Origin of the sequence: Stenotrophomonas sp. 22692, from assembly GCF_052045015.1 — a bacterium.
In the GTDB taxonomy this organism is placed as follows: Bacteria; Pseudomonadota; Gammaproteobacteria; order Xanthomonadales; family Xanthomonadaceae; genus Stenotrophomonas; species Stenotrophomonas geniculata.
Map to the genome: position 1 here is coordinate 53745 of NZ_JBQEMR010000004.1, position 54625 is coordinate 108369.

Annotated in this window: 56 protein-coding genes, 7 tRNA genes and 1 riboswitch (1 of these 64 running past the window's edge); of the genes, 46 read left to right on the plus strand and 17 right to left on the minus strand. The window is 65.7% G+C overall.

Annotated features, from left to right (window positions below):
- Positions 1-62: 62 nt before the first annotated feature.
- Entirely contained in the window at positions 63-641 is a 579-nt protein-coding gene (locus ACTJJM_RS06300) for a superoxide dismutase (RefSeq protein ID WP_019337156.1), read from the minus strand.
- 120 nt (positions 642-761) lie between these two features.
- Here ACTJJM_RS06300 and grxD point away from each other — a divergent pair, with 120 nt between their 5' ends.
- The 11 genes from grxD to ACTJJM_RS06355 all read left to right on the plus strand — a co-directional run bounded on the left by grxD (position 762) and on the right by ACTJJM_RS06355 (position 14931).
- The gene (grxD, locus tag ACTJJM_RS06305; RefSeq protein WP_005408852.1) at positions 762-1082 is read left to right on the plus strand and encodes a Grx4 family monothiol glutaredoxin; all 321 of its coding nucleotides are present in this window, start codon (positions 762-764) and stop codon (positions 1080-1082) included.
- Entirely contained in the window at positions 1079-1855 is a 777-nt protein-coding gene (locus ACTJJM_RS06310) for an SDR family NAD(P)-dependent oxidoreductase (protein ID WP_049455524.1), read from the plus strand. The genes grxD and ACTJJM_RS06310 overlap by 4 nt, the downstream gene beginning before the upstream one ends.
- Before the next feature lie 233 nt (positions 1856-2088).
- Entirely contained in the window at positions 2089-5304 is a 3216-nt protein-coding gene (locus ACTJJM_RS06315; protein WP_057503591.1) for a TonB-dependent receptor, read from the plus strand.
- Positions 5305-5556: 252 nt separating this feature from the next.
- Positions 5557-6945 carry a nucleotide 5'-monophosphate nucleosidase PpnN gene (gene ppnN / locus ACTJJM_RS06320; protein WP_010486098.1) on the plus strand — a complete coding sequence of 463 codons (1389 nt, stop codon included), beginning with the start codon at positions 5557-5559 and terminating at the stop codon, positions 6943-6945.
- 161 nt (positions 6946-7106) lie between these two features.
- Positions 7107-7625 (plus strand): GspH/FimT family pseudopilin, encoded by a 519-nt coding sequence (locus ACTJJM_RS06325; protein WP_049412580.1) that lies wholly within the window; start codon positions 7107-7109, stop codon positions 7623-7625.
- Entirely contained in the window at positions 7622-8089 is a 468-nt protein-coding gene (pilV, locus tag ACTJJM_RS06330) for a type IV pilus modification protein PilV (RefSeq protein WP_010486096.1), read from the plus strand. The genes ACTJJM_RS06325 and pilV overlap by 4 nt, the downstream gene beginning before the upstream one ends.
- A 29-nt stretch (positions 8090-8118) precedes the next feature.
- A complete protein-coding gene (locus ACTJJM_RS06335; protein ID WP_125893548.1) occupies positions 8119-9279 on the plus strand; it encodes a PilW family protein in 1161 nt (386 codons plus the stop codon).
- 7 nt (positions 9280-9286) lie between these two features.
- On the plus strand, positions 9287-9778 hold the full coding sequence (locus tag ACTJJM_RS06340) for a pilus assembly PilX family protein (protein ID WP_029380064.1): 492 nt from the start codon (positions 9287-9289) through the stop codon (positions 9776-9778).
- Positions 9775-14349 (plus strand): pilus assembly protein, encoded by a 4575-nt coding sequence (locus ACTJJM_RS06345; protein ID WP_440865323.1) that lies wholly within the window; start codon positions 9775-9777, stop codon positions 14347-14349. The genes ACTJJM_RS06340 and ACTJJM_RS06345 overlap by 4 nt, the downstream gene beginning before the upstream one ends.
- A gap of 23 nt (positions 14350-14372) precedes the next feature.
- The gene (locus ACTJJM_RS06350) at positions 14373-14786 is read left to right on the plus strand and encodes a type IV pilin protein (protein ID WP_010486092.1); all 414 of its coding nucleotides are present in this window, start codon (positions 14373-14375) and stop codon (positions 14784-14786) included.
- A gap of 68 nt (positions 14787-14854) precedes the next feature.
- Positions 14855-14931 (plus strand) — tRNA-Asn (locus ACTJJM_RS06355).
- 60 nt (positions 14932-14991) lie between these two features.
- Here the strand turns inward: ACTJJM_RS06355 and ACTJJM_RS06360 are convergent.
- Positions 14992-15516: a GspH/FimT family pseudopilin gene (locus tag ACTJJM_RS06360; protein WP_043400494.1), complete on the minus strand. Its 525-nt coding sequence runs from the start codon at positions 15514-15516 to the stop codon at positions 14992-14994.
- Positions 15517-15644: 128 nt separating this feature from the next.
- Between ACTJJM_RS06360 and uvrB the strand changes: the two genes are divergently transcribed.
- A complete protein-coding gene (uvrB, locus tag ACTJJM_RS06365; RefSeq protein ID WP_019337166.1) occupies positions 15645-17669 on the plus strand; it encodes an excinuclease ABC subunit UvrB in 2025 nt (674 codons plus the stop codon).
- A gap of 107 nt (positions 17670-17776) precedes the next feature.
- Positions 17777-17851, plus strand: a tRNA-Val gene (locus tag ACTJJM_RS06370).
- 98 nt (positions 17852-17949) lie between these two features.
- On the opposite strand, the gene ACTJJM_RS06375 is transcribed toward ACTJJM_RS06370, so the two are convergent.
- Positions 17950-18282 carry a hypothetical protein gene (locus tag ACTJJM_RS06375; RefSeq protein WP_049482933.1) on the minus strand — a complete coding sequence of 111 codons (333 nt, stop codon included), beginning with the start codon at positions 18280-18282 and terminating at the stop codon, positions 17950-17952.
- Between the two features lie 183 nt (positions 18283-18465).
- Between ACTJJM_RS06375 and ACTJJM_RS06380 the strand changes: the two genes are divergently transcribed.
- On the plus strand, positions 18466-18606 hold the full coding sequence (locus tag ACTJJM_RS06380; RefSeq protein WP_010486087.1) for a hypothetical protein: 141 nt from the start codon (positions 18466-18468) through the stop codon (positions 18604-18606).
- 45 nt (positions 18607-18651) lie between these two features.
- Here ACTJJM_RS06380 and ACTJJM_RS06385 read toward each other — a convergent pair whose 3' ends face one another.
- Both ACTJJM_RS06385 and ACTJJM_RS06390 read right to left on the minus strand, forming a co-directional pair.
- A complete protein-coding gene (locus tag ACTJJM_RS06385; RefSeq protein WP_010486086.1) occupies positions 18652-18936 on the minus strand; it encodes a hypothetical protein in 285 nt (94 codons plus the stop codon).
- 30 nt (positions 18937-18966) lie between these two features.
- Positions 18967-19734, minus strand: a complete 768-nt coding sequence (locus tag ACTJJM_RS06390) for a MipA/OmpV family protein (RefSeq protein ID WP_010486085.1) — start codon at positions 19732-19734, stop codon at positions 18967-18969.
- A gap of 145 nt (positions 19735-19879) precedes the next feature.
- On the opposite strand from ACTJJM_RS06390, the gene ACTJJM_RS06395 reads away from it, so the two are divergent.
- The 19 genes from ACTJJM_RS06395 (at position 19880) to ACTJJM_RS06485 (ending at position 39924) form a co-directional block, all read left to right on the plus strand.
- Positions 19880-20551, plus strand: a complete 672-nt coding sequence (locus ACTJJM_RS06395; RefSeq protein WP_010486084.1) for a response regulator transcription factor — start codon at positions 19880-19882, stop codon at positions 20549-20551.
- Position 20552: 1 nt separating this feature from the next.
- Complete coding sequence (locus ACTJJM_RS06400; RefSeq protein ID WP_010486083.1) at positions 20553-21896, plus strand: sensor histidine kinase; 1344 nt, start codon at positions 20553-20555, stop codon at positions 21894-21896.
- A 59-nt stretch (positions 21897-21955) separates the two neighbouring features.
- Positions 21956-24352 carry a DNA internalization-related competence protein ComEC/Rec2 gene (locus ACTJJM_RS06405; protein ID WP_241885579.1) on the plus strand — a complete coding sequence of 799 codons (2397 nt, stop codon included), beginning with the start codon at positions 21956-21958 and terminating at the stop codon, positions 24350-24352.
- Between the two features lie 3 nt (positions 24353-24355).
- Entirely contained in the window at positions 24356-25018 is a 663-nt protein-coding gene (locus tag ACTJJM_RS06410; protein ID WP_191851020.1) for a MotA/TolQ/ExbB proton channel family protein, read from the plus strand.
- Positions 25019-25021: 3 nt separating this feature from the next.
- Positions 25022-25444: an ExbD/TolR family protein gene (locus ACTJJM_RS06415; protein ID WP_010486080.1), complete on the plus strand. Its 423-nt coding sequence runs from the start codon at positions 25022-25024 to the stop codon at positions 25442-25444.
- Complete coding sequence (gene msbA, locus ACTJJM_RS06420; protein ID WP_010486079.1) at positions 25441-27189, plus strand: lipid A export permease/ATP-binding protein MsbA; 1749 nt, start codon at positions 25441-25443, stop codon at positions 27187-27189. Before ACTJJM_RS06415 ends, msbA begins: the two co-directional genes overlap by 4 nt.
- Positions 27189-28208, plus strand: coding sequence for a tetraacyldisaccharide 4'-kinase (lpxK, locus tag ACTJJM_RS06425; RefSeq protein WP_440865324.1), 1020 nt, complete (start codon positions 27189-27191; stop codon positions 28206-28208). Before msbA ends, lpxK begins: the two co-directional genes overlap by 1 nt.
- A gap of 74 nt (positions 28209-28282) precedes the next feature.
- The gene (gene kdsB, locus ACTJJM_RS06430) at positions 28283-29056 is read left to right on the plus strand and encodes a 3-deoxy-manno-octulosonate cytidylyltransferase (protein ID WP_241874924.1); all 774 of its coding nucleotides are present in this window, start codon (positions 28283-28285) and stop codon (positions 29054-29056) included.
- The gene (locus ACTJJM_RS06435) at positions 29053-29541 is read left to right on the plus strand and encodes a low molecular weight protein-tyrosine-phosphatase (protein ID WP_019337178.1); all 489 of its coding nucleotides are present in this window, start codon (positions 29053-29055) and stop codon (positions 29539-29541) included. Before kdsB ends, ACTJJM_RS06435 begins: the two co-directional genes overlap by 4 nt.
- Positions 29538-30950: a hypothetical protein gene (locus ACTJJM_RS06440; protein WP_019337179.1), complete on the plus strand. Its 1413-nt coding sequence runs from the start codon at positions 29538-29540 to the stop codon at positions 30948-30950. Before ACTJJM_RS06435 ends, ACTJJM_RS06440 begins: the two co-directional genes overlap by 4 nt.
- Complete coding sequence (uvrC, locus tag ACTJJM_RS06445) at positions 30947-32791, plus strand: excinuclease ABC subunit UvrC (RefSeq protein ID WP_010486074.1); 1845 nt, start codon at positions 30947-30949, stop codon at positions 32789-32791. Before ACTJJM_RS06440 ends, uvrC begins: the two co-directional genes overlap by 4 nt.
- Positions 32792-32809: 18 nt before the next feature.
- A complete protein-coding gene (gene pgsA / locus ACTJJM_RS06450) occupies positions 32810-33436 on the plus strand; it encodes a CDP-diacylglycerol--glycerol-3-phosphate 3-phosphatidyltransferase (protein ID WP_012510614.1) in 627 nt (208 codons plus the stop codon).
- A gap of 115 nt (positions 33437-33551) precedes the next feature.
- Positions 33552-33627 (plus strand) — tRNA-Gly (locus ACTJJM_RS06455).
- Between the two features lie 138 nt (positions 33628-33765).
- Positions 33766-34872, plus strand: a complete 1107-nt coding sequence (locus ACTJJM_RS06460; protein ID WP_126560708.1) for an NAD(P)/FAD-dependent oxidoreductase — start codon at positions 33766-33768, stop codon at positions 34870-34872.
- A 115-nt stretch (positions 34873-34987) separates the two neighbouring features.
- A tRNA-Gly gene (locus ACTJJM_RS06465) sits at positions 34988-35063 on the plus strand.
- A 605-nt stretch (positions 35064-35668) separates the two neighbouring features.
- Positions 35669-37132, plus strand: a complete 1464-nt coding sequence (locus ACTJJM_RS06470; protein WP_029380062.1) for an efflux transporter outer membrane subunit — start codon at positions 35669-35671, stop codon at positions 37130-37132.
- Positions 37129-38268, plus strand: coding sequence for an ABC transporter permease (locus ACTJJM_RS06475; RefSeq protein WP_019337182.1), 1140 nt, complete (start codon positions 37129-37131; stop codon positions 38266-38268). The genes ACTJJM_RS06470 and ACTJJM_RS06475 overlap by 4 nt, the downstream gene beginning before the upstream one ends.
- Before the next feature lie 10 nt (positions 38269-38278).
- On the plus strand, positions 38279-39007 hold the full coding sequence (locus ACTJJM_RS06480) for an ABC transporter ATP-binding protein (RefSeq protein WP_010486064.1): 729 nt from the start codon (positions 38279-38281) through the stop codon (positions 39005-39007).
- Positions 39004-39924: an HlyD family secretion protein gene (locus ACTJJM_RS06485; RefSeq protein ID WP_440865325.1), complete on the plus strand. Its 921-nt coding sequence runs from the start codon at positions 39004-39006 to the stop codon at positions 39922-39924. The genes ACTJJM_RS06480 and ACTJJM_RS06485 overlap by 4 nt, the downstream gene beginning before the upstream one ends.
- 22 nt (positions 39925-39946) lie before the next feature.
- Here ACTJJM_RS06485 and ACTJJM_RS06490 read toward each other — a convergent pair whose 3' ends face one another.
- Together ACTJJM_RS06490 and ACTJJM_RS06495 are read right to left on the minus strand one after the other, a co-directional pair.
- A complete protein-coding gene (locus ACTJJM_RS06490) occupies positions 39947-40375 on the minus strand; it encodes a hypothetical protein (protein WP_010486062.1) in 429 nt (142 codons plus the stop codon).
- The gene (locus tag ACTJJM_RS06495; protein WP_071305448.1) at positions 40368-40769 is read right to left on the minus strand and encodes a hypothetical protein; all 402 of its coding nucleotides are present in this window, start codon (positions 40767-40769) and stop codon (positions 40368-40370) included. The genes ACTJJM_RS06490 and ACTJJM_RS06495 overlap by 8 nt, the downstream gene beginning before the upstream one ends.
- A 144-nt stretch (positions 40770-40913) precedes the next feature.
- Here ACTJJM_RS06495 and ACTJJM_RS06500 point away from each other — a divergent pair.
- From ACTJJM_RS06500 to ACTJJM_RS06510, 3 genes are all read left to right on the plus strand, one after another.
- Positions 40914-40989, plus strand: a tRNA-Gly gene (locus ACTJJM_RS06500).
- 142 nt (positions 40990-41131) lie between these two features.
- Positions 41132-41207 (plus strand) — tRNA-Gly (locus ACTJJM_RS06505).
- 66 nt (positions 41208-41273) lie between these two features.
- Positions 41274-41347, plus strand: a tRNA-Cys gene (locus ACTJJM_RS06510).
- Between the two features lie 72 nt (positions 41348-41419).
- Here the strand turns inward: ACTJJM_RS06510 and ACTJJM_RS06515 are convergent.
- Positions 41420-41824: an NUDIX domain-containing protein gene (locus ACTJJM_RS06515; RefSeq protein WP_126560711.1), complete on the minus strand. Its 405-nt coding sequence runs from the start codon at positions 41822-41824 to the stop codon at positions 41420-41422.
- A 111-nt stretch (positions 41825-41935) separates the two neighbouring features.
- On the opposite strand from ACTJJM_RS06515, the gene ACTJJM_RS06520 reads away from it, so the two are divergent.
- Entirely contained in the window at positions 41936-42433 is a 498-nt protein-coding gene (locus ACTJJM_RS06520; protein WP_126560712.1) for a GNAT family N-acetyltransferase, read from the plus strand.
- Between the two features lie 57 nt (positions 42434-42490).
- On the plus strand, positions 42491-43021 hold the full coding sequence (locus ACTJJM_RS06525; protein WP_341926626.1) for a GNAT family N-acetyltransferase: 531 nt from the start codon (positions 42491-42493) through the stop codon (positions 43019-43021).
- Positions 43022-43025: 4 nt separating this feature from the next.
- On the opposite strand, the gene ACTJJM_RS06530 is transcribed toward ACTJJM_RS06525, so the two are convergent.
- Complete coding sequence (locus tag ACTJJM_RS06530) at positions 43026-43667, minus strand: flavin reductase family protein (protein WP_126560714.1); 642 nt, start codon at positions 43665-43667, stop codon at positions 43026-43028.
- Between the two features lie 105 nt (positions 43668-43772).
- On the opposite strand from ACTJJM_RS06530, the gene ACTJJM_RS06535 reads away from it, so the two are divergent.
- Together ACTJJM_RS06535 and ACTJJM_RS06540 are read left to right on the plus strand one after the other, a co-directional pair.
- Positions 43773-44477, plus strand: coding sequence for an ArsR/SmtB family transcription factor (locus tag ACTJJM_RS06535; protein ID WP_010486056.1), 705 nt, complete (start codon positions 43773-43775; stop codon positions 44475-44477).
- A 123-nt stretch (positions 44478-44600) separates the two neighbouring features.
- Positions 44601-44870: a hypothetical protein gene (locus ACTJJM_RS06540; RefSeq protein WP_029380059.1), complete on the plus strand. Its 270-nt coding sequence runs from the start codon at positions 44601-44603 to the stop codon at positions 44868-44870.
- Positions 44871-44885: 15 nt separating this feature from the next.
- Here the strand turns inward: ACTJJM_RS06540 and ACTJJM_RS06545 are convergent, their stop codons facing one another.
- The 3 genes from ACTJJM_RS06545 to ACTJJM_RS06555 all read right to left on the minus strand — a co-directional run bounded on the left by ACTJJM_RS06545 (position 44886) and on the right by ACTJJM_RS06555 (position 47133).
- Positions 44886-45650, minus strand: coding sequence for a thioesterase family protein (locus ACTJJM_RS06545; protein WP_440865326.1), 765 nt, complete (start codon positions 45648-45650; stop codon positions 44886-44888).
- 118 nt (positions 45651-45768) lie between these two features.
- Positions 45769-45969 carry a hypothetical protein gene (locus ACTJJM_RS06550; RefSeq protein WP_043402170.1) on the minus strand — a complete coding sequence of 67 codons (201 nt, stop codon included), beginning with the start codon at positions 45967-45969 and terminating at the stop codon, positions 45769-45771.
- Positions 45970-46059: 90 nt separating this feature from the next.
- A complete protein-coding gene (locus tag ACTJJM_RS06555; RefSeq protein WP_440865327.1) occupies positions 46060-47133 on the minus strand; it encodes an alpha/beta hydrolase family protein in 1074 nt (357 codons plus the stop codon).
- Positions 47134-47394: 261 nt separating this feature from the next.
- Here ACTJJM_RS06555 and ACTJJM_RS06560 point away from each other — a divergent pair, with 261 nt between their 5' ends.
- Positions 47395-47901 carry an AAA family ATPase gene (locus tag ACTJJM_RS06560; RefSeq protein ID WP_010486051.1) on the plus strand — a complete coding sequence of 169 codons (507 nt, stop codon included), beginning with the start codon at positions 47395-47397 and terminating at the stop codon, positions 47899-47901.
- Between the two features lie 18 nt (positions 47902-47919).
- Here ACTJJM_RS06560 and ACTJJM_RS06565 read toward each other — a convergent pair whose 3' ends face one another.
- The gene (locus ACTJJM_RS06565; RefSeq protein WP_010486050.1) at positions 47920-48414 is read right to left on the minus strand and encodes a DUF6265 family protein; all 495 of its coding nucleotides are present in this window, start codon (positions 48412-48414) and stop codon (positions 47920-47922) included.
- Positions 48415-48548: 134 nt separating this feature from the next.
- On the opposite strand from ACTJJM_RS06565, the gene ACTJJM_RS06570 reads away from it, so the two are divergent.
- On the plus strand, positions 48549-49382 hold the full coding sequence (locus ACTJJM_RS06570; protein WP_010486049.1) for an AraC family transcriptional regulator: 834 nt from the start codon (positions 48549-48551) through the stop codon (positions 49380-49382).
- 4 nt (positions 49383-49386) lie between these two features.
- On the opposite strand, the gene crcB is transcribed toward ACTJJM_RS06570, so the two are convergent.
- The gene (gene crcB / locus ACTJJM_RS06575) at positions 49387-49779 is read right to left on the minus strand and encodes a fluoride efflux transporter CrcB (RefSeq protein WP_010486048.1); all 393 of its coding nucleotides are present in this window, start codon (positions 49777-49779) and stop codon (positions 49387-49389) included.
- 82 nt (positions 49780-49861) lie between these two features.
- Positions 49862-49925: riboswitch (Fluoride riboswitch) on the minus strand.
- 22 nt (positions 49926-49947) lie between these two features.
- Complete coding sequence (locus ACTJJM_RS06580; RefSeq protein WP_010486043.1) at positions 49948-50349, minus strand: transcriptional regulator; 402 nt, start codon at positions 50347-50349, stop codon at positions 49948-49950.
- 111 nt (positions 50350-50460) lie between these two features.
- On the opposite strand from ACTJJM_RS06580, the gene ACTJJM_RS06585 reads away from it, so the two are divergent.
- Positions 50461-50670 carry a hypothetical protein gene (locus ACTJJM_RS06585; protein ID WP_010486042.1) on the plus strand — a complete coding sequence of 70 codons (210 nt, stop codon included), beginning with the start codon at positions 50461-50463 and terminating at the stop codon, positions 50668-50670.
- Between the two features lie 353 nt (positions 50671-51023).
- Positions 51024-51260, plus strand: a complete 237-nt coding sequence (locus tag ACTJJM_RS06590; protein ID WP_019337197.1) for a hypothetical protein — start codon at positions 51024-51026, stop codon at positions 51258-51260.
- A gap of 1 nt (position 51261) precedes the next feature.
- On the opposite strand, the gene ACTJJM_RS06595 is transcribed toward ACTJJM_RS06590, so the two are convergent.
- Both ACTJJM_RS06595 and ACTJJM_RS06600 read right to left on the minus strand, forming a co-directional pair.
- Positions 51262-52311 carry a 4Fe-4S dicluster domain-containing protein gene (locus ACTJJM_RS06595; RefSeq protein WP_125438107.1) on the minus strand — a complete coding sequence of 350 codons (1050 nt, stop codon included), beginning with the start codon at positions 52309-52311 and terminating at the stop codon, positions 51262-51264.
- Positions 52308-52595: a hypothetical protein gene (locus tag ACTJJM_RS06600; protein WP_049436583.1), complete on the minus strand. Its 288-nt coding sequence runs from the start codon at positions 52593-52595 to the stop codon at positions 52308-52310. The genes ACTJJM_RS06595 and ACTJJM_RS06600 overlap by 4 nt, the downstream gene beginning before the upstream one ends.
- Before the next feature lie 179 nt (positions 52596-52774).
- On the opposite strand from ACTJJM_RS06600, the gene ACTJJM_RS06605 reads away from it, so the two are divergent.
- Both ACTJJM_RS06605 and hemN read left to right on the plus strand, forming a co-directional pair.
- The gene (locus ACTJJM_RS06605) at positions 52775-53215 is read left to right on the plus strand and encodes a group III truncated hemoglobin (protein WP_126560716.1); all 441 of its coding nucleotides are present in this window, start codon (positions 52775-52777) and stop codon (positions 53213-53215) included.
- A 44-nt stretch (positions 53216-53259) separates the two neighbouring features.
- On the plus strand, positions 53260-54625 hold the 5' portion of the coding sequence (gene hemN, locus ACTJJM_RS06610) for an oxygen-independent coproporphyrinogen III oxidase (RefSeq protein ID WP_053443805.1). Its footprint extends 44 nt past the window's final position; only the first 1366 of its 1410 coding nucleotides appear in the window; the start codon lies at positions 53260-53262; the stop codon falls past the right edge of the window.

Here is a 54625-nt window from a genome sequence, read left to right on the forward strand (position 1 = left end):
GCAACGACGATGCGCCGCTGCGGCTGCCACTCGACCCGGGCGTGGGCTCGGCTCTACAGGGCTCAGCGCAGCTGGCTTTCGGCAAATTCCCAGTTGACCATCTGCCAGAACGCGTCCAGATACCGCGCGCGATCGTTCTGGTAGTCGGTGTAGTAAGCGTGCTCCCAGACGTCGCAGCACAGCAGCGGGGTGCTTTCACCGGTCAATGGCGTGCCTGCATTGCGGGTGGCCTGCAGGCCCAGCTGCCCGCCCGGATGCTGCACCAGCCAGACCCAGCCGGAGCCGAACAGGCCCAGCGCGGTGCGGTTGAATTCCTCGCGCAGGCGCTGCACGTCGCCGAACTGGCGCTTGACCAGTTCGCCCAGTCGCCCCTGCGGCTCACCGCCGCCGCGCGGGCGCAGGCACTGCCAGTAGAAGGCATGGTTCCAGGCCTGGGCGGCGGCATCGAACAGCGTGCCCTGGGCGTGGCGGACGATCTCCTCCAGCGACGCTTCCTCCCACTCGGTGCCGAGAATGCCGGCGTTGACGGCATCCACATAGGCGCGATGGTGGCGGCCGTGATGCAGTTCCACGGTCTGTGCGGACAGGTGCGGCTGCAGGGAGCCGGGAAGATAGGGCAGGGCGGGCAATTCGACAGGCATGGACAGGTTCGTGGCCAGGGGGCGGCGGCAGCCGGTTCCATCCGCTTACAATGGCGGCTACCGTGGGCAGTCTAGCCGACCATCACGGTCGGTTTGTCCGGCGAAGCAAGGAGTGTGGTTGTGGCGGTAATGCAGCAAATCCAGGCCGAGGTCGATCGTTACCCGCTCGTGCTGTTCATGAAGGGCACCCCGCAATACCCGATGTGCGGCTTCTCCAGCCGCGCCGTACAGGCGTTGATGGCGGCCGGCGCAGTCACCCTGCGCACCGTCAACGTGCTGGAAGAGCCCGAGATCCGCGCCAACCTGCCGCGCTTTTCCAACCTGCCGACTTTCCCGCAGCTGTTCATCAACGGTGAGTTGATTGGCGGCTGTGACATCGTGCTGGAGCTGTTCGAAGCCGGCGAGCTCAAGCGCATCGTCGAAGAGGCGACCCAGGGATGAGTGCCTGGCCATCGACGTCACCGACCGACGGGGCGCTCGATGGCCGCCCGTTGCAGGATCGCGTGGTGCTGGTCGCCGGTGCCGGTGGCGGATTGGGTAGTGCGGCGGCAGTGGCTGCTGCGGCCGCCGGGGCCACCGTGGTTCTGCTGGGCCGCAAGCCTCGCCGCCTGGACCGTGTCTACGCCCAGGTGCAGGCGGTCGGCCCGGAACCGCTGCTGTATCCGCTGGACCTGGAAGGCGCGGGCCCCGACGACTATGCCGAGCTGGCCCAGGCCCTGCAGCGCGAGCTGGGGCGCCTGGATGGCCTGCTGGTCTGTGCCGCTCACTTCCCGGGCCTGACCCCGTTTGAGCTGGCAGACCCAGCGAGTTTCGCCCGCGCGGTGCACGTCACCCTGACTGCGCCCGCCTGGCTGGCCCAGGCCTGCCTGCCGCTGCTGCGGCAGCGCGAAGATGCGGCGCTGGTGTTTGCGGTCGATGCCCCCGAGCGGGTCGGTCAGGCCTACTGGGGCGGTTACGGTGTGGCCCAGCACGGCCTGCGTGGCCTGATCGCCAGCCTGCACGACGAGCTCGGCCGCAGCCCGGTAAGGGTGAGTGGCCTGTACCCCGGCCCGCTGCGCACGGCCTTGCGGGCCCGGGCCTATTCCGTAGACCAGGACCCGGCCGCGCAAGGCCCGGAGGCCGCCGCCGCCGCGGCCGTGACCCTGTTGTCCGGTGCTGGCGCTACCTGGCGCGGCCAGATTCTCGATGCCAGCGAGGCGCCCCCCGGCGAGTAAATCCCGGGGAAAGGCGGAGTGAAGAACCCGTCACGATTGCGTTGCGATCCGGTGCCGTTTGTCGCACAACCGTCACATTGATGGCGTAGCGTGTTAATCTAGTGTTAACCGTTGTGGCTTCCTTCAGCCAAGCGGTAGGGAACCCCAGATAAATGTCCGACCAGCCACCCGCAGGGCTGTTTGGATGCGCTTTTTTTTCCGCCATCGCCAACTCGCATCGAGGCTACCGAAAAATGACCCACCCACTCCGGATGTCCAAGCTCACCCTTGGTCTCGTGGCTGCGCTCGCCGCCGCTCCCGCCTTCGCCCAGAGCACCTCTGCCGGTGTCGGCGGCCAGGTGATGTCCGCCGCAGGCCAGCCTGTTGCTGGTGCTGAAGTCACCATCACCCACACCGAGTCGGGCACCGTTTCGCGTGCCACCACCGATGCGTCGGGTCGCTACACCGCGCGCGGCCTGCGCGTGGGTGGCCCGTACACCATCACCATCACCAAGTCCGGTGAAGGCACCAAGACCGAAGAAGGTGTCTTCCTGAATCTGAACCAGGTCAACACGGTCAACGCCAACCTGGGCGGTGATCTGGCGGCGACGAACCTGGATGCCGTGAACGTTGTTGCCACTGCCGGCTCGAGCGTCTTCAGCTCGGAAAACAAGGGCGTGGGTACCTCGGTTGACGGCCGCAAGCTGGAGCTGGCGCCCAAGGGCAACCGTTCGTTGGATGACGTCGCTCGCCTGGATCCGCGCATCAGCGTGACTGACCAGGCTACCGGCGCAATCTCGGTCGCGGGTATCAACAACCGCTATAACAAGATCTCGGTCGACGGCCTGTCTCAGGGTGACCCGTTCGGCCTCAACGCCAACGGCATGCCGTACACCGGCTCGCCGATCTCGGTGGACACGATTGCTGCCTACGATATCAAGGTCAGCGACTATGACGTGTCTCAGGACGTGGTCGGCGCCGCGATCAATGCGGTCACCAAGTCTGGTACCAATGAGTTCCACGGTTCGGCGTACTACGTGTACAAGAAGGCCGATAGCATGGTGGGCAAGCGCAACGGCGAGGACTACGATGCTTTCGGCAAGGACACCACCAAGGGCTTCACTCTGGGCGGTCCGATCCTGAAGGATCGCCTGTTCTTCTTTGGGTCGTATGAAGAACAGGAAATCACCGACTTCGGTGGTGCGGCGTCTTCCGACGGTCTGAGCACTGGTGCGGTGACGCGCGCGGAGATCGACCGGGTCATCGATATTTCCAAGAACAAGTACGGAATCGATCCGGGTACCTATGGTGCAGCCGGTGGCGTGAATCTGACCAACAAGCGCTATCTGGGCAAAATCGACTGGAACATCAACGACTCACATCGCGCCAGCCTGACCTACCAGCAGACTGAGGAGTCGCTGCCGCAGCCGTACGACAGCAACGCAAACTCGGTGATCCTTACCAGCCGTTGGTTCACCAAGACCAGCGAGACCAAGAACACTGCACTGCAGCTGTTCAGCGATTGGACCGACAACTTCACGACCGAGGCCAAGTTCAGCTACCAGAAGTTCGAGCAGGTCTCGGGCGCTTCGCAGAACCTGCCGACCATCAATGTGGGTGTGGCCAGCACCCAGTCTGGCTCGAGCAACGGTGTGCGCCTGGGTGAAGACCGCAATCGACACGAGAATGCGATCAACACCAAGAAGAAGACCGCCTCGATCTTCGGTACCTACTACGCCGGTGATCACACCATCAAGGGTGGTTTCGACTATGAAGATACCGACGCGCTGAATCTGTATGGTCGCGATCTGCACGGTGTGTATACCTTTGACAGCATCGCTGACTTCGAAGCAGGCAAGTACTACCGCTACGATGTGCGCCGTCCGATCGGCGGGTACTCAGAAGCCGACACTGCGGCTGCGATTGGTTTCACCATGATCAGTCCGTACCTGCAGGATACTTGGCAGGTAAATAACAACCTGTCGATCACCTATGGTGTGCGCGCCAATATCCCGAAGGCCGACAAGGCGCCGCCGCGCAAGCCGGGTTTCGAGGAAACCTTCGGCTTCCGCAATGACTACAAGCTCGGCAGCAGCAATAAGGTGATCATGCCGCGCTTCTCGTTCAACTACACCTTCGATACCGAGCGCTACTCGCAGCTGCGCGGTGGCGTGGGCTTGTTCCAGTCGGTCCCGCCGTTCGTCTGGCTTGCCAATCCGTACCAGAACAACGGCATGACCTCGGCCTCGTTCTGCGCCTACGGCAACACCGTGGTTCGCGGCTGTGTCCCGAACAATGGCCAGTACGCGTTCAGTCCGGATGCATTCAATCAGCCGTTCCCGAGCGGTGCCGCCGCGCCGACCAACGCGCAGATGGATTCCATTGATCCGGACTTCAAGCTGCCGACCGTCTGGAAGGCTAGCCTGGGCTACGATCATGAGCTGCCGTGGATGGGCCTGGTGGGCACCGTCGAAGTGCAGTACCTGAAGAACAAGGATGCGGTGTTCTACAACGCCCTGAACATTGGTACGCCGAATGGCCAGCTGTTCGATGGTCGTGATAGCTACTGGGTCACTCCGGGCGGCGTGAAGAACAATGGTAGCAAGCCGGGTTACACCACCAACTCGACCTACCTGACCAACTCCGACAAGGGTAGCTCCACTGCAGTCACCTTCTCGTTGGACAAGCCGATGGCGAATGGTTGGTACGGCAACCTGTCCTACACCTACACCAAGGCAACGGAGGTGGGTTCGGACACCAGTTCACAGGCCTGGTCGAGCTACCAGTTCGTTTCGCGCCTGAACCCGAACGAGGAGTATGCCGGCACCGCCACTCGCGAGATCCGCAATCAGATCAAGCTGTCGTTGGGTTGGGAGCACGCGTTCTTCGGTGACTACAAGACCAGCATTACCGGCTTCTACACCGGTCGCAACGGCCTGCCTTACACGTGGCTGGTTGATGGTGACATGAACGGTGACGGCATCTTCCAGGACCCGGCGTACATTCCGTTGCTGAATGACGCGAAGGTTTCGTACGTGAAGGGCAATCGTGCTGCGACCGCCGACGAGATCGCCGAGTTCCAGCGCCGCATCGACGAAAATCCGTACCTGGCAGCTCGTCGCGGTTCGGTCGCCGAGCGTAACGGTGCCCGCAACCCGTGGGTCAACCAGCTGGACGTGGCCATCCAGCAGGAACTGCCGGGCTTCTTCAAAGAGCACAAGTCGATCCTGCGTCTGGATATCTACAACTTCCTGAATATGTTGGACAAGAGCTGGGGCCGGACCCGCAATGCGTCTGACTTCGACACCCGCTACCTGACCACTGGCAAGGTCAAGGCCGATGGTTCGTACGAGTACGACCTGGGCCGCAACTCGCCGCAGGAACTGCGTGAGTATGACTTCAGCTCGGGCTATCCTTCCCGCGTCGTTTCGCGTTGGTCTGCAATGCTTACCCTGCGTTACGAGTTCTGATCCATCAGAGCTTGAAGCAGTAAGTGGAAACGGCCGGGGAAACCCGGCCGTTTTCCGTTCAGGCGAAAGTCCTTGCAGGTCACCTGGCATCGGCGTAGCATCCAGAAATGTGCGCGGTGCCAACACCGCCGATGCGGTCCCGGAAAGGCGAACGCGGGAAGCACACATCCAACGGTCGGGCTTCCCGGCCGTTTTGCTTTTTAAGGGGGCGGCAGTACAGTCGGAAACCTTGAAGGAAGCGAAAAATTGGACATGACCACGAACGAAAAATCAGCCCGTGCACTGCCGGTGCAGGACGCGCGGATCTACCCGCGCGGTGGGCTGGATGTGCTGTCGCGGGCCGAAGTGGCCCGGCTGCGCGATGCGTCTGCCGGCGGCATGCACGAGCTGCTGCGCCGCTGCGCACTGGCCGTGCTGACCAGCGGCAGTGCTTCTGACGATCCGCGCGCGGCGCGCGATCTGTATCCCGATTTCGACATCCAGGTGGCGCAGCAGGATCGCGGCGTGCGCATCGACCTGGTCAATGCACCGGCGATGGCTTTCGTCGACGGCGAGATCATCCGCGGCGTCGCCGAACTGTTGTTCGCGGTGGTGCGTGACCTGGCCTACATGGCCATCGAGATGGGCCCGGCCTACGCGGCCGAGCTGGAGTCGTCCGAGGGCATCACCAATGCGGTGTTCGGCCTGCTGCGCAACGCGCGCATCCTGAACCCGGGTGACCCGAATCTGGTCGTCTGCTGGGGCGGCCACTCGATCTCGCGCGACGAGTACCTGTACACCAAGCAGGTGGGCTATGAGCTGGGCCTGCGCGGCCTGGACATCTGCACCGGCTGCGGTCCGGGCGCGATGAAGGGCCCGATGAAGGGCGCCACCATTGCCCATGCCAAGCAGCGCCGTACCGTGACGCGTTACATCGGCCTGACCGAGCCGGGCATCATCGCGGCCGAGTCGCCGAATCCGATCGTCAACCACCTGGTGATCATGCCGGACATCGAGAAGCGCCTGGAGGCCTTCGTCCGCATCGGCCACGGCATCATCGTGTTCGCCGGTGGTGTCGGCACCGCCGAGGAAATCCTGTACCTGCTCGGCATCCTGCTGCGCGAGGAAAACAAGGACCTGCCGTTCCCGCTGATCCTGACCGGCCCGACCGTGGCGGCGCCGTACTTCGAGCAGATCGACCGGTTCATCCGCCTGACCCTGGGTGATGCGGCCGCCGAGCGCTACGAGATCGTCATCGGCGACCCGGTGGCGGTGGCAAAGAAAATGGCCAACGGCATCAAGCGCGTGCGCGAGCACCGCCTGGCGCAGAAGGACTCGTTCTTCTTCAACTGGTCGATCGAGATTCCGTGGGAGTACCAGCAGCCGTTCGTGCCGACCCACGAGGCGATGGCCGCGCTGGACCTGCACCACGGGCGTGCCCCGCACGCGCTGGCGGCCGACCTGCGCCGGGCGTTCTCGGGCATCGTTGCCGGCAACGTGAAGGAAGACGGCATGCGCCGCATCGAGCAGTTCGGGCCGTTCCAGATCCATGGCGACCCGGACATGATGCAGGCCCTGGACGCGCTGCTGCGTGCCTTCGTCGAACAGCGCCGGATGAAGATCTCCGGCGAATACCAGCCCTGCTATCAGGTGCTGGCCTGAGTCTGCGCCGGCGCGATGGGGATCGCGCCGGTACAGGCAGGGGAGGGCGGGTCGTCAAGGCCTTGACGCCCGTCGCCCCGGAATGACCGTTCATCCTGCCGCCGCTTGCCGGTGGCAGGGCGATGGCCCATCGTGGCCATCAACACGCTGGGGAGCGTCCAATGTCTTTGCGCCGGCAAAACGGCTTTACGCTGGTTGAGTTGATGGTCACGATCATGGTCCTGGCCGTGCTCGCCACGATCGCCTTTCCCAGTTTCCAGGGCACCCTGCGATCCAATCGCATCGCTACCGCGAGCAACGAGTTGATCGCTTCACTCGCATTGGCCCGCAGCGAGGCGGTAAAGAATCGTCGTGGTGCGGGTGTCTGTGCGTCGTCTGCGGGCAGTACATGTGATGGCAAAAGCTGGGCTGACGGCTGGCTGGTCTGGGCGGACACCAATGGAGATGGTGCGCTGAGCGCTGGGGAGACCGTGCTCCGCTACAGCGCCGGTCGGCCGGGTCTGACTACGGCGGGTACGCCGGATCTGTCCGTGGGTTTTGACCCACGTGGTCGCAACCGCGCGAATGCATCGCTGGACCTGACCCTGCGCCCGGACACCTGCGGCAAGCAACCGCTGCAACGAACGTTGCGCATTTCGCCGACCGGACAGGTCCGGCTGTTGAAGGAGGATTGCAAGTGAGGCCGTCCCGATCCCGTTCCCCGCGCGGCGTGCAAGGGGGCTTCAGTCTGATCGAAGTGCTGATCGCCATTCTCGTGCTTGGCGTTGGCCTGCTCGGTTTCGCGCTGATGCAGACCATGAACGTACGCTTCGTCCAGAGTGCCAACTACCGCACCCAGGCGACCAATCTGACCTACGAGATGCTGGACCAGCTGCGGGTGAATCGGAAGATGGCGCCGGTCTATGTCGGCGACTATACCGCCACCACGTCCAGCAAGAACTGCTTACCTCCCACCGGCAAGGACATCAGCAAAGACGCCTTCACCCTGGATTGGAGGTGCCGCCTGGGCAAGGCGCTGGGCGACGGCGCTACGGGGAAAGTAACCCGGAACGGTGACCAGTACTCGGTCAGCGTGAGCTGGGGGGATGAGCGCTGGAATGCCGATGCCGGTGACACCACGTTCACTGCCAGGAGCGGCTTGTGATGCGCGCCTCATGCTCTTCATCCCGACACATGTCGGGTCTTTCCATGGTTGAGCTGATGATCGCACTGGCCATTGGTGTGATCGTCATGCTCGGCGTGGTGCAGGTGTTTGCAGCATCGAGGGCGGCCTACCAGCTGTCCGATGGCCTGGCGCGGGTGCAGGAAAACAGTCGCTTCGCGATGGATGCCCTGCAACGCGAACTTCGCATGGCCGGGCATTTCGGCTGTGTCAATGACCAGGGGCGAAATACACCGGACAATGCCTCGCTGTTCAGTACCTTCGCAACGGCTCCGCATCCGGCGCTGGACTTCCAGACGTCGATCCAGGGCTTTGAAGCTACCGGAACCGCGCCGGGAGCGGCGGTTACCCTGACAGCCACACCTGCAACCGGCGGAACCGACTACAAGCCCGCGCTGCCTGCCGAGTTTGCTGCGGCCATGCCCAACCGAGTCAATGGCAGCGACATCGTGGTGCTGCGTTACCTGATGCCGGATGGTGTGCCGATCACCGCCATTGGCGGCGTTCCAGGCAAGCCGATTTTCAGTTTTGACAAAGCGCGCCTTGCGGTACTGCAGAGTGGTGTCTCCAACCCGGGGCTGTATGGTGCGGCCGACTGCGCCAGCGTCACGATCTTCCAGGCGCGCGCGGTGGACAAGGGCGCCGGCACCGTCACCTTTGGGGATGCGCCGAACAATGCAGGGAACTTCACCCGTCCGGTCACCACCGGTCAGGCGATGCTGCACCGTGCAGAAAGCGCGCTGTACTACATCGGCTATGACGCCGCCATTGCCCGTTCTTCGTTGTATCGCGTGCGCTTCACCGCCATCCCCAATGGCGCGCTGGTGGCCAATGCGCCGGAGGCACTGGTGGAGGGCGTAGAAAACATGCAGTTGTTGTATGGCCAGGACCGCGGGCTTACCGACGTTTATCCAACCGGTTTCATTGATCGCCAGGGCACTGCCGAAACGGTGCAGGGGTCTACCAATCCGGCCGCGAATGGTTGGCGTCGTGTCGGCGCCGTGCAGCTGGGGATGGTGATGTCCAGTCCGGATCCATCGGCGGCGCCGCAGGCCGACCAGAACGCTGCGCTCACTTCGCTGGGCGTGACGTTCACGGCGCCGGCAGACGGTCGCATGCGCGCTGTCTATCAAACCACCATCGCCCTTCGCAACCGCCTCTTTGGCAACTGAGGCTCGCATGTACACACGCCCGCGTCTTCCTTCCTTCACAGCACGCCGGCAGCAGCGAGGCGCTGTGCTGTATGTCGCCCTGATCATGTTGATCCTGCTGGCTCTTATCGGCATCGCCGGCATGCAGGTTACCGGTATGCAGGAGCGCATGGCGGCCAACTACCTGCGTTCCAATCAGGCCTTCCAGAACGCCGAAGCCGACGTGCGTACCCAGGAGGCGGCCATCAAGACAGCCATCGAAAGCGGCGGCGTTTTCGAGGCCAACCAGGAAGAATGCAGTCCGGTATTCGACCCGGCAACCTGGGCCGATGGCAAGACTGCGGCTGCGGCAATCCATACCCGGCGCCTTGATAAGTGCGTGATGGGCGGCGGAGGGACCGGCCTCGGGGGCCGGAAGAACGAAGAGACCGAAAACATCTACCAGATCACCGTCCTGGCCAGTGACGATCCGGCCAATCCATCTTCCAGCGCTGTCATCGATACGATCTTCATTCCATGAACACTTCGCGCCGCTTCTCCCGCATCGTCTCGACTCCCTGGCTGCGCGCGGGCGCTGCCGTTGCCGTGCTGGCTGGGGTGGGGGCGTTGGTCTACCCGCTGTTCGCTGCGCTTGGCGACTACGACATCGCGCAGGAGCCGTTGTACAGCAAGAAGACCCAGCCGCCGCTGATGATGATGGTGATGTCGCGCGACGAGCAGCTTTTCAACAAGGCCTACAGCGATTACAGCGACCTGGATGAGGATGGCACCCTCGACACCACATACCAGGACAAGTTCGATTACTCCGGTTACTTCGATTCCAACCTCTGCTATTCCTACGCCAGCGGCCAGTTCAAGGCCAGTGCACAGGCCGGCGGCACCTGGAAGCACAGCTGCGGTGGAAGCTGGTCCGGCAATTTCCTGAACTGGGCAACGATGAGTCGCCTGGACGTGATGCGCTACGTGCTGTACGGCGGCCATCGCATCACCGACAGCGCCGCCAGCACCGTGCTGGAGCGCGCGCAGATCCCCAACGATCTGCACGCGTGGGTAAAGGTATACAGCGGCAGTGATATCAACAGTTTCACCCCGTACAAGACCACCATGTCCTTCTGCAACGCCACCATCGAATCCGGTGGTGCACCGCTGATGCGCGCTGCGTCGGGCAACTGGGGCGAGTGGGCGGCCACCGCCAGCCGCCAGTGCATCACCGGCCGAAGCGATGAAGGCAAGGCTGATTCACCTGGCTCTGCCACCAACTTCAACGTCCGGGTTGAGGTCTGCGCCAGTGGCAGCGGAGCTTTCCCGGAGGCGTTCTGCCGCAAGTACAACGATGGCACAAGGGACTATCTGAAACCGGCTGGGCTGCTGCAGTCGTATGGCGAAAGCGGCCGTCTTCGCTTCGGTCTGGTCACGGGTACCTATGTCAATCCGCGCGATGGTGGCGTGGTGCGGAGGAACATCGGAAAGATCGCAGGCAACGGCACCGGATTCTGTGCGGCCGGCGACGAAATCAACCTGTCCAACGGTCAGTTCTGTAACAGCTTGTCCGGTGGTGCGGAAGGCATCATCAATACCATCTCCAACTTCCGTATCGACCAGTGGAACTGGAGCAATAACTGGAATGACTGCAACGACTACAGCATCCTCAACCGACAGGGCTTCGGTGACAGAGGTAATCTGACCGATCCGGGCAATGCCTCGAAGAAGTGCAGTGCCTGGGGCAATCCCCTGGCCGAGATGTATGCCGAAGCTGTGCGCTACATCAAGGGTGAAACCAAGGGCATCTACAGTGCGTCCGGAGACCTGAGCGGGCTGCCCAATGCGGTTGCCTGGAAGGATCCCTACCGCTCCCCGAACGATGGCGGCAACTCCTACTGCGCCACCTGCAACATCCTGGTGATGTCCTCAGGCCTGCCGTCGTTCGATAGCGACAACATCGGGTCGATCAATGGCCTGGCACCTGCGGCGTCGGCAACGGATGCGATCGGCAATCTTGAAGGCATTACTGGTGGCAGTTACATGGCTGGCCGCGTCGGCCTGACCGAGCGCTATGCCTCGATCAATACCCATGAGGACATCTGTCGCGCGGCCAAGGTTACTGGCCTGTCGCTGGTGCGTGGCATCTGCCCGGATGTGCCTTCCACGGAAGGCAGCTACCTGATGGCGGGCTTGTCAAAGGCCGCGGCCGAGACCGACCTTCGTCCGGGCGTGCAGAACAAGCCGGATACCTACAAGCTCACTGCGACCACCTATACCGTGGCCATGGCTGAGAGCCTGCCCAAGTTCGAGATTCCGGTGGGCAACGGCAAGATCACCCTGGCCCCACTGTGCCAGGCCAACAATACCGGTACGGCAAAAATCACCAGCAATGGCTGGCGCAGTTGCTTCCTCGGTTCTGTTGGTATCGGCACCAAACAGTCTACGGTCTCGCCGAATTTCGTCTATGGACGAACTTATCGCGCAGACGGCAAGGCTGGCAGTTTCTCGCTGGTATGGGAAGACTCGTTGTGGGGCAATGACCACGACAACGACGTGGTCTCCATGCTCAGCTACTGCGTGGGCGCTACCTGCAACGACGGCGACAACACGAATTTCCGCAACATCTGCTGGCGCTCCAGCAGTGCGGAGTGCAGCAACAATGCTGTACGCAATACCGTGGGCAGCGATGAGGTGCTGGTCCGCATTGAGAATCTTTCTGCCTATGCCGGCAACGCGATGCTCACCGGCTACACGATCGTGGGTTCGAACGCGGCCGACAACGTGCAGCGACTAGTACTGCGGCCCGGCGACAAGAACGGTTCGGTGCTGACGACCACCTCGGCTCCTCCGGCAGAATGGACAGGTGCCATTGTCCTGCGCTACCGCCTGGGAAGCGGCCAGGCCAATCAGTTGGAGAGCCCGCTGTGGTACGCCGCCAAGTATGGCGTGCCGGCTGGCAAGAAATGGGACAGCAAGGTGCCTGGCGTGCCGGACAACTATTTCCTGGCGCGCAATCCGGCCAAGCTGAAGTCTGCGCTGGAGTCGATCTTCGACAGTGCTGCCGCGGGCGAGGCGCCGGTGGGGGGCAGCGCGACTGGCGCCCGGGTCAACGCAGGTTCCTTCACCGTCTCGGCGCACTACACGGTACCGTCGGGATCCAATGACTGGACTGGCGATCTCATCGCCCGTCAGACCCTCTCCAATGGCGAAGTCGGCCCTGAGCTGTGGCGGGCGTCGACCAGGATGAGCGCTTCGGGCCGCAATATCGTGGTGTCGACTGCGCCGACTTTTGTGAACAAGTCCAATCAGTTGATTCCTGTAGCAGCGGCAGATTTCACTGCGGACAACATTCCCGGCCGCGACCGCGCCGAGAAGCTGGGCAACCTGGGGCTCAATACCGTTCCCAACTGGTTCGGTTCGCATACGGTTGCCGATCTCGTCAGCTATCTGCGTGGTTCACCGGTCAGCGGGTTCCGTCCGCGCAGTGTACTGCTCGGCGACATCGTCAATTCCAGTGTCGAGATTGTTTCCACCCGGGATGACTACGGCTATACATCCTGGAAGGAGCAGGGCGGGATAGGCTGGAAGACCACACTCGGTACCCGCTACAAGGCCTATCTGACATCGAAGACTGCGTCTGGCGGCCCGCCCTCAATGGTCTATGTCGGGGCCAACGACGGCATGCTGCACGGATTCAATGCCGGCACCGGAACCGCGGCCGGCACTGAACAGTTCGCCTACATTCCCTCCACGTCGCTGCAGCACATGGCCGAACTGGCCAACCCTGCCTATGGCCATCGCTACTACGTTGACGGCGGACTGACGGCATCCGACGTCCACTACGGCGAGGCGTGGCATACGGTACTGGTAGGGACCACCGGCGGCGGCGGTGCCACGCGCGGCCCGTCCGCCACGGCAGTCGGTAACGGCTCGGTGTTTGCGCTGGATATCAGCAATCCAACGGCGTTCAACAGCGGCAACGTCCTGTGGGAGATTTCCGGCAAGACCGAATCGGACATGGGCTTCGCGTTCGGCAAGCCGGTGGTGGTGCCTGTCGCTGGCACTGATCCGAACGGCGCGCCGCGATTTGTTGCACTGTTCGGTAACGGCGTCAATTCGAGTACGGGCCGTCCTGTGTTGTATGTGGTCGACATCCAGAGCGGTGAGGTACTCAAGCGCCTGTATCCGAGCGGGGGCAAGTACGCGATCGCCAATGGCCTCAACCACGTCACAGCGGTGGCACTGCACAACAGCAGCAGCCTGGCCGACACCGTGTACGGTGGTGACATGCAGGGCAACATCTGGCGCTTCGATCTGCGGGGGGGCGACCCCACGGCATGGAATGTGTCGCTCAGCGGTACACCACTGTTCACCGCCATGCGCAGCGCGGTGGCGCAACCGATCACCGGAGCGATCCAGACGTCTGCGGGGCCGGGTGGGGGCGTCAGCCTGTTCTTCGGTACCGGTCGTTATTTCACCGCCGATGACAACGCCGTTACCCGCAATTCACCTGTGCAGACGCTGTACGGAATATGGGACAACCTCAGCGACGCGATCTCCAGCCGCGACGTGCTGGTGGGGCAGTCGATCAGTGCCAATGGTGCAGCATTCCGCGACATATCCAGCAACGCGGTGGACTATTCAACAAAGCGTGGCTGGTACGTTGATCTGATCGTGGATACCACGGTGGAGGGTGAGCGCTTCTTTGGATATCCGACGTTGCAGGGTGGCACCGTGATGTTCACCACGTATGTGCCTGGACAGTCCGTCTGCGGTACAGGTGGTGGCGTCAACTGGCGCTATCGGCTGAACATGGCCACCGGCCAGCCCGCGATGGGCGGCCTCACCGACGAAGTGGGGGGGGATCCGCTGTGTGGCGCGAATTGTGGCGCCGGGGCGTTGACTCGCGGCGGCGACGTCGCGACGGGGGCTCCTGTGCTGGATACACAAGTCAGTACATCGATGCGCAAGGGCTGCGACCCCAGCGATCCGAAGTGCTCGGTCGATGGTTCGATTGACCGGTGCATCGTGACGCTGACCACTCCGGGCGCGGATACTGCATACGGCCAGCGTGCCTGCGGTCGCCAGTCCTGGCGGCAGATCCGCTGATGACCATGAACATGAGATCGCCCATGCACGCACCCTCAAACCGCCGCTTTGCAGCTGGGTTCACCCTGATCGAGCTGATGATCACCGTCGCCGTGATCGCCGTTCTGGCAGCCGTAGCCCTGCCGTCCTACCAGCGTCATGTGCTGAAGACCAACCGGGCCCTGGCCAAGGCTGATCTGGTCGAGATCGCACAGCTGCTCGAGCGCTACCATACGGTGCAGAACAGCTATGACGGTTTCTCACTGCCGTTCAACCAGTCGCCGCGACAGGGCAACAAGCGCTACACGCTGTCCCTGAACGGCAAGGCCACGGCCAGCACCTACACGCTGCAGGCGGTGCCGGAAGCCGGCCAGGACAAGGATGTGTGCGGCACGCTGACGCTGGATCAGGCCGGACGCAAGACGCCGGACAAGAAGACCAATGCGGAGTGCTGGTAGCGGTTGAGCATCGCGGCTGGAAAAAGGGCTTGCGCTGGCCGCCAAACGCTGGCTAAAATGCGCACCCCGCCCGAATAGCTCAGCCGGTTAGAGCACTTGACTGTTAATCAGGGGGTCGTTGGTTCGAGTCCAACTTCGGGCGCCAGATTCGAAAAAGCCGCGAGAAATCGCGGTTTTTTTCGTTTCCGCGATGGCATTTCAGTTTTCAGCAGGGGATCGGCCTGCGCGGGCGCTGGCTCCTGACCCGCCCGGGGACGCTGATGATGACGCGGCTGTGCTCCTGTCCATTCATGCACAGCACGATGGACTGGTTGGTGCCGGCATTGCGGCCGTCGGGCCGGAACCGGATGTCGGGCCGATGATCGCTGGTGCGCAGGTCGACATGACGCCGGCGTGCCCTGTGCACGCGGAGTTCCCTTGCGGCGCCGGTCGCGCTGTTGGCCGGTTCGACCTGCACCCGCCAGCCCTGGCTCCATGCCTGGTCACATCTCATGCCATCCGACGAACCGCAGACCGTCACACGGCGGCGTTCGGTGATGGCGGCGTTGCGTGCCATCGACAAGCTGGCGACCAGTTCGGCGCGCAGCGTTTCCGCCTGGAAGTGCCGCAGCGTGCGTTGCCAGGGGCCCCAGGCCAAAGCCAGCAGGACCGACAGCACCATGACAGCGATCAGCAGCTCGATCAGATGGAGGCCGCGGTGGAGCCGGGCAGGGCGAAGATGAAGGGACATGCCTCCAGCCTCGTTCCGTGCTCGCGCATTCACCATCGGCCAACGCCGCGGCTGCCTGCCCGGAAACCCCTCAGCCGGCCGTCACCGCTTGCCCCGTATACTCACCCTTCCCGGGAACTGGCAACACCATGAGCGACCGTTTTGAACTCGTCTCGCCGTATTCGCCGGCGGGCGACCAGCCTGATGCCATCGCAAAGCTGACCAGCAACTTTGAAGCGGGCATCGCCAAGCAGACCCTGCTGGGCGTCACCGGCTCGGGCAAGACCTACACCATCGCCAACGTCATCCAGAACGTGCAGAAGCCGACGCTGATCATGGCGCCGAACAAGACGCTGGCGGCGCAGCTGTATGGCGAGTTCAAGGCGTTCTTCCCGCACAACGCGGTGGAGTATTTCGTCAGCTATTACGACTACTACCAGCCGGAAGCCTACGTGCCGTCGTCGGACACCTTCATCGAGAAGGACAGTTCGATCAACGAGCACATCGAGCAGATGCGACTGGCGGCGACCAAGACCCTGCTGTCGCGCCCGGACGCGATCGTGGTGGCGACGGTATCTGCGATCTACGGCCTGGGCGCGCCGGAAGACTACCTGTCGTTGCGCCTGATCCTGTCCAAGGGCGAGCGCATCGACCAGCGCGATCTGATCAACCACCTCACCCAGCTGCAGTACACGCGCAACGAGTACGAGCTGCAGCGCGGTACGTTCCGCGTGCGTGGCGAAGTGATCGACGTGTTTCCGGCCGAGTCGGACAGCGAAGCCCTGCGCCTGGAACTGTTCGATGGCGAGGTCGAGAAGATCACCCTGTTCGACCCGCTCACCGGCGAGACGCTGCGCAACATGCAGCGCTTCACGGTCTACCCGAAGACCCACTACGCCACCACGCGCGAGCGTGTGCTGGCAGCGATCGAGACGATCAAGGTCGAGTTGAAGGAGCGGCTGGAGCAGCTGTACGCACAGAACAAGCTGGTCGAAGCACAGCGCCTGGCGCAGCGCACCCAGTTCGACCTGGAAATGATGGCCGAGGTCGGCTTCTGCAACGGCATCGAGAACTACTCCCGGCACCTGACCGGCAAGAATGCCGGCGAACCGCCGCCGACCCTGTTCGACTACCTGCCGGCCGACGCGCTGCTGGTGATCGACGAATCCCACGTGACCATTCCGCAGATCGGTGCCATGTTCAAGGGCGACCGTTCGCGCAAGGAGACGCTGGTCGAATTCGGGTTCCGGCTGCCCTCGGCGCTGGACAACCGGCCGCTGCGCTTCGAGGAGTGGGAGGAGCGCTGCCCGCGCAGCATCTATGTGTCGGCCACGCCGGGCCCCTACGAGTACCGCGAGGCCGGTGACGAGATCACCGAGCTGGTCGTACGTCCCACCGGCCTGATCGACCCGGTGGTGGAGATCCGCCCGGTGGGGACCCAGGTCGACGACCTGATGAGCGAAGCCAACGCGCGCATCAAGGCCGGTGACCGGGTGCTGGTCACGACGCTGACCAAGCGCATGGCCGAGAACCTCACCGAGTACCTGACCGAGCACGGCATCCGCGTGCGCTACCTGCACTCGGATGTGGATACGGTCGAGCGCGTGGAGATCATCCGCGACCTGCGCCTGGGCAAGTTCGACGTGCTGGTGGGCATCAATCTACTGCGCGAAGGCCTGGACATGCCGGAAGTGTCGCTGGTGGCGATCCTGGATGCCGACAAGGAGGGCTTCCTGCGCTCGACCGGTTCGCTGATCCAGACCATCGGCCGTGCCGCGCGCAACGTGCGCGGCAAGGCGATCCTGTATGCGGACAAGATCACCCGTTCGATGCAGGCCGCGATCGATGAGACCGACCGTCGTCGCGCCAAACAGGTCGAGTACAACGAGGAGCACGGCATCGTTCCGCGCTCGGTGGCGCGCCCGATCGTCGACGTGCTGGAAGGGGCGCGTTCGGACGCCGCCGAGAAGGAAGCAAAGAAGGGCAAGGGCAAAGGCAGGCCCGGCGTTGCCGAGGAGGGGAGTGACTATCGATCGCTCAGCCCGGCCCAGCTGGCGTCCCGTCTCAAGGCACTGGAACAGCAGATGTACCAGCACGCCAAGGACCTGGAATTCGAGGATGCCGCCCGCGTGCGTGACCAGATCCGGCAGCTGAAGGAAGCAAGTCTGGGCTGAACGCGGCAGTGCAGCATCTTCTTCACAAAAGTGTTGCGCTTCACGGCCGGCATCCGTAATATACGCGGCCTGCACCGACGCAATCGCGGACGTTCAGAAGCAAAAACGGGCGGTTAGCTCAGCGGTAGAGCACTACCTTGACATGGTAGGGGTCACAGGTTCGAACCCTGTACCGCCCACCACCTGGCTCCCGGCATTGCCGGTGCAGCGGTGGATCACGATGGAAGCCGGCCCTGGGCCGGCTTTTTTCGTTTTAGGCATCGACCATGGTTCCACATGGTCAGCGTTGCACGGCCAGGTCTTCGACGCTGATCATCCGCTGCAACTTCCAGTGGCCGTCCACGCGCTCCCAGAGCTGGGCAACGCGAACCGTCGCACCACGCGTGGGCTGGGCATCGGCGGGTTCGCGTTGCACGGGCTGGTTGGCCAGCCTCAGGACCCGGTCCTGGCGCAGCCGGTAAAGCAGCAGGGAGGGCGAACCGCAATCCTGTCGTACGGCTTCCGGCCGCTGGGTTTCGGCAATCAGGATCTGGCTGCGAAGGGCCTCTTCAGTGGGCTCGTTGCCAGCGCCGAACAGGCTGGAGAGCAGCAGCATCAGGGCAAGCATCGGCATGGCACGGTGCTCCAGCGGGAAAGTGCACGCAGGCTGGCATGACATGTGGGGTGCTGCAGCCGGTCTGCGACGAAGGCCGGAATTGAGCCGCCAAAGACGGCCGGGGGGGCGATGAATCCGGGCCGTGCAGGCGTAGACTTCGGTCTACCGCGCAATCGCGCCGTCACTGCAAGGAGCTGCCGCATGAGCGATCACGTTCCGGTTTCCCGACCCAATCCCATCCTCGAGCTGCTGTTCGGCGGCAACATGCTGGAGGGTACCTTCAAGGCGGTGATCTGGGTGGCCCTGCTGGCGGCCGTGCTGGCGTGGACCACATTCCGCTGAGTCTTCCCACTGCCCTGCAGCGCCGGCAGCGTTGCTGGCCTGCGCTCAGGCGCTGAAGGCCTGGCGCAGACTGCGCAGGGTGGCCTGGCGATGTTCCTTTGCGGTTGCTTCGCCCATCTCAAGTTCCTGCAGGCGCAATCCCACCAGCATCATCGACAACGCATAGCCGCGTGCCGCATCGGCAGCACGCGAAAGGCCAAGTGCGCGGCGCGTCAACGCGTTCACGTGTTCCAGGTCCGGCAGCAGCCCCAGGTAGGCGCGCTCGGCGCTGTCCAGGTCCGGGGCACGCAGGATCGCGTGCGCTTCAGCAGCAGGGGAGACGGAGGCCATGGGGGGTCCTTGTCCGTTGCGGGCGCTCGATCAGAACGAGCGCATCAGGGAAATGAAGGCCGACGTCTGCGTGCCGCGACGGGCCATCGGGCTGTCCTCTACGGCATCGCCGAACCACTGGTTGGCGACGACGCCGGTCGCGCGCCACTTCGTGCCCAGAGGGGTACTGACCGCGATCTGCAGGCTCGGCGATGTCGCGCTGCCCGGGTTGTACGCGGCAAGTCCCGAGCGCAGCGCTTCTTCGTCGGTGATGCCGTAGTAGTAGTCGAGCAGGCGCGCACTGGAGTGCACCACGCCGACCTTGGGCACCCAGGTGAAGCGACCGGCCTGGATCGGATAGCTGTAGTGCAGACGCGATTCCATGCCACCTCCGTGGCCGGTGACCTCGCGCATCACGCTGGCCTCGACGATGCCCCAGTCGGCGCTGTATTCACCATTGATGCCGGCCATGGCAGACATCTGCCGGCTGTGCAGGCGACGCAGCTGAGGATCGTTCACGTCGTCGGTCTTGAAGCGCAGCGTGTAGGGCGTGACCGCCGCCGACAGGCGCAGGCCTTCGCGCTTGTAAAGGTACATGCCCAGCGAGCCCGGGCTGGCGAAGAAGCGCTCGCCCTGCCAGGCAATGGACGGTACGACCAGCGGCTTGACGTCGTAGTGGGCGTAGGCCCCTGAGGTCGCGCCGGCACTGATACCGGCCTGCACCCCCGGGTTCCGGTCGGCGGCGTGGGTGATCAACGGGAGGCCGATGGCAGCGGAGAACAGCAACGGGCGCAGCAGGGTCGGGGACAGCGACGGCATCGATCAGCCACTTTGCGGGGGATGGCTGTGCATGGTGCGGCCACAACATTGTCAGAACATTGCGCCTTGGCATTCGGCACGCGAAGGCGCCCAAAGCCGGCGCCAGGCACTATGATCGGCACCGTTTCCGGTAGCCGAGCCCCTGATGCGCATCCTCCTGGTCGAAGACGATCCCGATCTGTCCCGTGCCCTGCAATCGGGCCTGGAGCGGCAGGGCGTGGTCGCCGACGTGGTCGGCAGCCTGGCCGAAGCCGCGATCGCGCTGCGCGAGCCGGTGCACCAGCTGATGCTGCTCGACCGCCAGCTGCCCGATGGCGATGGCGTGGCGTTCGTCGCCACCGCGCGCGCGCTGCGCCCGAACCTGGCGGTGATCATGCTGACCGCCAAGGGCACGCTGTCGGACAAGGTCGAGGGGCTGGATGTCGGTGCCGATGACTACCTGGTGAAGCCGGTGGCGATCGAAGAGCTGATGGCGCGGATCCGCGCGGTCTCGCGCCGGCCCTCGGCGATGGTGACGCCAAGCCTGCATCTGGGCCGGCTGGAATTCGACTTCGAATCGCTGCAGGCGCAGGTGGAGGGCCAGCTGTTGGCGCTGCCCCGGCGCCAGGTGCTGGTGCTGCAGGCGCTGGCGATGCGACAGGGACGCACCGTCACCCGCAGCGCGTTGGAGGCGGCAGTGTACGGCTTCGATGACGAGATCCAGTCCAATGCACTGGACGCGCATATCTCCAAGCTGCGCAAGGCGCTGCAACAGGCCGGGGCCGGCGTGGAGATCCATGTGATCCGCGGCGTCGGCTACCTGCTGGCGGAGGCCTGAGATGGCACGTCCTATCCGCTCCATCACGCTTGGGCTGGCCTGGCGGTTGTTCCTGGCGCAGGCCTTCACCGTGCTGTTCGCTGTGGTTGCGTTGATCCTGACCTGGGGTGACAAGGACACCTGGGGCATGGACATGTTCATGGCCGAGGCGGTGGCCAAGGCGGTGCACAGCGATGGTGGCCGGCTGGTGCTGGACCAGGCGCGCTGGGAAAAGCTCGATGCCAGTGCCGGCGGCAACCTCTGGTTCGCGGCAGTCGACGACAAGGGGGTCTGGTTGGAGCGCGGCACGATTCCGGCGATCCACGCGCCGCTGCTGGCGCGGTTGCCGACGCTGGGCGCGACCGAACTTGGTTCGCTGGTGCCGCCCTACCTGGATGTGGCGCGGGTGATGATCCGCAACGAGGATGGACGGCGCATCACGGTGATGGTGGGCGGGGCACCGAAGGGCGGGCTGCTGGATGGCGCGCTGATGGTGCTGCGTCTGATCGGCCTGTGGTTCTTCCTGCCGCTGATCGTGGTCACGCTGCTGGTGATGCCGACCGTGATCCACCGCGCGATGCGTGGCGTGCGCCGCTCCGCGCAACAGGCCAAGGAGCTGGATATCGGCCAGCCGGGTGCGCGGCTGGATGCGCAGCTGGTGTCGACCGAGGTCGCGCCGTTGGTCGAAGCCTTCAACGACGCGATCGACAAGGTGCAGCAGGGCTATGCTGCGCGTGACAAGTTCCTTGCCGATGCCGCGCACGAGCTGCGTGTGCCGATCGCGGTGGTGCAGGCGCGTCTGTCGCAGCTGCCGCAGGGCGAGCTGAAGTCGCAGCTGCTGACCGACGTGGCGCGGCTCGGCAACGTCGCCGAGCACCTGCTTGACCTGCAGCGACTTGATCGCAATGTCGGCGCACTGCAGAGGCTGGATCTGGCGCTGCTGGTGCGTGAAGCGGCCGCCGATCTGGCGCCGCTGGTGGTCGGTGCCGGCTACGGCTTCGAAGTGGATGCACCTGAGATGCCGGTGTGGATCCACGGCGACAGCCTGGCGTTGGGACGGGTGATCGCCAACCTGGTGCACAACGCCATTGTCCACGGCGGCGGACGCGGCACCATCTGCGTGCGCCTGGATGCACGTGGCCTGCTGGAAGTCAGCGATCAGGGTGCCGGTATTCCGGTGAGCGATCGTGAAGCGATCTTCGAGCCGTTCCATCGCCTGCGCGCGGCGGGCAGTGGCAGTGGCCTGGGCCTGCATCTGGTGAAGGAAATCGTGCAGCACCACGGCGGCTCGGTCAGTGTCGGCGAGGCCGCTGGCGGTGGTGCCAGCTTCCGGGTCAATTTCCACCGCGGCACCGTCCGGCGCTGACAGCCGCGCGGGGAAAACCCCGATAGGCAACCTGTCGCGCCCGGCGGCAGGCTGCTGGAATGGTTTCCGAACGTTCCGCGCCGGCCCTGTTCGGCCCCGGCTGCGCCGCCGGCCTGGTGCTGGGCGCGCTGGCCTGCGTGCAGATGCCGGCGCTGCTGCCGCTGTGGCTGAGCGTGCCGATGGCGGTTGCCGGTGGCGCGGGCTGGCTGCTGCGCTGGCGAGGCCGCACCTGGGCTGCAGTCATGCTCGGCCTGGCATGGGCAACAGTGCACGGGCAGTGGGCCCTGCACGACCAGCTTCCACCCGACGCGCCGCCGCAGGATGTGCAGGTGCGCGGGCGGGTGGCCGATCTTCCGCAGAGAGGCCCCGGTTACACGCGTTTCGTGCTGCACGTGAAGGAGGCCGATACGCTGCCAGTGCTGCGCGGCAAGCGCCTGCAGGTCACCTGGAACGACCCGTGGCGCGGATCGTCAGCGCACGAGGCCGGCGGGCGCCATGCGGTTCGTGCCGGGGCGCATTGGCAGATGTCGTTGCGCGTGCGTGCGCCACGCTCGCGGATCAATCCCGGTGGCTTCGATGGCGAACGCCATGCATTGCTGCGTGGTATCTCCGGCAATGGCACGGTGCGCGACCCGGGCGCTGCCCGTGAGCACGCGCCTGCGCAGGGCCTGCCGGCCTGGCGCGAGCGCAGCAGTGATGCCATCGCCACGCAGGTGGCACATCCTGCCGCGCGGTTCGTGCAGGCCTTGGCCCTGGGCGACACCCGCGGGCTGTCTGATGCCGACTGGGAACACCTGCGCGCCCTGGGCCTGACCCATCTGGTCGCCATCTCCGGGTTTCACGTGGGCGTGGTGGCGGGCTTCGGCGTGCTGCTGTGCCGCGTGTCGTGGTGGCTGTGCCCGCTGCTGGGACGGTACTGGCCACGGCCGCAGGCGGCGGCATGGGGCGCGGCGCTGGCCGCAGCTGCCTATGCCGTGGCAGCCGGTGGCGCGCTGCCAACGGTGCGCGCGGCGCTGATGATCGGGTTGGTGGCACTGGCCCGTGCCGGACGTCGCCCGGTGGGTGCGGGGCAGGGGCTGGCCCTGGCCGCGATGGTGATGCTGCTGCCGGCGCCGCTGTCGGTGCTGTCGGCCGGCTTCTGGCTCAGCTTTGGCGGCGTGCTGTGGCTGCTGTGGTGCCTGCCGCGAACCGGGCCGGAGGGCGCCGGTGGGGGCCTGCGTGGCTTCCTGGCCGCGCAGGGCGTGGCCAGCCTCGGCCTGTTGCCGCTGTGCGTGGCCCTGTTCGGCGGCACCGCGCGCTTGGGGCCGCTGGTCAACCTGCCGATCATTCCGTGGTGGACCCTGCTGGTGGTGCCGTTGTCGTTGCTGGGTACTGCGCTGCAGGTGCTGCACGACGGTGCCGGGCGCTGGGCCTGGCGTGCCGCTGCCTGGCTGTTCGAGCTGAGTTGGCAGGCGCTGCAGCCACTGGCGCTGCACCCGCAGGCGATGTGGTGGTTGGCCGAGGCGCCGCGCTGGGCGGTACCGGCGGCACTGGCCGGGGTGTTCTGGTGGCTGCTGCCACGCGGCGCCGGCGGTGGCCTGGCGGGCCTGCTGCTGTGCCTGCCGCTGCTGTGGCCCGCCCGGCATGCACCGGCCGAAGGAGAACTGGAGCTGCTGGTGCATGACGTAGGGCAGGGCACTGCGGTGCTGGTGCGTACGGCGCGGCACGCGCTCTGGTACGACGTGGGGCCGCCGACCGGCGGCGAAGGCAACGAACGGATTCTGGTCCCGGCCCTGCGCGCGCTCGGCCAGGGGCCGCCCCGGCAGGTGATGCTCAGCCATGACCATCTTGATCACACCGGCAGCCTGTCCAGCCTGCGACGGCAGCTGCCCGGACTGCAGCTGCTGGCGCCACCGGGCAGCACCATCGCTGGCGCCACGCCCTGCCAGCAGGGGCTGCGCTGGCAGTGGGACGGGGTAGATTTCCAGGTCCTGCACCCGGCGCCGGGCAGCCGTCAGGCCGAGAACGAAGACAGCTGCGTGCTGCGCATCGCCAGCCGCCACGGCGCGGTCCTGCTGCCGGGTGACATCGGCCGGCCGGCCGAGCGGACGCTGCTGCAGGCGTCTCCGGCAGCGCTGAAGGCGGATGTGGTGCTGGTGCCGCACCATGGTAGCGGCACCAGCTCCAGCGCGCCGTGGGTCGAGGCCGTGGCGCCACGGCTGGCGGTGGTCTCGGCCGGGCACCGCAACCGCTTCGGGCACCCTCGCCAGGACGTGGTCCAGCGCTGGCGGGCGCAAGGGGCCGAGGTACTGGCCACGGCCGATTCCGGGGCGATCCGCATATGGCTTGGCGCACAAGGGCTGCAGCTGCGTGAACAGCGCATCCACGCATCCCGCTGGTGGGATGCCGCTGGGCGGGCGCGGTCGGCTGCTATCCTATCGCCGATCGAACAAGCGGCCGTTGGGCCGGAGGGTTGAAACGTGTGGGAACTGGTCAAGGCCGGTGGCTGGCCGATGGTGCCGCTGCTGCTGGTGGGCGTACTGGCTTTGGCGATCATCCTGGAGCGTTTCTGGTCCCTGCGGCGTACTGAAGTGCTGCCGCCCGGCCTCGGCCAGGAAGTGCGCAACTGGGCGGCACGCGGCAAGCTCGACCCGGCCCACCTGCAGACCCTGCGCGCGAACTCGCCGCTGGGCGCGCTGCTGGCCGCGGCGCTGGAAGCGCGCAACCGTCCGCGCGACCAGATCCGCGAGCGCATCGAAGACACCGGCCGCCACCTGGTGCACCGCATGGAGCGTTTCCTCAACGCGCTGGGCACCATCGCTTCGGCCGGGCCGCTGCTGGGCCTGCTGGGCACGGTGATCGGCATGATCCAGATGTTCCTGGGCATCCTCGACCACGGCGTGGGTGATGTGAACCAGCTGGCCGGTGGTATCGGCAAGGCGCTGGTGTGCACCGCCACCGGCATGATCGTCGCCATTCCGGCGCTGATGTTCCACCGCTACTTCAAGGGCCGCATCCACGGTTACGTGGTGGAGATGGAGCAGGAAGCCAGCGCGCTGCTGGATACGCTGGATGGCCGACCCGGGGTGATGAACCCTGCCGCTGCCACGCGCCCGGCCGGCGCGGCGATGGCGAAGGCCTGATCGATGCGTATCGGCAACGACCGGTCCCAGGATGAGCCGCATATCGACCTGGTGCCACTGATCGACGTCATCCTGGTGTTGATCATCTTCTTCGTGGTCACCACTACCTTCGATGCGCGCTCGACACTCCAGGTGGAGCTGCCCACGGCCAGCCAGCAGCCCAGCAATGAGCCACCGCGCTCGTTGAGCGTGCTGATCAACGCCGAAGGCCGCTACTTCATCAATGACCAGGAAGTGCTGCGCAACGACGTCGAGTCGGTCAAGCAGACCATCGCGGCCGTTGCCGGCAGCGACCGCACCCAGCCGGTGCTGTTGCGTGCCGATGCCCGCACGCCCTATCAGGCCGTGGTGACCGCGCAGGATGCGCTCGGTCAGCTCGGCTTCCGCCGTATTGCCATTGCAACAGCACCCGAGGTGCGTCCATGAGTTCCAAACACGCGCCGGTGTGGCCGATCTACAAACGTCTGCTGGGATACACCCGCGCCTACTGGGGCATGATGGTCGCCGCCGTCATCGCCATGGCGGTGGAGTCGGTGGCCGGCTACCACTTCACCAAGCTGATGGAGCCGCTGGTCAACCGCGGCTTTGTCAATCCCGAACCGAAAATGGCGGTGATCCTGCCGCTGACCATCCTCGGCCTGTTCCTGATGCGCAGCGCCGCCACCTGGGTGAGCGACTACGCGCTGGCCAAGACCGGTCGCAGCGTGGTGCGCGACCTGCGTGAACAGGTGCTGGCCAAGTACCTGCACCTGCCGTCCTCGCATTTCGATACCGAATCGACGCCGGTGATGGTCAGCCGCCTGAACTTCGATACCGAGCAGGTCACCCAGGCCAGTGCCGACGCGCTCAAGACCGTGGTTGCCGACACCCTGACCATCATCGCCATGCTGGCGGTGATGCTGCAGATGAGCGTCAAGGTGACCGTGGCCATGCTGGTGGTGGTGCCGATGATCGGCGTGATCGTGTCCTACGTCGGCAAGCGCTACCGGCGCATCAGCCGCGGCATCCAGGACGGCATGGGCACGATGGCGCAGACTGCCGAGCAGTCGCTGGCGGCCCAGCAGGAAGTGAAGGTGCACGGCACGCAGCAGCACGAAATGTCGCGCTACTCGCGCTTGGCCAACCGCATGCTGGCGCTGAACATGAAGGTGGAAATCACCCGTGCCGGTGCCTCCAGCGTGGTCCAGTTCCTGGCCGCGCTGGCGCTGGCGGTGATCGTCTGGGTGTCGACCCGCGAAGCACTGGCGGGCCGCCTCAATGCCGGCCAGTTCATGGGCCTGATGATCTCGATGACGGCGATCATCCCGTCGCTGCGCCGCCTGACCAGCGTGCAGTCCTCGATCTCCCGCGGTGTGTCCGCCGCCGAGCGCCTGTTCGACATCCTCGACATGCCGGTCGAGCGCGACGATGGCCGCAACACGGTGCAGCGCGTGCGTGGCGAACTGGCCTTCGAGCACGTCATGCTGCGTTACCGCGAAGACAGTGGCATCGCCCTGGACGACATCAGCTTCGTGGCCAAGCCGGGTACGGTCACCGCCATCGTCGGTCGCTCGGGCAGCGGCAAGACCAGCCTGATCCGGCTGGTGCCGCGCTTCTACGAACCCAGCGGCGGGCGCATCACCCTCGATGGGGTGGCGCTGGATGACTATCCGCTGGCCGACCTGCGTCGCCAGGTGGCGATGGTCGGGCAGAAGGTCATGCTGTTCGATGACACCATTGGCGCGAACATCGCCTATGGCATGGACGCGACCGATGAACAGATCCGAGCGGCGGCCGAAGCCGCAAACGCCTGGGAGTTCATCGCGCGCATGCCGCAGCAGCTGCAGACCCCGGTGGGCGAGAACGGCGCGCTGCTGTCCGGCGGCCAGCGCCAGCGCCTGGCGATCGCCCGTGCGATCCTGCGCGACGCGCCGATCCTGATCCTCGATGAAGCCACCGCAGCGCTCGACAACGAATCGGAGCGCCTGGTGCAGGACGCGCTGCAGCGATTGATGCCCGAGCGCACCACGCTGGTCATCGCGCACCGCCTGTCGACCATCGAGCATGCAGACCAGGTGCTGGTGATGGACCACGGTCGCATCGTCGAGCGCGGTACCCACAAGGAGCTGCTCACCATGGGTGGCCTCTACCAGCATCTGCACAGCATGCAGTTCCGCGAAAGGCAGGACTGATGGCCGGCAAGGGTACCCAGACCCCGCCGTACTGGTACGACGGCAGCCCGGTTCCGTGGGCGATGCGCCTGCTGGCGCCGCTGTATGCCGGCGTCACCGCGCTGCGCCGGCGCGCCTATCGGCGTGGCTGGCGCAAGCGCTACACGCTGCCGGTGCCGGTCATCGTGGTTGGCAACATCACCGCCGGTGGTACTGGCAAGACGCCGCTGACCATCGCGCTGGTGGAGCGCCTGCGTGCCGCCGGCTGGAAGCCGGGCGTGGCCAGTCGTGGCTACGGCCGCGAAGATGCGGACAAACCGCTGAGGGTGAAGGCGGATACGCCGACCGCCAAGGGCGGCGACGAACCGGTGCTGATTGCCTGGAAGACAGGCGTACCAGTGCGCGTGGACAGTGATCGCGTTGCTGCCGGCAGGGCGCTGATCGAGGCCGGCTGCGATGTGATTGTCTGCGACGACGGCCTGCAGCACTACCGGCTGGCGCGCGACATCGAGATCGAAGTGGTCGATGCGCAGCGCCGCTACGGCAATGGCCGGATGATTCCGGCCGGACCGCTGCGCGAGCCGGTCAGCCGCGCCAGCGAGTGCGATTTCCGTGTGGTGAATCTTGGCCAGGCCAATGAGGAATCTGCGGCCCAGGCCTGTGGTTTCGGCCAGTGGCCGATGGCCCTGCACATCGACAGCGCGCAGCCGCTGGCCGGTGGCCGTGCCCGTCCACTGTCGTACTTCAAGGGCCAGCGCGTGCACGCCGTGGCCGGCATTGCCCACCCGCAGCGCTTTTTCGACATGCTGCGCGCGCGAGGCATCGGCGTGGTGCCGCACGCCTTCGCCGACCATCAGGCCTATCAGCCGCAGGACCTGTCCTTTGGCAGCCAGCTGCCAGTGCTGATGACCGAAAAGGACGCGGTGAAATGCCGGGCGTTCGGCAATGACTGGCACTACGCGGTCCCGCTGCGCGCCGAGCTGCCTGCCGCGTTCTGGGTGGCGCTGACCGACCGCCTGGACAAGCTGCGACCGAACTGAGTGGCACGGCGGCGCTTGCATTCATGCGCCGCCAGCCGCATTCCCGTTGTAACGAGCCTGCCGAGTACCGCCCCATGACCGAATTCGTCGTCGCCATCCCGGCCCGCTATGCCGCCTCGCGGCTGCCGGGCAAGCCGCTGCGCCTGCTGGGCGGTGAGCCGCTGGTGCTGCATGTGGCGCGCCGCGCGCTGCAGGCCGGTGCCGGCGAGGTCTGGGTCGCGACCGACGATCAACGCATTGCCGACGCACTGTCCGGCCTGGCCGAAGTGAAGGTGGCAATGACCGCCACCTCGCATGCCTCCGGCACCGACCGCCTGGCCGAGTGCGCGCGCATCGCCGGCTGGGCCGATGACACCGTGGTGGTCAACCTGCAGGGCGACGAGCCGTTTGCACCCGCTGCGGGTATCCGTGCGGTGGCCCAGGCGCTGGTTGACGGCAATGCGCCGATGTCGACCCTGGCGACCGCCGTGGAGGATGCAGAAACCCTGTTCGATCCGAACGTGGTGAAGCTGGTGCGCAACGTGCGCAACGAGGCGATGTACTTCAGCCGCGCGCCGATCGCGTGGCACCGCGATGGCTTTGCGCGCAGCCGCGACACGTTGCCGGCTGGTCACAACTGGCTGCGCCATATCGGCATCTACGGCTACCGCGCCGGCTTCCTGCAGCAGTTCGCGGCGATGCCGCCGGGCCAGCTGGAGCAGGTCGAATCGCTGGAACAGCTGCGCGTGCTGGAAGCGAGCTTCCCGATCAGCGTGGCGATCTCGCCGGAGCCGTTCCCACCCGGCATCGACACGCCCGAGGACCTGGAGCGCGCCGAAGCACTGCTGCAGACGCTGGCGGCACGATGAAGCTGCTGGTCGTCTGCCTCGGCAACATCTGCCGTTCGCCGATGGCCGAAGGTGCGCTGCGCGCACGCCTGGAGGCCTCGCCGCTGGCCGGGCGGGTGCAGGTGGATTCGGCCGGCACCGGCGACTGGCATGTGGGCGAGCCGCCGGACCGGCGTGCGATCGCCTGCGCGGCCGGGCACGGCGTGGACATCGGCGGCCTGCGTGCACGCCAGCTGCAGGCTGTGGATTTCGAACGTTTCGACTGGATCCTGTGCGCCGACGAGGCCAACCTGCGTGATGCCGGCCGTATCGCCACACCGGCCCAGCGCGAACGCCTGGCACTGTACCTGCCATGGTCGGGCGGAGAGGGCCGGGTGGCGATCCCGGATCCCTACACCGGCGGCAGTGATCATTTCGAACAGGTCTGGACATTGGTCGACAATGCTGCAAAACGTGCCGTGGCACGACTGTTGCATGACGCCGACTCCGGCATAATCGGGCCATGAACGTCCAGCCCGTCCCGGACCTGCCCGAGTTCGCCACCTGGCTCAATGCCACCCCCTGCACCCTGACCGAACTGCGCGGTCGGCCGGTGGCGCTGTTGTTCGTCAACGCCGCCTCCGCCTGGAGCGCGCAACGCCTGGCCGAGTTTGGCCAATGGCTGTCGCGCCACCCAGGCAAGCTGCAGCCGCTGGTGCTGCAGGTGCCGCGCTTCGACTTCGAACGCGACGCCGGTGCAGCACTGAAGCTGTTGCGTCGCCAGGGCCTGACGATGCCGGTCCTGCTTGATGCCGACTGGGATGGCTGGCGCCGCTTCGGCATCACCGCCTGGCCAACCCTGGTGCTGCTGGATGCGCAGGGCCGCGAACAGCAGCGGCTGGTCGGCCAGGGCGCGCCCGGCGAACTGGAGCGTGCCTTGAACGCACTGTGCGAAGGCGCACCGTCGGCGCCGCCGCGCGGCGGCAGCGAACTGCATCCGGAACCGCGCCAGTCCCTGCGCTTCCCGCAGGGACTGGCGGTCAGCACCGAACGCCTGTACATCGCCGACAGCGGCCATCACCGCATCCTCGAATGCAGCCATGGTGGCCGCATCCTGCGCCAGTTCGGCCTCGGCACCGCCGATTTCATGGACGGCAACCTCGCCGAAGCGGCGTTCCACCGCCCGCAGGCGCTGGTGCTGGAGCGCGATTCGCTGTACGTCGCCGACACCGGCAACCACGCGGTGCGCCGTATCAACCTGCTGACCGGCATCGTCGACACGCTGTGTGGCAACGGTCGTCCCGGGGCGCCGGTGGAAGGTCCGGTCGCGCAGGCGCGGCAGGTCTCGCTGGACCATCCGGTTGGCCTGGCCATCGCCGACAACCAGCTGCACATCGCCATGGCCGGCGACAACCGCATCTGGAGCTACCACTTGGGCCAGCGCAGCCTGCAATGGCGCGCGGGCAGTGGTTCCATTGACGAGCGGGATGGCAGCGGCCATCTGGCTGCCTTTGCCCAGCCAACCGCGCTGGCCGTGGTGCAGCAGGTGCTGTACGTGGCCGATGCGCTGGGTTCCTCGATCCGCGCGCTGCAACTGCGCGGCGACCTGGTGCAGACGCTGGTCGGGCAGGGGCCGTGGCGCTTCGGCAGTGAAGACGGCCCGCGTGCGCAGGCCAGCCTGCAGTTCCCCCAGGCGATCGCCTTGAGCTCGGACGCCCCGCTGCTGTGGATTGCCGATACCGGCAACGGTCGCCTGCGCACGCTGCGCCTGGGCGGTGGCGAACTGACCACCCAGCCGCTGCCGCGCCGCCTGCATGGCCCGGCTGGACTGGCGGTGGGCGCAGGTGCGGTGTGGATCGCCGAGACCGACGCCCATGCCGTGCTGCGCTTCGATCCCGACAGCGGCGTGCTCAGCGAAGTGCCGATCAGCGAATGACCGACGTTCCCGCTCCGGTCTTCGACGGCAAGGCCTTCGCGGCCCAGCTCAGCACCGCTCCCGGCGTGTACCGCATGTACGCGGCGGACGACACCCTGCTGTACGTCGGCAAGGCCCGTGCGCTGCGCAACCGCGTCGGCAGCTATTTCAACGGCAGCCCGAAGAACGCACGGATCATGTCGATGATCTCGCAGATCACGCGCATGGACGTGACCGTGACGCGCTCGGAAGCCGAGGCGTTGCTGCTGGAAAACCAGCTGATCAAGTCGCTGTCGCCGCGTTACAACGTCTCGCTGCGCGACGACAAGACCTATCCGCATGTGCTGCTGACCCGCGAGGACTGGCCGCGCATCGCCCTGCATCGCGGCCCGCGCGCCATTCCCGGTCGCTATTTCGGGCCCTATCCCGGCGTGACCGCGGTGCGCGAAACGCTGAACCTGATGCACAAGCTGTTCAAGCTGCGCAGCTGCGAAGACAGCGTGTTCCGCAACCGCTCGCGGCCGTGCCTGCAGTACCAGATCGGCCGCTGCAGCGCGCCCTGCGTGGAGCTGGTACCGGCGCCGGACTACGCCGAGTCGGTGCGCCGCGCTGCGCTCTTCCTGGAAGGCAAGAGCGACGAACTGACCCGCGAGCTGGGCGAGCAGATGCAGGCCGCCAGCGAGGCGCTGGAGTTCGAGCAGGCCGCGCGCCTGCGCGACCTGATCTCCTCGCTGCGCAGCATGCAGACCCGCCAGTACGTGGATGGCCGCGCCGCGGATCTGGACGTGCTGGCGGTGGCCATGCAGGGGTCTCAGGCCTGCGTGCTGCTGCTGGCCTTCCGCGATGGCCGCAACCTCGGTACCCGCCCGTTCTTCCCGCGCACCAACGGCGAGGAGAGCCCGGAGGAAGTGCTGGCCGCGTTCGTCTCGCAGTACTACATCGAGTTCGAGCCGCCGCGCGAGATCCTGCTGGACCGCGAGATTCCCGACGCCGACCTGCTGGTCGCCGCGCTGTCGGCCTCGGCAGAGCGCAAGGTGCAGCTGAAGTGGAACGTGCGCGGCGAGCGTGCCGGCTACGTGGAGCTGGCCAGTCGCAACGCGCAGCTGACCCTGGCCACCGAGCTCAACAGCCGCAATGCTCAACACGCGCGCAGCGATGCACTGCGCGACATGCTGGGCTTGGCCGAGCCGGTCAAGCGTGTGGAATGCTTCGACATCAGCCACACCCTGGGTGAGGCCACCGTGGCGTCGTGCGTGGTGTTCGACGCGGCAGGCCCGGTGCGCGCGCAGTACCGCCGCTTCAACATCAGCGGCATCGAGCCGGGCGATGACTACGCCGCCATGCGCCAGGCCATCGACCGTCGCTTCCGCCGTGCGGTGGAAGAGCAGGGCGTGCTGCCGGACGTGCTGCTGATCGACGGTGGCGCCGGGCAGCTGGCACAGGCGCAGGCCGCACTGGCCGACCTGGGCGTGGAAGGCGTGCTGCTGGTGGGCGTGGCCAAGGGCGTGGAGCGCCGCGCCGGCCACGAAGCACTGGTGATGCCCGATGGCCGCGAACTGCGCCCGGGCGCAGCCAATCCGGCGCTGCAGTTCATCCAGCAGGTGCGCGACGAGGCCCACCGCTTCGCCATCACCGGCCACCGCGGCCGCCGCCAGAAGGCGAGGATGACCAGCAAGCTGGAGGACATCCCCGGTATTGGGCCGCGCCGCCGCGCCAGCCTGCTCAAGCATTTTGGTGGCCTGGTCGGCCTGAAAGCCGCTGGCGAAGCGGAAATCGCCAAGGTGGAAGGCATCAATGACGCCCTCGCGGCACGTATCTACGCTAACCTGCACGGGTTGGCCACGCCTGATGCGGCCGAGTAGAGAGAGAAGCACGCAAGCATGAAGTTGACCCTGCCCACCTGGCTGACGTTGTTGCGGATCGTGATGATCCCGGTGCTGGTGCTGGTGTTCTACCTGCCCTACACCTGGACCAACTTCGCTTCGGCGGCGATCTTCGGCCTGGCCGCGATCACCGACTGGCTCGATGGCTGGATCGCCCGCCGCTACCAGTTGGAGTCGGCATTCGGCGCCTTCCTCGACCCGGTCGCGGACAAGCTGATGGTGGCAGTGGCACTGTTCCTGATCGTGCAGGGCCACCCGACGCCGTGGATGGCGTTCTGGGCGGCGGTCATCGTCGGCCGCGAGATCGCGGTGTCGGCGCTGCGCGAATGGATGGCCGAACTGGGCCAGCGCGCGAAGGTACGCGTGGCGATGATCGGCAAGGTCAAGACCACCGCGCAGATGGTCGCGCTGCTGTGCCTGCTGTATTCGGTGGCCCCCAACGTGCCGGTGGAAGACATCTGGATGGGCTGGCCGGTGTTCCACATCGGCGACTGGACCCTGGCGATTGCCGCAGTGCTGACCCTGTGGTCGGGCCTGCAGTACCTGCATGCAGCCTGGCCGAGCCTGCGCGATGACGAGCGCGCCGCGCGTGAGCGTGCGCGGCAGAAGAAGTTGGGCAACTGAGCCCATCGATGCGCGTATCCACGCATGGCGCCGATACGCGACGCCGGGCATCTCGCAGACCCTGAAAAAAAGCGCTTGACGCCTTCCTTGGAATAGGTAAAATTTCGCCTCCCAAGCGGGAATAGCTCAGTTGGTAGAGCGCAACCTTGCCAAGGTTGAGGTCGCGAGTTCGAGTCTCGTTTCCCGCTCCAGATTCAAGAAAAACGCTCCCGCAAGGGGGCGTTTTTCGTTTGCGTAGAGCCCGCTTCATCCCCACTTCACCGCCACCCCATCGCGTCACCACGCACCCGTTCGAAGCTGCATCTGTGTTCCTCCAGGACGATGCAGCAATGCCCCACACTCCCTCCGCCTACGACCACGATGTGGTCATCGTCGGCGCCAGCTTCGCCGGTGCCGCCTGCGCATTGGCCGCTGCCCAGTACGGCCTGCGCGTCTGCGTGCTGGAACGCAAGGCCGACCCCGGCGAGCGCCTGCACACCACCGGCATCGTGGTGAAAGAGGCGATGGAGCAGACCTGGCTGGGGCGCATGCCCGAACATCTCGTGCAACGCGTCGCAAACGTGCGCCTGTATGCGCCGAATCTGCGCAGCGTGTTGCTGGCCGCGCCGGGCTATTACTTCCTCACCACCGATACGCCGAACCTGATGCGCTGGCTGGCCAGCGAGCTGCGCGCGAACGGTGTCGACCTGCGCCTGCAGCAGTCCTTCACCGATGCACATCGCAATGGTGACGGCTGGCTGGTGGATGGGGCAGGGCGCTGCGCCTATCTGGTTGGCGCTGATGGCGCACGTTCACGTGTGGCACAGCGCACCGGGCTCGGCCAGGTGCGTGACAACCTCTACGGCGTCGAACGTGAGTTCGCCGGCCTGCAGGTGACGCAGGGCGATGCGCTGCATTGCTTCGTCAGCAAGCGCTACGCGCCGGGTTACATCGGCTGGGTCGCGCAGAATCCAACCGGCCTGCAGGTCGGGTTGGCGCTGCGTCATGACCCGCAACAGGTGCGGCCGCCGGATATTGAAGGTTTCCTCGGCCACGTGCGCGATGTGGTCGGCATTCCGCCTTCGGCGCGTCCCTCGGCCACCCGCGCCGGCCTGGTGCCCTGCGGCCGGCCGGATGGGCCGATTACCGGCCAACGCGTGATCCTGACCGGCGACGCGGCGGGCATCGTCTCGCCGCTCTCCGCCGGGGGCATCCACTCCTCGTGGCGGCATGGCTGGGCGGTCGGCGAGGCGATGGCCCGCCATCTGCGTGGGCAAGGACCGGAAGCGGAACGGGTGGCGCGGCAGGTGGCTCCGGCGTTCCATGGCAAGCGCATGCTGCGCTGGGCGATGGATCATCTGCAGGCCGATTGGCCGCTCAACGCGCTGCTGCACACGGCGGCCACGCGGCGCATTGCCGAGCAGGTCTACTTCCACCGCCGTGGCCTGCGGACCTGAGGTATCGGTCCTGGAGGCCTGAACGCCGCCCTTCACTTCAGGTGAAAATTCCTGTTGACGCCGTGCAGCAATATCGACACAATAGCGCTCCTTCGACGCAGGTCGAACGGAATCTGCGGGAATAGCTCAGTTGGTAGAGCGCAACCTTGCCAAGGTTGAGGTCGCGAGTTCGAGTCTCGTTTCCCGCTCCAGATTCAAGAAGAACGCTCCCGAAAGGGAGCGTTTTTCGTTTGTCACACCGGTTGCACCACCACCGCGCTGGCGTGCCTTGCCGGGCAGGGCGCTGCACCAGGTCCGGGCATTCTGCCGGTCGAAACCGGGGCAGCGGTTGTCCTGCGGGATGTAGACGTAGGGAACGTCATCCTCGTAGGTGAAGTGGTAGTAGTAGGTGCGGTCCTTCCCATACAACCAGTAGTTCGACGAGCCGTCGTTGATCGCATACGGCTCGAAGGTGAGGATCGAGGATTCGGCGGGAATGAAGTTGCTGCGCTCCATCAGTAGCAGCAGTGCGTTCGAGACCAGTGGGGTGGTCAGGACGAGCACGATCACACCGACAGTCGCTGTCGTGATCGAGCCAATCAGCAGCCAGCGGCGATGGTGTTTCACGGTCGGGCAGCATCGAAGCAAGGAATTGCCGCAATGTGCAATACGCCGTGAAAGTCGTCCAGTGTTCCGTGCTGGGAACGCATTGAAAGCGTAGTGAAAGGCTGGGGCGGCGTTGCCTGAACCGCACGCGTGCTGTGACCTTTTTTGGACGATTTCTCCATGTTCGCTCCACAATCGCACGGTAGCCTTCATGCTCCTTCTACACGTTGGCGGGCTGGTGGTCAGGCGTATCACTTCAGTGGCAGTGCCCAGGACAGGGCGTGGACTCTCCCTGCAGGCAGTGCTGCGCCCCGGCGCGTTGTTGGCAACCCTGGCCCTGGCGGGTTGCATGTCGGTGTCCGTCCCGGACCTGCCTGATCGCACACCCAGCGCCTGGACCCAGGTGCCGCAGGGGCAGGGTGTGGCGGTGGACGCCAGGCAGTGGTGGAAGGTGCTGGCCGACCCGGCGCTGGACGGCCTGGTGGACCAGGCCATCGCCGGCAACCTCGACCTGCAGCAGGCCACGCTGCGGCTGCAGGCCGTGCGGATCGTCGCCGGCACCTCCGACTCGCGTTTCCTGCCGGAAATCTCGGCCAGCGCCAAGCAGGTGCAGGACGCCGCCGCCGTCGATACCTACTTCCATGCCGGCATCGAAGCGATCTGGGACCTGGGCCTGTTCGGCGCCGCCGAGAGCGCGCAGCTGAGCGCGCAGGCCTCGGCCGGCAACGCCGAGGCGCTGCGCAATGCCGCACAGGTGGCGGTGATTGCCGACGTGGTGCGCAGCTATCTGGACCTGACCGTGGCACAGGCCCAGCAGGACCTGCTGGCCCGGCAGCAGACCGTGGACGACCGCGGTGAACAACTGGCCCTGGTCCGCCAGCGCCTGCGCCTGGATGAGCCCGGCGAGCTGGACCGCCTGCGCGCACGCCAGGCCGCCACCCGTGCCGCCATAGCACAGGCTCGGGAAAACGCCGACAACGCGGCTCGCGCGCTGGCATTGCTGCTGGGCCGTGACGGCCCGGATCCGGCCTGGCGCGCGTATCGCACGCCGCCGAAGCTGGGCACGTTCTCGCTGCAGCAGGTTCCCGCGGATCTGCTGCGCCATCGTCCGCAGATCCTGCTGGCCGAGTCGGAGGTGATGCAGGCTGCGGCCAGCAAGGGTTCGGCACGCGCCGCGATGTATCCGCGGGTCAGCCTTGGCGGCTCCATCCTGTATGCCTACAACCTTACCCAGAACGCCCGCTCCAATTCCGATTCCAGTCCGTCGATCGGCCCGTACGTCGATATTCCGCTGTGGGACTGGGGTCAACGCCGCGCGCGTTTCCATGCCGATGAGAAGCAGCTGGACGCCGCATTGCTCGGCTACCGCAAGGCGGTGTTGGAAGGCGTGAGCGAAGTGGAAGGTGCGCTCGGCAGCCTGGCGCGCCAGGGCAGCAGCATCCAGTCGCTGCGTGTGGCCAATGATGCCGCCGACCAGCAGGTCAAGCGCCATGCGCGGCAGGTGCAGCTGGGTTTGTCCAGCGAGTTCGATGGGCTGGACACGCAGCGTGCGGCACTCGCCTCGCAGGCCGACCTGATCGGCGCGCAGGGTGCACGCGTGCTGGCCTTTGCGTCGCTCTACCGTGCCCTTGGCGGCGCACCGCTGCCGGTCGAGGGGGAGGGCGAGCAGCAATGATCGCGCTGGCCCGCAAGACCCTGGCCTATGAGTGGCGCCGGTTCCTGCCGGTGGTGCTGGCGATGTGTTTCGCCGGCGTGCTGCTGATCGTGCAGGCTGCACTGGTGCTGGGCATCTTCGGTACCGCCGCGATCTATGTGAAGGCATCGTCGGCCGACATCTGGGCCGGTTTCCCCGGCACCCAGAGTGTCAACTACGGTCATGCGATCAGCGCGGATGTGGAAAGCCACCTGCGCATGGATCCGGATGTCACCCGCGTCGAACCCTACGAGTGGGTTGATGGCGAATGGCGCTCCAGTGCCCAGGGCACCGGCAATGTGTCGGTATACCTGTCCGGCATTTCCACCCGCGACGACGCGATGATGTTCGCTCGCATCCTGCCGGCCGATCTGCGCGCGCAGCTGCGCGAGCCGGGTGCGGTGATCGTCGACAGCGCCGATCTGGATACGCTCGGCGTGGACCTGCAGAACAACCGTGCCTGGATCAATGGCAAGGCCGTGCGCGTGGTTGCCGCGCAACCGGGCCTGCGTGGCCTTGGTGGTGTCAACGTACTGGCTTCGCTGGATACTGCGCGCGCCATCGCCGGTACCGACCCACATGAGGGCAGCACCTATTTCGTGGCGGGCCTGCGCTCGCCGGACCTGGCCGATCGCGTGCGTGACCGCTTGTCCGCGTCGATGGGCCGGGCCACGCCGGTCGAGTTCTGGACCGCGCCGGCGTTCGCCAGCCGCTCGCAGCAGTACTGGCTGTTCGATACCGGCGCCGGCATCGCGGTGTTGTTCATGGCCGTCATCGTCTGCTTCGTCGGCGCGGTGATCACCAACCAGTCGTTCGCCTCTGTGGTGGCCGGCTCGGTGCGTGAGTACGCCACGCTCAATGCACTCGGTGCAGGCCGCTATGCGCTGGCGCGGGTGGTGTTCGAGCAGGCCTTGCTGATCGGCGGCGTGGGTATGTTGCTGGCGGCGGCCTTCAGCACCGTGGTGCTGTTGATCGCGCAGACCCAGCGCGTTCCGGTGCAGCTGACACCGATGGTGATCCTCGGCTGCGTGGCGCTGGTTGCGGTGATGGCCATGCTCTCCAGCATCATGGCGGTACGCAGTGTCGTCCGCTCCGATCCATCGTTGCTGCTGCGTTGAGGACCGGCCAATGACTTCCTTGCGCGCCGTCGCCCCGACCCTGCAGGCCGATGCACTTGAAAAGGGCTTCATGTCCGGCGACGTGCAGGTGCCGGTGTTGCGCGGGCTGTCGCTGGACATCTACCCCGGCGAGCTGACCCTGGTATCGGGCCCGTCGGGTTGCGGCAAGAGCACGCTGCTGTCGCTGCTGTCCGGCCTGTCATCGCCCGATGGCGGTCGCGTGCACGCACTCGGCCACGATGTGGGCCACATGAGCCGCAGCGAAGTGGAGCGCTTCCGCCTGCATCATGTCGGCTTCGTGTTCCAGGGCTTCAATCTGTTCCCGGCACTGACTGCGCTGGAGCAGGTGCAGCTGCCGCTGGGCTACCGCGGGATGAGCAATCGCGAAAGCGAGCCGCTGGCCCGCAAGGCGCTGGAAGAAGTGGGCCTCAGCCATCGCAGCCACATGCGACCGGCGCAGTTGTCCGGCGGTGAGAAGCAGCGTGTAGCCGTTGCCCGCGCCTTCGCCAAGTCGCCGACGCTGATCTTCGCCGACGAACCCACCAGCGCGCTGGACGCCGAGAACGGCCAGCGCGTGATCGACATCCTGCATCGCTATGCACGTGCGCATGGCGCCACCGTGCTGTGCGTGAGCCACGATCCGCGCCTGATCCGGCATGCCGATCGGGTGATCGCCATGGAAGACGGCATGGTCCGTGGTGACCGCCGCCAGAATCAAACTGTAGAGTCCGCCCCATGACCAAGATGTCGCACCTGCTTCCCCTCAGCCTGGCCCTGTCCGCGGCATTGCTGCTCGGTGCCTGCTCCAGGGAGGCGCCCACCCCGGCATCTGCACCCTCAGGCAAGGCGGACACTGCCGTCGCCAGCAAGGTCGCCGTAGCGCGCGGCATCATCGACGTCGAAGGCGGGCTGATCGCACTGGCGCCGCCGGTGGATGGCTCGATCACCGCTGCGCCGGTGAAGGAAGGCGCCGTGGTGAAGAAGGGGCAGCTGCTGCTGTCGCTGGATGGCGCCCTGCTGCAGCAGGAAGTGGCAATGGCCACCGCCGATCTGGCGTTGGCCAATGACCGCCTGAAAGGCAGCCAAGCGCAGCTGCGCGAACTGGAGCGCAACGCCACCCGCCTGTCCACGGGCGCCAGCGAAGGTGTGTCCTCGAACCAGCAGGCCGATGCGGCCAAGCAGCAGTTGGCCGGTGTGCGCGCCGACGTCGACGTGGCCGGTGCGCAGGTCGACATGGCCCAACACAAGCTGGAACACGCCAGACTGAAACTGCAGCAGATGTCGTTGAGTGCACCGGAAGCCGGCACCGTGGTCGGCCAGGTACCGGGCCTTGGCGCATTCGTGCAGGCCGGCAAGCCGGCGATCTCGCTGTTGCCGGCGCGTCCGCTGCAGGTGCGTGCCGAACTGAGCGCCGCCTATGCCGATGCCGTGCAGGTGGGCATGAAGGCTACCGTCGTGCCGGACAGCGATGGCGCCGAGAACACCGGCACGCTGCCGCCGGCACGCGTGGTGCGCATCAGCCCGGTGTTCGCGCAGGCGCGCCTGCCTGAAGACGCAGGGCGTGGCGTGGCCAAGGTGGTGGAGTGCGTGCTGGAGTTCGACGGGCAAGCCAAGGCGCGCTTCGGCCAGCACGTGCGGGTGGAGTTCCTGAAGTAGGCCTGGCGTTGGGTGGGGCTGTCTATGGGCCCTTTCGATGCCTGAGTGCCCGCCACGCGCTCACCGCCGACACCGCGCACAGTGCCAGTAGCAGGCCCACGTCCAGCAGCAGCAACCACAGCAGGTGCATGCCATGCACCGGCGGCTGGTGCATGGCCGACAGCATCCACGGTACCGACCACGCCAGCAGCAGAACGAAGGCGATCAACAGGCGCAGCCACAGTCGTTTCAGTCGCCACGGCCGCACGATCAAGGCGGCCACCACCAGTTCAACCGTACCCAGCAACGCGAACACGATGACGGTGCTGGTCGGATAGGGCAGCTCGGCGCCTTCCAGGTGATGCAGCAGCCAGTAGTCCGGGGTGAAGCCGGCATTGACCAGCGCGGCGATCAGCGCCAGCCAAGTCAGCGCGACCAGCAGCCAGAACAGGCGGACGTAGCGTCTAGGCATCGGCGGTGTCCGTGGTGGTGGGCAAGTGGCTACGTGATGCATGGCGCACGGATATGGCGATCGCGGCCAGTGCCAGCAGGCCGGGCCCGACCGTGAAGTACAGCAGACGCAGCGGGTGGTTGTGCATCAGTGTCCAGGTTGCGAATGCCAAGGGAATGGCCAGCACCAGCAGCTTGGCGAAGAGCGGCCGCAGCACTGCGATCAGCGGCTGCGCGCCAATGAACATCCAGAACAGATAAAACTGGGCGATGCCCAGGCCGATGTCCCGATGGGAAGTGAAGCCGAAATGGTCGCGATACCCGTTCATTCCCAGTGGTATCAGTGCCCAGTACAGCAGGGCCACCAGCAGATGCAGCAGCAGGGCGATCAACAGGGGCGAGCCGCGAAGGAGCATGGGCGCAAGGGGCTGGGCGCAAGGGGCTGGGCGGGGCAGCGTACCTCAGTGCGGACGCCTGTGACCGCATGGAGTGAAGACTGTTGACGGCGTGAAGGAATTTGGACACAATAGCGCTCCTTCGACGCAGGTCGAACGGAATCTGCGGGAATAGCTCAGTTGGTAGAGCGCAACCTTGCCAAGGTTGAGGTCGCGAGTTCGAGTCTCGTTTCCCGCTCCAGATTCTACAGGGCCCCGGTAGGGGCCTTGTTTTTCTCTCGCCACGGCAAGGCGGGGCACGTTGAGCCACAAGGCTTTACGCGCAGTCAGAAAGGTGAAATCGCTGGTGTGTTTTCCGGATTTCCGGTACCATGTCGGCTTACGCGGGAATAGCTCAGTTGGTAGAGCGCAACCTTGCCAAGGTTGAGGTCGCGAGTTCGAGTCTCGTTTCCCGCTCCATGTTCCGACAGGCCCCATCTTGGGGTTTTGTCTTGTCAGGGCTCTGTTCCTGGCGCGCAGTACGTTGGCCTCATGGCAGAGTGGCTATGCACCGGATTGCAAATCCGTTTACAGCGGTTCGATTCCGCTTGAGGCCTCCAATTGAAAAGCCCTGACCTCGGTCAGGGCTTTTTGTTTGCCTGGATACCAGCACGCGCCCGGATCGATACCCGCTACAGCCGGGCCAACGCCTGCACCGCGGCCTGCGTGAGCGGCTGGGGCAGGGCATCCAGCGCGAACCAGCCCAGCCCGGTCTGAACCCCCGGCTCCTGGATGGAGGCCTCGGCACCCGCAGCTGCCCGAGCCTCGAAGATCGGCGCGACCCAGTGCTGCGCGAGCGCAGGCTCGAAATGATCGGCCACGCACAGCAGGCGCAGCAGCGTCACTTCCAGCGCCGTTTCCTCGCGGATTTCGCGAACCACGGCGGCCTCCACCGTTTCCATCCAGTCGACTTTGCCGCCGGGCAGGCCCCAATGCCCGCGCTCCGGATCGCGTCCGCGCTGGATCAGCAGGATGCGGCCGTCGGCATCACGGACAACGGCGCCGCATCCAACGCGGGGAATCTGCAGTTCAGTCATGGCGGAGAAGGAGAATGAAAAAGGACGTTCCACATTCTTGCATTTACGCCGCATCAGTGGACCCGCGCTACGCTGGGCACCTGTGCATCAACAGCTTCACGAGGGTGTCGCATGCTTATCCGGCAACTCAGCGCTGACGACGCCGAGATTCTCTGGCAAGCGCGGTTGCAGGCGCTTTGCGAGTCGCCTGCGGCGTTCCTGTCCACGCTGGCCGAGGCGCAGAATGACTCGGCGGAGGTGATGCGCGCCCAGCTTGCTGATCCCGGCACGCGCTACTTCGGCGCTTTCATCGACGGCATGCTTGCGGGCTTCCTGCGTTATGTACGCCCGGTGCGGATGGCGCGACGGCATACGGCAGAAGTGCACAGTGTCCATGTGGGCACCGACCATCGTGGCCAGGGTGTCGCCCGCCAGCTTCTTCTTGCAGCGTTCGCGGCTGCGCGCGCGGAAGGCATTGAATCGCTCTCCCTCACTGTGCTGGCGGACAATACTGCCGCGCGCGCGCTGTATGAATCGCTGGGCTTCAGCGTAATTGGCACAGAGCCGCGGGCAGTCAAACGCGCGGGCAGCTACGCGGATATCGTCTCGTACTGGATCTCGCTGCACTGACGGTGAAATGTTGCCGCGGGCACGGTCATGTTTCCGTGGCACGATGAGGCTGGACACATGTTCCAGGAAGACAGGGCAATGCACGTTCAGGTATCCAGCAGGGAGCGCGTGGCGCCGGATCACCGTCACCAAGCGGAGGATCTGCTCCGCGAGGCGTTCCCGGACATGCAGGGCGACGGCTATGCCATCCCGGGGCCGGTCGCTCTGGTCCTGGCGATGGAAGGTGATCAGGTGGTCGGCCACCTCGCACTGTACGAACGCAACGTATTGCTGGACGGCGAGCCGGAACGCATAGGCTTGAGCGGCGGCGTGGTGGTGCGCGTTGACGTTCGCAGGAAGGGCATCGCGTCACGCTTGATCGAAGCTGCGCACGCCGAGTTGCGCCAACGCGGTATCGATTTCGCCGTGCTGTTCGCCCTGGATCATCGGCACTACGCCTCTGCGGGCTATGTGCCAATGCAGAACGAGACCTGCTTCATCGAAGACGGTCACGCGCGCCGTTTCGTCTATCGAGGCGGCATGGTGGCCGCGCTGGGAGAGCGCCGCTGGACCACGGCCTTGCTCGATCTGCAGGGCGAAACGGTCTAGAGAGCTAGACAGAAGCCCCCGCGGGCGTCTCAGCGCGGAAGTTGCGGCCGACCGGTTCGCTTACGCCCAGGTAGTGGCGGAACAGGTAGATCAGCGGTTTCCAGTGCGCAACGTCGATGTGCTGGGTGCCCGCCACGGTGATCGCTTCGTGCGCATGCACGCAACGGATCCGTCCCTCAACGATCACGAAGCCCTGGCCGTCATCCTCGCCGGGCGGGTGCATCGCCATCACGCTGACTTCCACCTGCAGCGGGCACTCGGCAATCGCCTCTGGCGCGACGTGGGTGGAGGCGACTGCACTGAATCCACCCAGCGCGAACTTGTCGCGCACGTGCACGTAGCCCATCGCCTGTTTGGCAGTGGGCACCGGATCGCAGCCTGTCGCCCGCGCGATGGCCTCGACCTGTGCGGCCTGTGCGGATGAGGGGAAGTTCAGTACGCACTCGTTGCGCAACTGCAGGTTGCGATAGCCTTGGCCCTGCACGCCGAGGCCCAGCACCACCCGGTTGCCCAAGGCCCAGAACGAAGACAACGGACTGATGTTGCTGCTGCCATCGTCGTTCAGCGTGGTCATCAGCAGCACCGGTGTGCCGGGATACAGGACCGAAGGGGTGATGCGGCGGCGGGGGATCGGAGCGGCTTTCACGGCAGGCCTTGCGCTATCGGGGTGTCCACTGTGCCGTGGCAGCGGGTGCCGATGCTTCGGCCTGCATCGAACTGTCGGCGCGCAACGGCGTGCCACAATGCGGGCATGGTCCACACCTCCGGTTCCCTTGTCAGCGTCGGTGCCCTGGTCGGTGACCAGGCGCGCGCGGCCATGCTGCTGCAGCTGATGGATGGGCGTGCGTATACCGCGACGGAGCTGGCTCGTGTGGCCGGAGTGACACCGCAGACGGCGAGCACGCATCTGCGCAGGCTGATTGAGGGCGATCTGCTGGTCGCCGTCGCGCAGGGGCGACACCGCTACCACCGGCTGGCCTCGCACGAGGTTGCCGACATGCTGGAGGGCATCCTGCGCGTTGCCGACCGCACGCCGTCCTGCACGGTTTCCGCATCACGCAGTATGCCGGCGTTGCGTCAGGCGCGGAGCTGCTATCGGCATCTGGCTGGCGTGCACGCAGTGGCGATCACCGACCGCTTGCTGGGGGCAGGACACCTGGTCCCGCACGAGGGGCATTGGCAGGTGAGTGTGGAGGGTGCAGCGTTCCTGCGGGAGCTCGGCCAGCCGCTGACTGAACTGTTGCGGCTTCCCGTGACGGTCAAGCCTGCACGCTATTGCCGAGGATGCCTGGATTGCACCGAGCGGCGCCCGCATCTGGCCGGGCTGGTCGGCGAGGCGATGCTGGACAGCTTCGTGAAGAACGATTGGCTTCGGCGGATTGAGGGCCGACGCGAACTGCGGCTGACGCAGCCGGGGCGCGAAGCACTGTGGAAGCGGTTCGGCCTGGCGACATAAGTGCCCTGCCAGTCTCATTCGCCCACGACATGGCAAGGCGCTATGGTCGAGTTCCAAGTCTTAGGGAGCTGCAATGGCGAGCAAGGACATGAACGATCGCGGCACGCTGGCGGTACGCCGGCAATGAGCAAATCTTCTGTGGAAGTACGTTGGCTGACGTTCCGGCTGATGAACGGCCAGTCGATTGGACCGGATCGACTGAAGGATGGATGGGTGATTGCTTCGGAGACCCGCCACTGCGGGGTGCGCCGCGAGTCCATCGAAGGCGCGGGCGTGGTTTACGCGCTGTATGCACCGGCCAACCTCGCCTCACCGCGGCGCGCGGAGATGCGCATGCGCGAATTCCTGATGAGCTCCGGCTACACCTTCACCATGGGCACGCTGGGCGGCTGACGCCGCCCGTTGGGATCACGGGCGCACGGTCAGTGCCTGGCCGAGCATGCCGATCGGACCGCGTGCATCGTGCAGCACGGTGCTGGTCAAGCCGAGACCCTGGTGGCCAAACGACACCGACGTGTCGATGCCCAGCCACTCGCCTTCGGGCATGCCGAACAGGTGCGCGGTCAGATCGAGGTTGGGGAAGGCGACCTCCTTCGGATCGGCGCGCACGGCCATGCCATTGGACAGATCGAACAGGGTGGCGGCACGGGCCAGTGGACTGACCGGCTCGCCGTCCAGCAGCGCATGCTTCGCGCGCGCCCAGTAGGTGGCACGGCCTGGCCCCTGATCGTGCCGGCGGATCTCCACGCTCTTGATGAATCCGCCTGGCCAGGCCGTACCTGGATCCCATGCGGGCATTGATTCCGGCGGTGCAATGGCAGCGATCGGCGTGCCGGCGATGGCCTGCGTATCGTTCGGGCGCATCAACCATGCACGCACGCGCAGCGCCGGGCGATCGTCATGACGCAGCGTAGCTTCGACCAGTTCGATGGTGCGACCAGCGCGCAGCACCTGTACGTCGGCCTCCATCGCTTCGATCGGAATGGTGCCGAGGATGTCGTAGGACAGGCGGGCGATCAGGAAACCGTGCCCGCGCGCTGCGGCGTCGCGTTCCAGGTGGTGCGCCAGCAGCCCGATCGCAGGTGCGATGTGTTGTTCGCGGATGTTCCAGGCGCCGCCAGCGTGTTCGGTCGGCAGGTAGCGGGTATCGCTCAGTCGTTCGAAGAAGGCCATCGTATGCGTTGTTTCAGCAGTGAGCGGAGGCGGCAGGCATTGCACCGATCCCTGCATCGTAAGCGTTTGGCAGCATGGCGGGCTGAGCCGGCCCCCGAAGGAGCCGGCCGGACACCGGTCAGGGCGACGGGCAGTCCATTTCACGGCACAGCTTGTACTCGGCCAGACACTGCTCGGAGGTCTTTCCCAATGGCCCATGGGTTGCACGCAGGCATTGTTCGTACCTCAGGGTGCAGAACTCGCAGGAGTCTGCGGCGAAGGCCAGGCCGGTCACGGCCATGCCAAGGAGCATCACGGTCTTCAAGGTCGTCTTGATCATCACGTCAGTCCTTTGTGTGCCCGTCAATGGGCCGGGCCACCATAGCAGCACTTGCTGGACGGTCCTGATGCGCTGCGGCACGCGGTGGTCTCAGTGCTGTACCGCCTTCAAGGCGTCGACCACCTGTGCTTCCGAAAAGCCACAATGCCCTTCGCCCACTGGCGGCAGCACGCGCGGCAATGGTCGCGCGCCAGCCCGTGCGGCCATCTGCGGATACACCGCCTGCATGTGCGGCACGATGGTGGGGTCGTTGTGGTTGAACTGGATCGCCAGCGGTCGCTTCACCGCGCCGGTCAATGCGAGCGCATTGCGGACATGCGCCTGCGCCGCAGGCACGGGATCGATGCGCTGCACGCCGGCATTGAACGCGGCGTCGTCACCGAATCCGCTGTACACCACACCAAGGTTGCCGACCGGCATGCCGCCGCTGCGCGTGGCCAGTTCATGCAGGACCAGCGCATGCAGGCTGATCGTGCCGGCCAGTGCATCAGCGGAGACCTGCAGCCGCTGCGCCAGCAACGCGGCGTGCAATGGATCGTGCTGCAGTGCATTGGCGATGCCCTGGTACAACTCGCCCTGTGGCAGCGCGGCGGCTTCGCGCGATGCCAACCGGGTGCCCGGCAGCCCCTTCGCCTTGGGGAAGAAATAATCGAACGCGACCAGCGTGGTCAGCAGGTCGGCCGCGATCTGTTCGCCACTGAGATTGGCACCGCACAGCGACACGCCACCGGTATAGTGCTGCGGGAAGCGCTCGAGGCTGCCAATGGTCACGGCACCGCCCATCGAGAATCCCAGCATCCAGGTGTGGCGCACATGCTTGAGTTCAGCCACTACCTGCTGGCGCAGGCGTTCCGTATCGGTAATCGCATCGGTCACTGCCCAGCCCTGGCTGGAGTATGCGCTCTGCGCGACGGCGTAACCGGCGCCCAGCAGCGCTGCCGTGCTGTCGTTGGCGGCCATCGGCGTGGTGCGCGGCACGCCCACGGGCTCATAGCCGTGGGCCAGCATCACCAGGTCGCCGTTCCAGTCTGCCGGTACATCCAACCGCCAGGGCGCGCCCTGCAGTTCGCCGCTGAGCATGCGTGCCGCCGTCGGCGGTGCAGCCAGCGATGTCATCCAGGGCAGCAGGCAGAGGGCAACAGTGCATCGAAGCAAGGGACGCATCGGGGTCATTCCATGCGGGAATGGCGCCGAGCATAGATGCCAACGAAACGTTGCGCGCGCTGCACTGCCGCAGGGGGTTGCGGGCCGAACAGGCGGCGCTCTACGCTGGCGGCATGGCCCTGCACAGCACCGCGTCGATTATCCGCATTCCTCACGGGAAGGCGGGGTAGCGCGCGGTCGTCACGGCCATGCAGCCCGCCCGGGAAGGCGGGCTGCACGCAGCGCTCTCCCGGGTAGATGAATCCACCCAGGAGAACGCAGATGCACGACTTTTCATCGAACGACCCTGCGCCGACCCTGCACCTGGTGTGCGGCAAGATCGGTGCCGGCAAATCCACCCTGTCTCAGCAGTTGGCATTGGCGCCGCGCCACGTATTGATCAGCGAAGACGCATGGCTGGCGGCGCTGTACCCGGGCGAAATCCATTCCATTGCCGACTATCTGCAGCGCGCAGCCACGTTGCGCACTGTGCTGGCCGATCATCTGCGCGCATTGCTGCAGGCGGGTGTTTCGGTGGTGCTCGATTTTCCATTCAATACGCCAGCCAGCCGCGCGTGGGCACGTGAAGTGTTCTCGCCGGCTGGCGCTGCACATCAACTGCATTTCCTCGATGTTGCCGACGACGTCTGCAAGGCGCGGCTGCGCGCGCGCAATGCACTCGGCGAGCATCCGTTCCAGGCCAGCGACGAGGAGTTCGCACAGATCACCCGCCACTTCGTGGCACCGGCCGCGGAAGAGGGCTTCGTGGTGATCCGCCATACGGCGTAGGACTGGGCGCGGTGCCGGTCAGGTCGCGGGCACCGGTCCACCGCATGCGACGCGATGCATCGGGAAGTCCATTGCCTGCTTCGGATTGTCCTGCGCGATCTCGATGCGCGCATGCGCGCGCTGGTCGTCGAGGCGCCGATAGTGGATACGCTGCGGGAAGTCGTTGGCGGGATTCTCGAACACGGCTTCATTGCCATCGACCCGGGTGGCGTTGAAGTCTGTGGCGTTCTGGCCAGAGGGCAGGGCGGTCAGCACCAGGCGTCCATCATCGTGCTGGCGCAGCTGCATGAACTCGAAGCCCACCGTGCGGCCATCCCGCAGGGTGCGGCTGCTGCCGAACAGGGTGTTTCCAGCCAGGATGGACCACTGCTCGCCGGCACCGGCCGGCTGGCCATCAAGCTGCCAGCAACCGGCCAGCCAGGCCAGGTGTTCGATCTTCGAGGGTGAGGCGGACAGTGCGTGCGGGGCCGCGAGCAGCAGCGGCAACAGGGCCAAGGCGATGCGGAGAGACATCGGTGCCTCCATGCGCGGGAATGTGCGGCCTGTATAGCGCCCGGGGGATCACGCGGCCAGTGCCGTCCCTTCCAGTGCTGATTCCGATACGATCTGTCGCATTGAGCCATTTTTGATTGACCCGGAGTCCCGCCATGGTCGACCGCCTCGCCATCCTTCTTGAACGCTTCGCGGTCACGGCTTCGGTGTTCCATGCCGGCGCGCTGTGCGGCATCAACACGCTGGAGGGTGAGGATGAGGCGGGTCAGTTGCACCTGGTGCGGCGCGGGCCGCTGCAGGTCAGTCACGGGCAGCAGACCGTGCAGGTCGAAGTGCCGAGCCTGCTGCTGTATCCGCGGCCGATGCCACATCGCTTCAGTACCGACCCGCAGCAGGGCGCCGACATGGCCTGCGCCAACCTGCATTTCGAGGGCGGACGGCTCAATCCGATCAGTGCTGCGCTGCCCGATTTCATCTGCTTGCCGCTGGCCGACCTGTATGGAGGCAATGCGGCGCTGGAACTGCTGTTCGAAGAGGCGTTCGAGCAGCGCTGCGGGCGGGCAGCGATGGTCAACCGGCTGTTCGAGGTGGTGATGATCCAGGTGCTGCGCCAGCTGATGGAAGGTGGCGAGATGCGCGGCGGCCTGTTCGCCGGGCTGGGTCATCCGCGGCTGCGGCTGGCATTGGTGGCGATGCATGAAGCGCCCGCACAGTCCTGGACCCTGGAAGACCTGGCCGAGGTCGCCGGCATGTCACGCAGCGTGTTCGCCGCCAGCTTTCGCGAGGCGATGGGCACCACGCCAGGCCAGTACCTGCAGGGGTGGCGGGTTGGGCTCGCGCAACAGGCGCTGCGGCAGGGGCGGCCGCTGAAGCGGATCGCCGACGAAGTGGGCTATGGCAGCGAAGCGGCGTTGTCGCGCGCGTTCAAGGCGCATACCGGGCAGTCGCCACGGGAATGGCGCGGGCAGGCGCGGGCCAGCGCGGCCTGATCGGTCAGCCCAGCGCCAGCCGGGCCAGCTTCATGCCACCAAACAGACCGGCCAGGCCCAGCGCCACCGAGCCACCGGCATACAGTGCCGCCAGCCCATGCTGGCCACGCTGCAGCAGCAGGCCGATCTCCAGCGCGTAGGTGGAAAACGTGGTGTAGCCGCCGAGGATGCCGGTGGCCAGCAGCAGGCGCAGCTGCGGCGAGGCGCCATTGCGCATGGCAAAGGCCTCGACCACCACGCCCATCAGCAGCGCACCGCTGATGTTGATCAGGAAGGTCGACCAGGGCCAGGGACTGCCGACCGCCACCCGCGCGCCGATCAGGTTGCAGGCGTGGCGCAGGCAGGCGCCGATGCCGCCGCCGACGAAGACCAGGAAATAATTGTTCAATGCTTGCATGGCGTGCCTCGAATGCGGGTTCGCAGGGTCAATGGCGAACGCCGAGGGCAGGCACGACCTGCCGTCGACGAACACCGGGTTCGTCCTGGCAGGAGCCATCAGCCTTCTCAGGCGGTTATCGGGGGAGCCCCATCCCCATCGCGGTCCATGCTACCAGCGGCGGTGCATTCACGTCATCGAGGTCGTCAGAACGCGAGCCACCTTGCTGCGGCTGAAGCCATCCATCAGCAGTTCGAACGCGAGCAGATCCAGCGCCGCATGGCGGCGGTGGTCGATCTCCAGCCCGTTCTCGGCCACCAGATGGCTGACCAGCTCGTAGGCGTCCTGCCAGACATCCAGATGGGCCTGGCTGGGGATGTAGGCACTGCCGGGCTCACCGACGCCGAGCCCGCTGACCCCGTACAGCAGTTCGCGGGCGTCCAGCTTGGCCGCATCTGCGATGCGGAACAGCTGTTCGGCTTTCACGTGCGAGGCGCTCACGTGGTCGTTGAGCCAGTTGCTGATGGTTGCTGTCGTTGATTTGGCGGCGCGTGCCAGATCGGCCGGGCGTGGGTGCCCGGCTTTCTTCATGGCTGCCGCGAGTCGTTGGCCGAGAGTATTCATCTATGCAAGCCAGCTTAACGCGTGGATTGCGAAGAAGCCTTGTCGCAAGAATCAGTCTGGTTAACAGAAGGACCGACCGTGACCGAATTCTGGAGCAAGCGGCAGGTGCGCACCCGGCTGGGATTCCGCACCGACGCCGAACTGGCACGCTTCTTTGGCATAAGCCGTTCCGCAGTGTCGCAATGGCCGAGGGACTTCCCGATTCCGGCCCTGCGGCAATACATCCTGCATCAGCGCTATCCGAACCTGTTCCCCACGACAGAAGCGTCGGCGGGCGAATCCATCTGACTTGCGCCGCCTTTTGTCGCATCTAGCACGCTAAGCGCCTTTTGCTAAGTATGCTTAGCAAAATAGGTAAGATCGATCGATCTGAGAATCACAATCGGCGCCATCTACTGGAGGTGTCGGTCCCTGGGTCCCGCTTACTGTCGGCTTCACCCCATCTGGGGGGCCCGGGTCTCCGTATGTAGTTTCGTGAACGATTAATAATTTCAATCACGAAAGTCGCTGCATGTAATTGACCTGTCGTGAAATCTATGACTAATTGGAGTCAACCAAGCGTGAAGCCTGGGAGTCTTTCAGTAGCACGCAAGTGAGTCGGTAGACCGTCAACAATGCAGAACAAGTCCAACGGAGGTCGTATGGAATACGGCATGCATGGCTTGGCTGAACGGGTACGCCGCGAACTGGAAGCCAGTTACCACAAACACGGATGCGGTCCGGCGTTCTGGGATACCTACCAGCAGGTGCTGGACCGTCTGGTCCCGCAGGGGACCGAGCGTACCGAAGTCACCAACGAAATGGCGCTGATCATCGAACAGCTGGGCATCGTCCGGCGTGCGCAGCTTGTGCCGCCGCACGCCAACGGGTCGCGTTGATTCAGAGCAGGCGCCAGGCGCCGCAGGCAAGCAGCGCCAGCAACAAGGACAGCAGGGCCAGGGTCCGGGGTCGCCACAGGCGCTTCGATTGTCCAGCCATCGCCTGCGGACTGCAGTAGCGCACCAGCCCCGGACCGAAACCGGCCCGGTGCTGTTGTTGTGCGCAGGCCTCCAGGCAGGCGCCGCAGGCCAGGCAATCGGCCTGCGGCCCCTGGCGGATGTCCAGCTGCATCGGGCAGGCGCTGACACAAGCAGCGCAGTCGATGCAGTCACCGAGGCGGTCGGCGCTGAAGGTCGGCATCGGTCCGGCCAGCAGCGGATGCGCGGCGCGGAATACGTAGTCCTGCGCAGTGGTCGGGTCGAGCAGGCCGCGGCCACGGCCCAGTACTCCGCCAAGCCCGGACGGACGTGGCCCGCGCGGCTCACCGCGACGGGCGTCGTACAGCATGCGCGGTGTGTGCGGATCGGTCAGCAGCGGCTGCATGCGTGCGAACGGGCACAGCGAGCGGCAGACCTGCTCGCGCAGGAAACCGGCATTGCCCCAGGTCGCGGCTGCATAGAACAGCACCCAGAAGGTTTCCCAGCGGCTCCAGCCGGCGTGGGGCGCAGCGGTCACCAGTTCGGCGATGGGGCTGAACAGGCCGACGAAGGTAACGCCGGTCCACACGGATAGCAGTCCCCAGGCCAGCTGGGTGGCCGGGCGTACAGCAGGTGCAGGCAGCATGCGGGCCGCGCTGCGGGCGATCCCGTCGAAGGCGCGCCGCCACAGGGTCTGCGGGCAGGCATGGCCGCACCAGATGCGCCCGGCGAGGTGGGTAAGCAGCGCAAGCCCCACCGCCAGCACCGCCAGTAGTCCGATCAGCACGCCGGCGTCGCTGGGCCACAACGTCCAGCCAAACAGGTCGAATCGCCGCGCGTTGATGTCCAGCAACAGCGCCTGGCGACCCTCCCAGCGCAGCCACGGCAGTGCGTAGAACAGCGCCAGCAAGGCGGCGCTGAGCGTGCCGCGCCAGTGCCAGGGGCGAGGAATACGGGTGCAGGACGTGCTCATCCCAGCGGCAGCTCGTCGTCGTCATCGCTCGGCATGGGCCGCTGCAGGTACCAGGTGACCGCGCTGGACAGCGACGTTACCGTCCAGAACATGAAGAATCCCGCCGTATAGCCCAGTTCGCGACTGATGGCCGTGCCCGGGAAACTGATGGCCTGCAGGCGCAACGGATCGACGAAGGCGAAGAACACCACGCTGGCAACGCCGGCGGCGATGAAGCTGGGCCAGAGGATGGCGCCCCACTGCTGGATCAGCCGCTGGCGGCGGTTGGGAGAAGGTCTGTTCATGCTGTCCCGGATCGAAAAGTGGGCGGCGCGTATACTTCGCCAAGGCTGGCGCGGCATCCGCAGGGCATGCTTCCTGCAAGCGTGCCAGCCTAGGTGCAGCGGACTGCGCCGACATTGATCTGGATCAACGGCGCTGCCGCCTGGGTGCGGCACACTGCCGGCACGCTTTGGGTACCCCGATGAACGCAACACCGCCGCCTGTCCTCCCCGTCGCCTCGCCCGGGTTGTGCACCGAGCAGGAAGTGACCCGCCTGGTTCACGATTTCTATGCCCGCGTGCGTGAGGAAGAACGGCTGGGACCGGTGTTCGAGGCGCACGTCCACGATTGGCCTGTGCATCTGGCGCAGCTGGTCGACTTCTGGTCGGCGATGCTGCGCGGTACCCGCCGCTTCAAGGGCTCGCCGATGTCCAAGCACATGGCCATCGAGCTGGACAAGGACCTGTTCGACCGCTGGCTGGTGCTGTTCCGGATCACCACTGCCGAATGCAACAACCCGCCGATGCAGGAACTGGCCAACGACGTGGCCGCGCGCATCGGTGACACCTTCTGGAAGCGCTACCAGATGCTGCGCTGGCCGCAGGTGGGCCTGCCGGTGCTGGGGATCCCCGGCAAGGATTGATCTGGGTCAAGGCGGCGCAGGCCGCCCGGCGCGATGCTGGCGGCATGGACACGTTCTCTCCCGCCGCCGGTGGCTTGGCCTGGACCTTCGACCCCGACCTTCTGCGCCGGCACGACCGGCCGGGCCCGCGCTACACCTCGTATCCGACCGCGCCGCATTTCCATGATGGCTTCGACGCGCCGGCGCTGCGCCAGGCGATCTCCGACAGCAACCAGCTGGCCCGCGCGCTGTCGCTGTATGTGCATGTGCCGTTCTGTTCCAGCCCCTGCTTCTACTGCGGCTGCAACCGGGTGATCACCCGCGATCGCGGTCGTGGCCACAGTTACGTCTCGCGCGTGCTGGCCGAGGCCGACCTGTTGGCGCCGCAGTTCGATGACGGCCGCGAGGTGATCCAGCTGCACCTGGGCGGTGGTACGCCGAACTTCCTCGATGCCGAGGCGATGACCACGCTGGTGGAAGGGTTGCGCCGGCGCTTCGATTTCAGTGATTCGCCGCAGCGCGATTTCTCGATCGAACTCGATCCGCGCTTCATCGACACCCGCGACGTCGCCATGCTGGCGCGGCTGGGCTTCAACCGGGCCAGCCTGGGCGTGCAGGATTTCGACCCGCAGGTGCAGGAATCGATCAACCGCATACAGGGTGTGCAGCAGACGCTGGACATCCTGCGCGCCTGCCGCGACAGCGGCATGCGTTCGGTCAACGTCGACCTGATCTATGGCCTGCCGGGGCAGAGCCTGGAAGGATTCGGCCGCACCCTCGAACGGGTGCTGGCGCTGCGCCCGGATCGCCTGGCGGTGTATGGCTACGCGCATCTGCCGCATCTGTTCCGCGCGCAGAAGCAGATCGACGAAAGCCGCTTGCCTTCGCCGGAAGACAAGCTGGCGCTGCTGGGCCTGGCGGTGGAGAAGCTCTCTGCGGCCGGCTACCAGTACATCGGCATGGATCATTTCGCACTGCCGGAGGAGGATCTGTCACGCGCGCAGCGTGCCGGCCAGCTGCATCGCAACTTCATGGGCTATACCACCCACGCCGATACTGATCTGCTTGGCCTGGGCGTGAGTGCGATCAGCCACATCGGTGCCACCTACAGCCAGAATCCGCGCGATCTGCCGTCGTGGGAGGATGCGGTGGACCAGGGCCAGCTGCCGGTCTGGCGCGGCGTGGCGTTGAGTGCCGACGACCAGCTGCGTGCGGAACTGATCCAGCAGCTGATGTGCCAGGGCGAGGTGGATGGCGTGCTGCTGGGGCAGCGTCACGGCGTGGATTTCGAGCAGTACTTCGCCGAGGACCTGCGTTCGGTACAGCGGCTGCAGGAAGACGGCCTGGCCGAATACCACGATGGCGTGGTGCGTGCCAGCGAACCTGGGCGGCCATTGCTGCGGTTGCTGGCGATGTGCTTCGACCCGTACC

Coding starts and splice junctions, on each gene's coding strand:
- ACTJJM_RS06475 (WP_019337182.1), top strand. CDS start 37,129: ATGATCGCGCTGGCCCGCAAGACCCTGGCCTATGAGTGGCGCCGGTTC.
- ACTJJM_RS06535 (WP_010486056.1), top strand. CDS start 43,773: ATGGTCCACACCTCCGGTTCCCTTGTCAGCGTCGGTGCCCTGGTCGGT.
- ACTJJM_RS06395 (WP_010486084.1), top strand. CDS start 19,880: ATGCGCATCCTCCTGGTCGAAGACGATCCCGATCTGTCCCGTGCCCTG.
- pgsA (WP_012510614.1), top strand. CDS start 32,810: ATGAAGTTGACCCTGCCCACCTGGCTGACGTTGTTGCGGATCGTGATG.
- ACTJJM_RS06460 (WP_126560708.1), top strand. CDS start 33,766: ATGCCCCACACTCCCTCCGCCTACGACCACGATGTGGTCATCGTCGGC.
- kdsB (WP_241874924.1), top strand. CDS start 28,283: ATGACCGAATTCGTCGTCGCCATCCCGGCCCGCTATGCCGCCTCGCGG.
- ACTJJM_RS06310 (WP_049455524.1), top strand. CDS start 1,079: ATGAGTGCCTGGCCATCGACGTCACCGACCGACGGGGCGCTCGATGGC.
- ACTJJM_RS06485 (WP_440865325.1), top strand. CDS start 39,004: ATGACCAAGATGTCGCACCTGCTTCCCCTCAGCCTGGCCCTGTCCGCG.
- ACTJJM_RS06525 (WP_341926626.1), top strand. CDS start 42,491: ATGTTCCAGGAAGACAGGGCAATGCACGTTCAGGTATCCAGCAGGGAG.
- msbA (WP_010486079.1), top strand. CDS start 25,441: ATGAGTTCCAAACACGCGCCGGTGTGGCCGATCTACAAACGTCTGCTG.
- uvrB (WP_019337166.1), top strand. CDS start 15,645: ATGAGCGACCGTTTTGAACTCGTCTCGCCGTATTCGCCGGCGGGCGAC.
- ACTJJM_RS06595 (WP_125438107.1), bottom strand. CDS start 52,311: ATGAGCACGTCCTGCACCCGTATTCCTCGCCCCTGGCACTGGCGCGGC.
- ACTJJM_RS06590 (WP_019337197.1), top strand. CDS start 51,024: ATGGAATACGGCATGCATGGCTTGGCTGAACGGGTACGCCGCGAACTG.
- ACTJJM_RS06490 (WP_010486062.1), bottom strand. CDS start 40,375: ATGCCTAGACGCTACGTCCGCCTGTTCTGGCTGCTGGTCGCGCTGACT.
- crcB (WP_010486048.1), bottom strand. CDS start 49,779: ATGCAAGCATTGAACAATTATTTCCTGGTCTTCGTCGGCGGCGGCATC.
- ACTJJM_RS06300 (WP_019337156.1), bottom strand. CDS start 641: ATGCCTGTCGAATTGCCCGCCCTGCCCTATCTTCCCGGCTCCCTGCAG.
- ACTJJM_RS06580 (WP_010486043.1), bottom strand. CDS start 50,349: ATGAAGAAAGCCGGGCACCCACGCCCGGCCGATCTGGCACGCGCCGCC.
- ACTJJM_RS06345 (WP_440865323.1), top strand. CDS start 9,775: ATGAACACTTCGCGCCGCTTCTCCCGCATCGTCTCGACTCCCTGGCTG.
- ACTJJM_RS06555 (WP_440865327.1), bottom strand. CDS start 47,133: ATGCGTCCCTTGCTTCGATGCACTGTTGCCCTCTGCCTGCTGCCCTGG.
- ACTJJM_RS06520 (WP_126560712.1), top strand. CDS start 41,936: ATGCTTATCCGGCAACTCAGCGCTGACGACGCCGAGATTCTCTGGCAA.
- ACTJJM_RS06415 (WP_010486080.1), top strand. CDS start 25,022: ATGCGTATCGGCAACGACCGGTCCCAGGATGAGCCGCATATCGACCTG.
- ACTJJM_RS06375 (WP_049482933.1), bottom strand. CDS start 18,282: ATGCCGATGCTTGCCCTGATGCTGCTGCTCTCCAGCCTGTTCGGCGCT.
- ACTJJM_RS06560 (WP_010486051.1), top strand. CDS start 47,395: ATGCACGACTTTTCATCGAACGACCCTGCGCCGACCCTGCACCTGGTG.
- ACTJJM_RS06550 (WP_043402170.1), bottom strand. CDS start 45,969: ATGATCAAGACGACCTTGAAGACCGTGATGCTCCTTGGCATGGCCGTG.
- ACTJJM_RS06335 (WP_125893548.1), top strand. CDS start 8,119: ATGTCGGGTCTTTCCATGGTTGAGCTGATGATCGCACTGGCCATTGGT.
- ACTJJM_RS06340 (WP_029380064.1), top strand. CDS start 9,287: ATGTACACACGCCCGCGTCTTCCTTCCTTCACAGCACGCCGGCAGCAG.
- ACTJJM_RS06540 (WP_029380059.1), top strand. CDS start 44,601: ATGAGCAAATCTTCTGTGGAAGTACGTTGGCTGACGTTCCGGCTGATG.
- ACTJJM_RS06440 (WP_019337179.1), top strand. CDS start 29,538: ATGAACGTCCAGCCCGTCCCGGACCTGCCCGAGTTCGCCACCTGGCTC.
- ACTJJM_RS06390 (WP_010486085.1), bottom strand. CDS start 19,734: ATGCCGTCGCTGTCCCCGACCCTGCTGCGCCCGTTGCTGTTCTCCGCT.
- ACTJJM_RS06315 (WP_057503591.1), top strand. CDS start 2,089: ATGACCCACCCACTCCGGATGTCCAAGCTCACCCTTGGTCTCGTGGCT.
- ppnN (WP_010486098.1), top strand. CDS start 5,557: ATGACCACGAACGAAAAATCAGCCCGTGCACTGCCGGTGCAGGACGCG.
- ACTJJM_RS06360 (WP_043400494.1), bottom strand. CDS start 15,516: ATGTCCCTTCATCTTCGCCCTGCCCGGCTCCACCGCGGCCTCCATCTG.
- ACTJJM_RS06470 (WP_029380062.1), top strand. CDS start 35,669: ATGCTCCTTCTACACGTTGGCGGGCTGGTGGTCAGGCGTATCACTTCA.
- lpxK (WP_440865324.1), top strand. CDS start 27,189: ATGGCCGGCAAGGGTACCCAGACCCCGCCGTACTGGTACGACGGCAGC.
- ACTJJM_RS06405 (WP_241885579.1), top strand. CDS start 21,956: ATGGTTTCCGAACGTTCCGCGCCGGCCCTGTTCGGCCCCGGCTGCGCC.
- ACTJJM_RS06325 (WP_049412580.1), top strand. CDS start 7,107: ATGTCTTTGCGCCGGCAAAACGGCTTTACGCTGGTTGAGTTGATGGTC.
- ACTJJM_RS06605 (WP_126560716.1), top strand. CDS start 52,775: ATGAACGCAACACCGCCGCCTGTCCTCCCCGTCGCCTCGCCCGGGTTG.
- ACTJJM_RS06435 (WP_019337178.1), top strand. CDS start 29,053: ATGAAGCTGCTGGTCGTCTGCCTCGGCAACATCTGCCGTTCGCCGATG.
- ACTJJM_RS06350 (WP_010486092.1), top strand. CDS start 14,373: ATGCACGCACCCTCAAACCGCCGCTTTGCAGCTGGGTTCACCCTGATC.
- ACTJJM_RS06565 (WP_010486050.1), bottom strand. CDS start 48,414: ATGTCTCTCCGCATCGCCTTGGCCCTGTTGCCGCTGCTGCTCGCGGCC.
- ACTJJM_RS06495 (WP_071305448.1), bottom strand. CDS start 40,769: ATGCTCCTTCGCGGCTCGCCCCTGTTGATCGCCCTGCTGCTGCATCTG.
- ACTJJM_RS06545 (WP_440865326.1), bottom strand. CDS start 45,650: ATGGCCTTCTTCGAACGACTGAGCGATACCCGCTACCTGCCGACCGAA.
- ACTJJM_RS06380 (WP_010486087.1), top strand. CDS start 18,466: ATGAGCGATCACGTTCCGGTTTCCCGACCCAATCCCATCCTCGAGCTG.
- ACTJJM_RS06400 (WP_010486083.1), top strand. CDS start 20,553: ATGGCACGTCCTATCCGCTCCATCACGCTTGGGCTGGCCTGGCGGTTG.
- ACTJJM_RS06480 (WP_010486064.1), top strand. CDS start 38,279: ATGACTTCCTTGCGCGCCGTCGCCCCGACCCTGCAGGCCGATGCACTT.
- ACTJJM_RS06385 (WP_010486086.1), bottom strand. CDS start 18,936: ATGGCCTCCGTCTCCCCTGCTGCTGAAGCGCACGCGATCCTGCGTGCC.
- ACTJJM_RS06570 (WP_010486049.1), top strand. CDS start 48,549: ATGGTCGACCGCCTCGCCATCCTTCTTGAACGCTTCGCGGTCACGGCT.
- ACTJJM_RS06600 (WP_049436583.1), bottom strand. CDS start 52,595: ATGAACAGACCTTCTCCCAACCGCCGCCAGCGGCTGATCCAGCAGTGG.
- ACTJJM_RS06515 (WP_126560711.1), bottom strand. CDS start 41,824: ATGACTGAACTGCAGATTCCCCGCGTTGGATGCGGCGCCGTTGTCCGT.
- uvrC (WP_010486074.1), top strand. CDS start 30,947: ATGACCGACGTTCCCGCTCCGGTCTTCGACGGCAAGGCCTTCGCGGCC.